Genomic DNA, 57,671 nt, shown 5'->3' on the forward strand with positions numbered 1-57,671 from the left:
ACAATTCGTATCTGCGGATGGCGCATTGCGGGCGGGTTGACTACCGTAACCGGGCGATCGCCACCAAGAAATGCTGCCACATCGCTGGCTGAGCGCACAGTGGCAGAAAGGCCAATTCGCTGTGCTGAGGTGTGGAGCAGCGCATCGAGCCGCTCCAGACTTAACGCCAGATGCGCACCACGTTTACTGCCCGCTACCGCGTGGACTTCATCAATAATTACCGTTTCGACGCCGCGTAGCGTTTCGCGCGCGCGGGAGGTCAGCATCAGATAGAGTGATTCGGGTGTGGTGATCAGAATATCCGGCGGATTACGGGTGAGTTTGCTGCGTTCCTGTGCAGGCGTATCGCCAGTACGGATCCCTACGCGAAGATTGACTTCCGTTTCGCCGCGCCGCCGCCGTTCATCGGCAATACCCTTCAACGGGATCTGCAAGTTGCGCTGAACGTCGGTGCCCAGGGCTTTTATCGGTGAAATATAGAGGATGCGTGAGGTTTTACGCTTATGCGCCTCGCGGGTATCTTCGCCGCCTTCGCGGAAGAGCCGATCGAGGGCGTAGAGAAATGCTGCCAGCGTTTTCCCGGAGCCGGTCGGTGCAATCACCAGCGCATGTTCGCTTCGCGCCGCCACATGCCAGGTTTGCGGCTGGACAGCGGTCGGCTGTTTAAAGGCGCGAAGAAACCAGTCGCGGGTCGCCGGTGAAAACACGTCCGGCAGGAGCGATGAAGGGTCTGGATTATCTGCCATTAACGCTATTCCCCGTGAATATCATGCAGGATGCGTGGAATAGCCTCACTATAGATGCCTGAATCATTGCATGTCATCAGGCATCGACTCGATTACACCTCTTCGGCGGCAGATAGCGGCCAGCCTCCCAGACGTTTCCAGCGGTTGACGATTTCACAAAACAGCACAGCAGTGCGTTCGGTGTCGTACAGCGCGGAGTGCGCCTGGGTGCTGTCGAAGTCCATGCCAGCGGTCTGGCAAGCCTTTGACAATACGGTTTGTCCGAGTGCCAGCCCGGCCAGTGCAGCAGTGTCAAAAGTGGCGAAAGGGTGGAACGGGTTACGTTTCAGTGAGGCGCGTTCTGCGGCGGCCATCATAAAGCTGTGATCAAAATTGGCATTGTGCGCCACCATAATGGCGCGGTTACAGCCGCTCGCTTTAATACCTTTACGTACAACTTTAAAAATTTCGTGCAGCGCCTCGTATTCGCTGACCGCGCCGCGATCGGGATCGTTCGGGTCAATGCCGTTGAAGGCGAGGGCTTCTGGTTGCAAATTTGCGCCGACAAATGGTTCGACGTGGAAATGTAATGTGGTGTCCGGCATCAGCCAGCCTTGTTCATCCATTTTCAGGGTGATGGCGGCAATCTCAAGCAGCGCATCGGTTTTGGCGTTAAATCCGGCTGTTTCAACATCGATCACAACAGGATAAAAACCACGAAAACGGTCGCACAGACCGGTAAGTTGAGCGTTATCGGACATCTGATTCTCTTAATACGGATAAATTGCAGCACGCATTATGACAAATATTACTTGTCGATGCAGTAAAGATGCGGGCGCGATGAGTTCACGCCCGGCAGGAGATTAGTTGCCCAGACCGCGACCGGCGTCTTTCTCTTCGATTAACTCAATTTTGTAACCGTCCGGATCTTCCACAAACGCGATAACCGTAGTACCGCCTTTTACCGGACCCGCTTCACGGGTCACGTTACCCCCGTTTTGACGGATTTTTTCGCACGCTTCAGCGGCGTTATCTACGCTAAGCGCGATGTGACCATAAGCAGTGCCGAGTTCGTATTTATCCACGCCCCAGTTGTAGGTCAGTTCAATCACCGCTTCTTCGGTTTCCGGGCCGTAGCCAACAAACGCCAGTGAGTATTTGTATTCCGGGTTTTCGCTGGTACGCAGCAGTTTCATGCCCAGCACTTTGGTATAAAAATCGATGGAGCGTTGCAAATCGCCAACGCGCAGCATGGTATGAAGAAGACGCATCTTTTTATCCTCAAAATGGCTAACAGATTCAAAATGTTGTTTTAGTATAGCGGCGGCTTTACGCCGCTCGCAATGTTGGATTACAACGTCGGGTAATCGGTATAGCCTTCCGCGCCGCCACCGTAGAAACTTTCGGCACGCTGTGGGTTAAGCTCAGCTTTGCGCTGCAAGCGGGCGACCAGATCCGGGTTCGCAATCCAGTCACGACCAAATGCCACCGCATCAATTAACCCTTTGCCGATCAGCGTTTCAGCTTTTTCTACTGTGTATGCACCTGCGCCGATAATCGGACCGTGGAAACGGGCGCGTACTTTTTCGCGGAACGCATCAGTATACGGTTCACCCCCCGCCCAATCTGGTTCTGACATATGCAGATAAGCAATGCCGCGTTTACCCAGTTGTTCAATCAGATACAGTGCATCGGCTTCTTCATTCGGGCCGTTATCTGTGTTCTGGAAAGTACCGATTGGCGAAACGCGAATGCCAATGCGATCGGCACCCCATTCTTCAATCCCGGCATCGACCACTTCCAGTACCAAACGTGCGCGATTTTCCACGCTGCCGCCGTACTGATCGGTACGATGGTTTGAAGAAGGAGAAAGGAACTGATGCAGCAAATAACCGTGAGCAGAGTGGAGCTCTACCAGATCAAAACCGGCTTCACGCGCGTTAGCAATGGCCTGACGGAAATCATTGACGATACCTGGAATCTCTTCCAGTTCAAGCGCACGCGGCATGGATGTTTCAACACGGATCGCCTGACCATTTTCATCGCGCAGAGAAGTACGTGTTCCCGCGCTAAGTGCTGAAGGCGCTACCGGTGCCTGACCGCCAGGTTGCAGGCTGGCGTGAGAAATGCGTCCGGTGTGCCACAGCTGCACGGCCATATGACCATTTTCAGCATGAACGCCAGCGGTGATTTTTTTCCATGCGGCAATTTGCTCCGGACTATGGATGCCAGGCGCACCTGCATATCCTTTTGCCTGGGCAGAAATTTGCGTGGCTTCACTAATAATCAAACCGGCACTGGCACGTTGGCGATAGTATTCCGCCATCAACGGGGTAGGAATGTCACCCGGTTCAATACTGCGCAGACGCGTCAGCGGTGCCATAAAAATACGGTTTGCCGCCGTGATCGCGCCCACTTTCAGTGGGGAATACAGTTTTTCAGATGACATAAAGGCTCCCGGTCGTCTGGTGATAAAAAATGCCTGCTAAACGGCAGGCGTCGCAATAATGTTTTTTACATGGGCCAGCGCGTTTTCCAGTGGCTCGAAACTGCGCGAAATTTTGGCCTGCAGATTCGCGCCAAGCCACAGTGCGTAAAGCACTTGTGCCTGTTGCAGCGGTTCGCCACAAAAGGTTAAACAATGGTTCTCACGGCCATTTTCCAGCGCCTGAGAGAGCAGGGCGATCACGCCGCGAGCACCTTTATCCATCGCGCTGCGCATATCTTCTGACAGATCGCACACTTCGGCAGAGAGTTTTACTGTCAGGCAACCACTGATGGTTCCATGTTGGCAAAACTGGTTCAGTGTTTGCTGGTAATAAGCCAGTATGCGGTCGCGGTAGTTACCTTCGCCGGATTGCAGCAACTCAGTCAGTCGCTGGTGATATGCGGCGTAATGACGCTCAAGCATGGCAACGCCAAACGCTTCTTTAGAGCGAAAGTAGTGATAGAAGGACCCTTTCGGCACTTCAGCGGTTTTTAGTAATTCGCTTAGCCCCATCCCGGTGAATCCACGTTGCAGGCAAAGTTGCTCGCCCGTCGCCAGGAGATGTTCGCGAGTATCATGTTCGGTGTGTTTGTTCATGCGTTGGAGTGTAGTAGACCAGTCGGTCTAGTGCAAGCAAAGTTGCTACTTTGGACATTAACAGCTTCAATAATGGTAATAATCTTATCTGAGGAGGGCGAAGTGGCGGAGCAATTAGAGTTCTTTCCCGTCCAGAGCCCGTGCCGGGGAATTTGCCAGTCTGACGAACGCGGGTTTTGTCGCGGCTGTTTTCGTAGTCGTGATGAGCGTTTTAACTGGAATAAAATGAGCGATGGCGAAAAACAAGAGGTGCTGCGCCTTTGTCGGCAGCGATTAATGCGCAAATTACGCGCAAATAAGCCAGCGTCATCAGACGAACCGGAGCAACCATCACTCTTTTGAACCTAATCTTGCGTATACTCCTCTCATATCTGATAAGAGGAAGCGATTATGGTTCAGCGTATTACTATTGCGCCGCAAGGCCCGGAGTTTTCCCGTTTTGTGATGGGCTACTGGCGATTGATGGACTGGAATATGTCCGCCCGCCAGCTGGTCAGTTTTATTGAAGAGCATCTGGATCTCGGCGTGACCACCGTGGACCATGCTGATATTTATGGTGGCTATCAGTGCGAAGCGGCGTTTGGCGAGGCACTGAAACTGGCACCTCACCTGCGTGAACGGATGGAAATCGTCAGTAAATGCGGTATCGCGACGACCGCGCGTGAAGAAAACGTCATTGGTCATTACATCACTGACCGCGATCACATCATTAAGAGCGCCGAACAGTCGCTAATTAATCTCGCGACCGATCATCTGGATTTGCTGTTAATCCACCGACCAGACCCGTTAATGGATGCCGATGAAGTGGCGGACGCGTTCAAACATCTGCATCAGAGCGGCAAAGTGCGTCATTTTGGCGTATCGAACTTTACGCCTGCGCAATTTGCCCTGTTGCAATCACGTCTGCCGTTTACCCTTGCCACTAATCAGGTGGAAATATCCCCGGTGCATCAGCCGTTACTGCTGGATGGCACGCTCGACCAACTACAACAACTGCGTGTTCGTCCGATGGCGTGGTCCTGCCTTGGTGGTGGTCGTCTGTTTAATGATGATTATTTCCAGCCGCTGCGTGATGAACTGGCTGTGGTGGCAGAGGAGTTAAACGCGGGCTCGATTGAACAGGTGGTTTACGCCTGGGTATTACGTTTACCATCGCAGCCGCTGCCAATTATCGGTTCAGGTAAAATTGAGCGCGTACGGGCAGCTGTCGAAGCAGAAACACTGAAAATGACCCGTCAACAATGGTTTCGTATCCGTAAAGCGGCACTGGGGTACGACGTACCGTAAGCACTTTTAGGAATAGCCGCCGTTCAAAAATGTGTCACTGGTTTACACTTATTCAGGAATGCACAATGAACGGAGGTCCTATGAAACGTTTTAGTCTGGCTATTCTGGCGCTGGTTGTTGCAACCGGCGCACAAGCTGCCAGTGAAAAAGTCGAGATGAACCTCGTCACGTCGCAAGGGGTAGGGCAGTCAATTGGTAGCGTCACCATTACTGAAACCGATAAAGGTCTGGAGTTTTCGCCCGATCTGAAAGCATTACCCCCCGGTGAACATGGCTTCCATATTCATGCCAAAGGAAGCTGCCAGCCAGCCACCAAAGATGGCAAAGCCAGCGCCGCGGAATCCGCAGGCGGGCATCTTGATCCACAAAATACCGGTAAACATGAAGGGCCAGAAGGTGCCGGGCATTTAGGCGATCTGCCTGCACTGGTCGTCAATAATGACGGCAAAGCTACCGATGCCGTCATCGCGCCTCGTCTGAAATCACTGGATGAAATCAAAGACAAAACGCTGATGGTCCACGTTGGCGGCGATAATATGTCCGATCAACCTAAACCGCTGGGCGGTGGCGGTGAACGCTATGCCTGTGGTGTAATTAAGTAATTAAGAGGCCAGCGTACCTTGCGGTGGTGCTTGCTCAAGTTGCGAAAGCGAGCAGTACAGCCGCCAGACAATTGCCGCCAGCTCACGGGCGGCAGGTTGATGATGACGGGCAAGGCTGTCGCAAATCCGCTGTAATTCTTCAAGTGTGGCCGCCAGTGATTTTTGCTGAACGCCACGCTCACTCATCACTCCCCGCAACAGTGAAATACAGTTATCCCGTACTCGCGATAACGGATCGGAACGCGATTCCCAGTCGCGCAATTGCCAGACAACATGAGAACAGTTCAGCAGCACTACACCCCAGCGTAATAACCAACGGCGAGCCAGCGCATCCTGGCTGTTACTCAACTGACTGACGTGATGATAAGTGAGCGATTCAAATTCGCTTTCACTCAGTGTTGGATGGCGGCTTAGCTGATCGACAAAATCCCGGCGCAGCGCGCGAATATGGCGGCGGCTTTTACGAGCATCCGATCCTGGACGCAGAATGGCGAACGCTAACCACGCCAACGCGACGCCAACGATTTTTGCCAGATTATCGTTAAGAAAATCAGCAAAATCATACACCGGGGGATTAGTGACAGCGATAAAAGAACCCATAAAAACAATCAGTTGCCCCCACAATGCGGCAAATTTTGGCATCTGCAATTTAAGAAGCTGCATTGTCGCCAGCAGTGGAAAGAGAAACAGTAAAAATTGCCACAGATCGCTAATCTGGACCATCAGACCAAATTTGACCACAAAGCTGAATAGCGAAAGTAACACCAGCGTGCGCATCAGAAGTGACAACGACTTAAACGGTGCTGCGACGGCGGAGTAGAGTACGCAGCTAATTGCTGCCAGCGTTAATGCATTGGCACCGGCATCCCATTGCGAAGCAATACTCCATGCGCCAATCATCATCAACGTACAAAATGTACGCAGCCCGCTCCACATAGCTTCGGCGTTATCGGTATGACGAGCCAGGCCGGATGTCCGTGGGAGTCTGGTATGATCATCTACACCGCTTTGCAGACGATGTAATTCCTGACTACTTTGCAGATAAAGGCGGCAAAAATAACGTAGTCGCTGCCAGAAGGCGACGTGCCGATAGTCGGCGACGTTGGTCGGGCGTAGCGGGGCGATAATACGTGCGACGGTGTAAACATCTGTTTGCGAACTGGCGAGCGCCGTCAGCAACTGTTCGAGAATTTCTCGTGTGGCACCTGGCGGTGAGGGCCAGTTGAGCAACATACGTCGCAGGCTGGAGATGACACTGGTCATACGTAATTGCTGGTGGAGCAGCGCATTAAGGCGCGCGTTTTGCTGGCGAAAACGATAGTGGCTCCAGAAAGCCTGGATACGCAGCAAATTCATGGTCAGTATCTGCCCAATCACCCCTTCATGTGCTGCACGAATGGCATCGGTTGTTTCAGGCTGCCAGAGTAAACTGGCATGTTCCAGTAATCGGGCGTGCATGTTTTTCAATGCGGTTAAAAGGGCAGTAGCATCGGAACTGCTCGGCAGGATCATCATCATCATGCCGCCGCACAAAATACCGACTATTACCTCGCAAACGCGCGCCTGAGCGATATCCCACAGCTGGCTGGCCTCAGTAATATTAACCATCGGAAAGGCGATGATGGCAGCCGTGTAGCCCGCCAGTTGAAATGCATACGCGACGTTATTCGTGAAGTGCGCACAGGCCCAGGTACAAAAGCCAAGCCACGCCGACATGCTCAATAGAAAAAACCACGGCTCATTGAGCGTATGCCCGGCAAGAAGCAGTGCCGCAATGGCTCCGAGCAAACTGCCAGCGATGCGTCCGAGGCTTTTGCTGATAACACCGCCAACGGTGGGAAAGCTAACCACTGCAGCCGAGGTCATCGCCCAATAGGGTTCATCCAGATTTAAATAATAGGCAACCGTCAGCGCCAGACACATGGCAATGGTATTGCGTAACGCATAACGCCATTGCGCCAGCGTGGCCCTGAACCAGGGCAAATTGCGCAAGGACCATGACGATGCGTTCATTATTGACCTACGGCAATGCTACAGGTGGTGCCCGACACCAACGTGACATCGCCTGGGACTTTATCCAGCGCAAAGCGGACGGGAACGCGTTGGGCGAGTCGAACCCAGGGGACGTTAGGTTTAACATCCGGAATAAGGCTTGAGTCACTTTCAACGCTCTGATCATAAATCGCCCGACCGATACTGGAAACGTGACCCTGTAACGTTTTGTTATCACTATAGAGGGTAATTTGTGCTGGTGCACCTTCGCGGATATGGCGCAACTTGGTTTCTTCAAAATAACCAATGACGTAAAACGAGTGGCTGTCGACAAGGGCAAACAGCGGTTTCCCGGTATCAGCGTAATCGCCGATGCGGGTAGTAAGGTTAGTCACCCATCCACTCACCGGGGCGCGAATTTCCGTTTGCGCCAGTTGCCATTGTGCCTGTTTCAGCGTCGCCTGTGCGGCATCAACACTGGCCTGCATCGCTTTAACATTGAGGTTAGCGGTATCGAGTTCTTCGGCAGAAATAAAATTTTGTGAGAGATGACGACGACGATTCGCTTCGTTATTGGCTTTTGCGAGGTCAGATTGCGCTTTCGCCAGCTGAGCCTGTGCGTTCAGCTCGGCGATCTGAAAGGGCGTTTTATCGATCGTGAGCAGAAGATCCCCCGCGTTAACCAGCTGGTTGTCTTTTATATTCAGCTCAACAATACGTCCCGACACCTGTGGGGTGATAGAAACCTGTTCTGCGCGTATTTTCCCGTCGCGTGTCCACGGAGATTGCATGTAATAATTCCACAGCCACCATCCGGCAAGAACCGCAACTACCGCTACAATGATTGTTGAGAAATACTTAATTGTTTTAATTGACATAGTTACCACGCAATCAGTATTGCCAGAGCAAGGCAAACGCAAATCGCAAACAGCGATAAATCCATTAACAAGGGATGCCAGATGTCACCGGCGTAGATCCAGCCACGAAGCAGGCGGTGTACGACAAGCCAGATGACGAATCCAAACGCGAATGCTTTGAAAAACGGAGGAAAGTAGACGGACGCACCGAACACCAGATCTTGTAAGGGCAATCCTGTTGCATTGAGCATAAACTTCACAAAGTAGATTCCTTTACGACCGAATATATTGCGTTAGATTAATAAATATTCTTTAAGTGCGAAAAATTTACGCGCAATTTCTGAAAAATATGTCTGACGGTAACCAAATGCAGCAATACATTTGTTTTAGCAATACAATTGCTGCACACTATTCTAAAAGCCGCATAATATCTTAGCAAGCTAATTATAAGGGGATGAAATTGGAATCGCCACTAGGTTCTGATCTGGCACGGTTGGTGCGCATATGGCGTGCTCTGATAGACCATCGCCTGAAACCGCTGGAGTTAACACAAACCCATTGGGTTACGTTACACAATATCCATCAGTTACCTCCAGACCAGTCGCAAATTCAACTGGCAAAAGCGATTGGCATCGAGCAGCCATCACTGGTCCGTACTCTGGACCAACTGGAAGAAAAAGGGTTAATTTCGCGTCAAACTTGTGCCAGCGATCGTCGGGCTAAACGTATTAAACTGACGGAAAAGGCAGAGCCGCTGATCAGCGAAATGGAAGCTGTTATTAACAAAACCCGCGCGGAAATATTACATGGCATCTCCGCAGAGGAACTGGAGCAACTGATTACGCTCATCGCAAAACTTGAGCATAATATCATTGAGTTACAGGCCAAAGGGTGAAATGAAGGGGGCGTGTGGTCAGTAACCTGACCACACGCAAACTTATTTAGCGCGGAGAAACGGTCACCTGACTGCCATTGCTGGCCAGTACGACACGTTGGCCCGGAGAGAAACGAGTGTTGCCTTGTTTCTGTACCACCATGATGGTATTACCATCGTCTTTACGAATTTCCAGCTCGACACCCTGCGTTTTGTTCATTGCACTCTGTACGCCCTGACCAGCTACGCCACCTGCAACAGCGCCTGCTGCAGTAGCCAGAGAACGCCCGGTTCCGCCACCAACAGTATTCCCCAGGAAACCACCAAGAACAGCACCGCCAATTGCACCGATAACGTTGGAATCATCACCGCCCTGAATCTGTACCGGACGTACGTTAACGATGGTGCCATAGCTGACATTCTGTACTTGTTTCGCTTCAGAAGCGGTATAAACATCCCCTGACAGGGTGTCGTTATTAACACAACCGACAAGAGACAGACCTACCATTGAAACAACCAATACGCGTTTAATCATTGAAAAATCTCCTGTTCACCATGAAACGCCACGCAAGCATCCCTCATGGTCAAAGTATATGGCATATGTGAATCCATGGTTACATGTTCTACCAAATATGAGCAAATCATAATGAAAGTAGGATCAACCAATTATAAACAAAACATTCATGATGATTATTGATTTGAAGATAATGTTTTACTACCAACGGTAAAAATCGGTCATTCCGCATGGTATTCACGAAAAGTTTATGTTTGAGTGGTGCGCAAACGTCAGATTGAAAAAGGATGAACTATGAAATCGGGCCGCTTTATTGGCGTTATGTCAGGCACCAGCCTTGATGGTGTTGATGTTGTGTTGGCGACAATTGATGAACACCGGGTCGCACAGCTGGCAAGTTTGAGTTGGCCGATCCCGGTATCTCTGAAACAGGCTGTACTGGATATTTGCCAGGGCCAGCAGCTTACACTTTCGCAGTTTGGACAGCTTGATACTCAACTCGGGCGACTTTTTGCTGATGCGGTCAATGCCTTGCTTAAGGAACAAAATCTGCAGGCAAGAGATATAGTTGCGATCGGTTGTCACGGTCAAACCGTCTGGCATGAACCGACGGGCGTGGCACCACACACTTTACAGATTGGCGATAACAATCAAATTGTGGCACGCACCGGAATTACGGTTGTCGGTGATTTTCGCCGTCGCGATATTGCCTTGGGAGGACAAGGCGCACCGCTGGTACCTGCGTTCCATCATGCGCTGCTGGCTCACCCAACCGAGCGACGAATGGTGCTCAATATTGGCGGCATCGCCAATCTGTCACTGCTCATTCCTGGGCAGCCGGTTGGGGGCTACGATACCGGTCCTGGTAACATGCTGATGGATGCCTGGATCTGGCGTCAGGCCGGTAAACCTTACGATAAAGATGCCGAGTGGGCACGGGCGGGTAAAGTTATTCTCCCACTGCTGCAAAATATGCTCAGCGACCCGTATTTCTCGCAACCTGCACCGAAAAGCACCGGACGCGAATACTTTAACTATGGTTGGCTGGAGCGCCATTTGCGCCATTTTCCGGGTGTTGATCACCGAGATGTGCAGGCGACACTGGCAGAACTCACCGCCGTGACCATTTCTGAACAAGTTTTGTTGAGCGGTGGCTGCGAACGATTGATGGTATGTGGTGGAGGTAGTCGTAATCCGCTACTCATGGCGCGTCTGGCGGCATTACTGCCAGGCACAGAAGTCACCACCACCGATGCCGTTGGCATTAGTGGCGATGACATGGAAGCATTGGCTTTCGCCTGGCTTGCCTGGCGGACGCTGGCGGGATTACCAGGAAATCTGCCTTCCGTCACTGGCGCAAGCCAGGAGACGGTACTGGGGGCTATTTTCCCCGCTAACCCGTGATATCAGAGTTAACTGAATTTTTCTTACCGCGTCTGCCGTTACACTTGGAACGTTAGGGAGGGCGTATTGCCCTCCAGACCAGGAAAGTCTTCGGGATATGACTATGAAAAAACTGTTAATTATCATTTTGCCGGTCCTTCTCTCCGGCTGTAGCGCCTTTAATCAGCTGGTTGAGCGCATGCAAACCGATACGCTGGAATACCAGTGTGATGAAAAACCGTTGACGGTCAAACTGAATAATCCGCGCCAGGAGGTCAGTTTTGTTTACGATAATCAACTACTGCATCTCAAACAGGGCATTTCAGCCTCTGGCGCGCGTTACACTGACGGAATCTATGTTTTCTGGTCGAAAGGCGATGAAGCGACTGTCTATAAACGCGACCGCATCGTCTTGAATAACTGTCAGTTACAAAATCCACAGCGTTGAGATTTTTCCAGGGGCGGCGCACAATAGCGTCACCCACTGACAATCCGTAAAGAAAACCATGTCTGATAACGACGAATTGCAGCAAATCGCGCATCTGCGCCGTGAATACACCAAAGGCGGGTTACGCCGCCGCGATCTTCCCGCCGATCCATTAACCCTTTTTGAACGTTGGCTCTCTCAGGCTTGTGAAGCCAAACTGGCGGACCCTACCGCGATGGTGGTCGCTACCGTGGATGAACATGGTCAGCCTTATCAGCGCATCGTTTTACTCAAACATTACGACGAAAAAGGCATGGTGTTTTACACCAACCTCGGCAGCCGTAAAGCACATCAAATCGAAAATAATCCGCGCGTTAGCCTGCTGTTCCCGTGGCATACCCTTGAGCGCCAGGTGATGGTGATCGGTAAAGCAGAACGACTTTCGACTCTCGAAGTGATGAAATATTTTCATAGCCGCCCGCGTGATAGCCAGATTGGTGCATGGGTTTCGAAGCAGTCCAGTCGCATTTCTGCCCGCGGTATCCTTGAAAGTAAATTCCTGGAGCTGAAGCAGAAGTTTCAACAGGGCGAAGTGCCATTGCCGAGCTTTTGGGGCGGTTTTCGCGTCAGCCTTGAACAGATTGAGTTCTGGCAGGGTGGTGAGCATCGCCTGCATGACCGCTTTTTGTACCAGCGTGAAAATGATGCGTGGAAGATTGATCGTCTTGCACCCTGAAAAGATGCAAAAATCTTGCTTTAATCGCTGGTACTCCTGATTCTGGCACTTTATTCTATGTCTCTTTCGCATCTGGCGAAAAGTCGTGTACCGGCAAAGGTGCAGTCGTTATATACATGGAGATTTTGATGGCAAGCAGTAACTTGATTAAACAATTGCAAGAGCGGGGGCTGGTAGCCCAGGTGACGGACGAGGAAGCGTTAGCAGAGCGACTGGCGCAAGGCCCGATCGCGCTCTATTGCGGCTTCGATCCTACCGCTGACAGCTTGCATTTGGGGCATCTTGTTCCATTGTTATGCCTGAAACGCTTCCAGCAGGCGGGCCACAAGCCGGTTGCGCTGGTAGGCGGCGCGACGGGTCTGATTGGCGACCCGAGCTTCAAAGCTGCCGAGCGTAAGCTGAACACCGAAGAAACTGTTCAGGAGTGGGTGGACAAAATCCGTAAGCAGGTTGCCCCGTTCCTCGATTTCGACTGTGGAGAAAACTCTGCTATCGCGGCGAACAACTATGACTGGTTCGGCAATATGAATGTGCTGACCTTCCTGCGCGATATTGGCAAACACTTCTCCGTTAACCAGATGATCAACAAAGAAGCGGTTAAGCAGCGTCTCAACCGTGAAGATCAGGGGATTTCGTTCACTGAGTTTTCCTACAACCTGTTGCAGGGTTATGACTTCGCCTGTCTGAACAAACAGTACGGTGTGGTGCTGCAAATTGGTGGTTCTGACCAGTGGGGTAACATCACTTCTGGTATCGACCTGACCCGTCGTCTGCATCAGAATCAGGTGTTTGGCCTGACCGTTCCGCTGATCACTAAAGCAGATGGCACCAAATTTGGTAAAACTGAAGGCGGCGCAGTCTGGTTGGATCCGAAGAAAACCAGCCCGTACAAATTCTACCAGTTCTGGATCAACACTGCGGATGCCGACGTTTACCGCTTCCTGAAGTTCTTCACCTTTATGAGCATTGAAGAGGTCAACGCCCTGGAAGAAGAAGATAAAAACAGCGGTAAAGCACCGCGCGCCCAGTATGTACTGGCGGAGCAGGTGACTCGTCTGGTTCACGGTGAAGAAGGTTTACAGGCGGCAAAACGTATTACCGAATGCCTGTTCAGCGGTTCTTTGAGTGCGCTGAGTGAAGCGGACTTCGAACAGCTGGCGCAGGACGGCGTACCGATGGTTGAGATGGAAAAGGGCGCAGACCTGATGCAGGCACTGGTCGATTCTGAACTGCAACCTTCCCGTGGTCAGGCACGTAAAACTATCGCCTCCAATGCCATCACCATTAACGGTGAAAAACAGTCCGATCCTGAATACTTCTTTAAAGAAGAAGATCGTCTGTTTGGTCGTTTTACCTTACTGCGTCGCGGTAAAAAGAATTACTGTCTGATTTGCTGGAAATAATGCATTAAGTGGAAAGGGGGAGTGAGAAATCACTCCCCCTGGTTTTTATACAGGGAACATGATGAAAAATATTCTCGCTATCCAGTCTCACGTTGTTTATGGTCATGCGGGTAACAGTGCGGCAGAGTTTCCGATGCGCCGCCTGGGCGCGAACGTCTGGCCGCTGAACACCGTTCAATTTTCTAATCACACCCAATACGGCAAATGGACTGGCTGCGTGATGCCGCCCAGCCATTTAACCGAAATTGTGCAAGGCATTGCCGCCATTGATAAATTACACACCTGTGATGCCGTATTAAGTGGCTATCTGGGATCGGCGGAGCAGGGTGAACATATCCTCGGTATCGTCCGTCAGGTGAAAGCCGCGAATCCGCAGGCGAAATATTTTTGCGATCCGGTAATGGGTCATCCGGAAAAAGGCTGTATCGTTGCACCGGGTGTCGCAGAGTTTCATGTGCGGCACGGTTTGCCTGCCAGCGATATCATTGCGCCAAATCTGGTTGAGCTGGAAATACTCTGTGAGCATGCGGTAAATAACGTCGAAGAAGCGGTTCTGGCAGCGCGCGAACTCATTGCGCAAGGGCCACAAATTGTGTTGGTTAAACACCTGGCGCGAGCTGGCTACAGCCGTGACCGTTTTGAAATGCTGCTGGTCACCGCCGATGAAGCCTGGCATATCAGCCGTCCGCTGGTGGATTTTGGTATGCGCCAGCCGGTAGGTGTTGGTGATGTGACGAGCGGTTTACTGCTGGTGAAACTGCTTCAGGGGGCAACGCTGCAGGAGGCGCTGGAACATGTGACCGCTGCAGTCTACGAAATCATGGTGACCACCAAAGCAATGCAGGAATATGAGCTGCAAGTGGTGGCTGCTCAGGATCGTATTGCCAAACCAGAACATTACTTCAGCGCAACAAAGCTCTGAAATATCTCATTTCGGCCCACAACGACCTGTGGGCCGATGGCTATTACTTTAAGCCTTCCGCTGACAGCGCGTCTTGTACTTCCGGACGTTCAGCCATACGTTGCATAAATGCTGCAATGTGCTCTAACCCTTCCAGATTCAGTTTCACCGCGTATGCCCAGCGCAGAACCGTAAACAGATAGGCATCAGCAATTGTAAATCTTTGCCCGCAGATCCAGTGCTCATCCTTCAGTGCCTCGTTCACATATTGCAGCTTCTTCTCCAGCTGCGCGCGAACTGTCGGTTTGTACTCTTCCGGTGTATCAGGGCGAAACAGAGGTGTGAAACCTTTATGCAGCTCGGTGGCGATGTAATTCAGCCATTCGATGGTTTTATAGCGGGAAATACTGTTTACCGGTGCCAGCAACTGGCGGTCGGGGACGCTGTCGGCAAGATACTGCATAATCGCTACGCCTTCCGTCAGCAAAGTACCGTCATCCAGCAGCAATGCAGGCACCTGCCCCTTAGGGTTAACGGCAAAGTAATCGTCACCGTTTTCGAGACGTTTTTTCATTAAATCCACACTGACGAGGGTAAAATCCTTTCCGCTCTCACGCAGGGTGATATGGGAAGCGAGAGAGCAGGCACCCGGTTTGTAGAACAATTTCATCGGTAACTCCTTTTGTCTGTGGTTTAAAGTATGGTAGTGCGTTGCTGAACAAAAAAAAAGCCGCTAACGAAAAGTTAGCGGCTTGTAAAAGAGTTTCCCTGAATTTTACGCTACGGCTGCTTTCGCCGCTTTGTCTGCAGCGTCATCCTGCGTCATGCGGTGCAGTTTCGGCGCGGTCAGCAGCATCAGTACTGCAATAACGGCAGTAGCGACACCAATCTGCAAGAATACGCGACCATAGACTTCCAGTGACATCAGCGGATCGGTAACGTTATCCGGCACAGCCATCATACCCGCAACATAACCACCAATCAGGTTTGCACCGGCAGTGGTCAGGAACCAGCTACCCATAATGAAGCCCATCAGACGCTGCGGAACGAGTTGAGCAACCATTGCCAGACCCAGACCAGAGATCATCAGTTCCCCGATGCTCTGCAGGCCATAGCTTGCGACCAGCCAGCTTACAGACACGATACCAGCGTCAGACGCGAATTTCGCACCCAGCGGCAGAATCAGGAACGCACCAGAACACATCACCATGCCGATTGCAAACTTGGTTGGCATCGGCAGGGTATCGCCCATCTTGTTATAGATAGCGGCCAGAATCGGACTACCGATGATGATCCAGAACGGGTTCAGTGCCTGATACTGCTCAGGTTCTACGGCCAGACCCAGAATGGAGTGCTCAACGTTACGAATCGCAAAGAAGTTCAGTGACGTTGGCATCTGGCTGTACAGCACGAAGAAGATAATGGCTTCGAGCATCAGGATGAAGGCAACGATCATTTTACGACGCGCAGCACCTTTCATCGCGAAGGCTTCTTTACCGAAGATAACCACGATACCGAAGGCAACAACGCCCAGCGCCATACGCGCAACTTCCTGATTGTGCAGCAGCCAGGTGGCGATAGCGATCAGTGCCACAACACCAATAATGGTCAGCAGCAGGTTACGGTAGTTGATAGGCTCGAAGTCTGGTTTTGAACCGTACTGTTTAACCCAGCGTTGGCAGAAGGCGAAGTTAACGATAGTGATCAGCAGGCCTACAACGCTCAACGCAAACGCAACACTCCAGCCGTATTTCGCGGCCAGCCACGGCGTAGCAATCATAGAGAAGAAAGAGCCGATGTTGACGGACATGTAGTACATGGTGAATGCACCGTCCAGACGCGGGTCGTTTTTCTCATAGCATGTAGAAAGCAGAGAAGACGGGTTAGCTTTAAACAGGCCGTTACCGACCGCAATAGCCGCCATACCCATATAAACGATACCGGCGTCGTGACCAGACCAGGCAACCAGAGCATAACCAATCGCCAGCACAATAGCGCCGAGCATAATTACGCGTTTAGTACCCAGTACCTTGTCACCTAACCAGCCGCCGATAGCGACCAGACCATAAACCAGGGCACTAAAGGAAGAGAAAAGGGTGATTGAATCCGCTTCAGACATACCCAGTTGTTTAACCAGGTAAACAGCCATAATTCCTTGTAGGCCGTAATAACCAAAACGTTCCCATAACTCAATCGAGAAGATGAGATAGAACGCCTTCGGTTGTTTGAAAGCGTTCAAACTGACGCTTTCAGTTGGTTTTTGGTTTGCAGTGGACACTTTTACCTCTTTTTTTACATCCCATATTAACGGGGGTGCTTTCTCGCGTTATGTATAAAAAACATACGCGCAATTGTTATAGTGGGAGGGGAAACGGCAGGTAATGTTCACTATCTTGCACTTTCAGACAAGTCCTTTGTAATAATCTGTTACATATAACTGAGGCGGGGAATTCAACCATTCCGGGAAATGTTATCCAGCGTTAAATTTTTCAAAAAACGTAACGGCAGATTTTTTCACTGCACTGAGAGGGGGGTGATGGCTTAACGGCGATATGTTCTGCTATTTAGCGTTTTTACTAGTGAGATAGTCCAGTTTCTGAAAAATAGCCAGTGTAATGTTTTGTAGGTCAATATTTGTTGCGTGTGTAAATTTAAATGATTTTAAACTGATTCTTGCAATGTTTTTACATTGCGACAGCATCGTGATCTTGATCACGAATGAATAGAAAATTTCGCTATTAAAAAAACAATTAACCTGCATTTTTGGTTATCCGCAAACGGATTACCTGATGATAACGCTAAGCAATGGCATCATTGACGTTAAAAAGATGTTTTAAAAGAGGATAAAGAAAGGTTATCAATGGGGTAATCGGTGTTACCCCTTTTCTTCAGATGTCAACTTTCTCTTTGTATTCACAAAGATCTTCAATAATACAAGAGCCACAGCGGGGCTTGCGGGCAATGCAGGTATAACGCCCGTGCAGGATCAACCAATGGTGGCAGTCGACTTTAAACTCTGCTGGAACCACTTTCAGTAGCTTTTCTTCTACCTGTTCGACGTTTTTCCCCGGCGCAAATTGAGTACGATTACAAACGCGGAAAATGTGCGTGTCGACAGCAATAGTCGGCCAGCCGAATGCAGTGTTTAATACGACGTTGGCTGTTTTACGACCTACGCCGGGCAGGGCTTCAAGCGCAGCACGATCTTCCGGAACCTCGCCATTATGCTGCTCCAGCAAGATACGGCAGGTTTTGATGATATTTTCTGCTTTGCTGTTATAAAGCCCAATCGTTTTGATATAGGTTTTCACCCCTTCAACGCCCAGTTCAAGCATCGCTGCAGGCGTATTCGCCACCGGGTAGAGTTTCGCCGTCGCCTTATTAACACTGACATCGGTCGCCTGAGCGGAAAGCAGTACGGCAATCAGCAATTCAAAAGGCGAACTGAAATTAAGCTCGGTGGTGGGATGAGGATTGTTCTCACGCAGGCGAGTGAGGATCTCCAGGCGTTTTGCTTTATTCATCAGACATTCCCTGTTTCACCGTTTGGCAATGCACGTTCTGCAGCTGCTTCAGCACGGCGCTTTTTCATTCTTTCATCAATCAGGTATTTTCCTGCCAGCATCAGTCCCAGGCCAATAAATGCACCTGGTGGCAGCATCGCCAGCAGGAAAGGGGAGTCGGTGTGGAAAATCTCCACGCGTAATACTTTTGCCCAGCTACCTAACAGCGCATCTGCACCGTCAAACAACGTGCCATTGCCGATAATTTCGCGTAGTGAACCCAGCACGAACATGGCGCAGGTTGCGCCCATACCAATTGAAAAGCCGTCCAGTGCCGAAAGCGCCGGACCTTTTTTGGCGGCGAAGGCTTCAGCGCGGCCCACCACGATACAGTTAGTGACAATCAGCGGAATAAAAATCCCTAATGATTGATACAGGCCAAAGGCGTAGGCGTTGATCAGCATCTGTACAGCGCTGACCACCGAGGCGATGATCATCACGTAAATGGGAATGCGGATCTCGGCTGGCGTCCAGTGACGCAGCGTCGAAATGGTCAGGTTAGTCAGCGTCAGTACCAGCGTAGTCGCAAGTCCTAAACCCAGAGCGTTAGTGGCAGTGGACGTGACCGCCAATAGCGGACAGAGGCCGAGCAGCTGGACCAGCGCAGAGTTGTTTTTCCACAACCCCTGAACAATAACGTCTTTAATTTCGCTCACGCTTTATTCTCCACAGGCAGGAAGTTGAGAAAGTTGTGACGGTAACGTCTGAGCGTACAATCCGGCGCGTTTTACCGCATTAACCACCGCGCGGGGAGTAATCGTTGCGCCGGTGAACTGGTCGAAATCACCACCATCTTTCTTCACCGCCCAATGCGCATCATCCGCACCACTGATTTTTTTACCCGCAAAATGGGTGATCCAGTCAGAAAGGCGCAGTTCGATTTTATCGCCAAGCCCTGGCGTTTCGTGGTGCTCTGTCACGCGCGTGCCAAGTACCGTGCCGTTAAAATCGGCTCCCACCAGCAGCTGAATCGCACCGGAATAGCCATCTGGCGCGGTTGTTTCCAGAACGGCGGCTACCGGTTTGTCATTCTGTTTGGCGATGTAAACCCGATGCTCACCTTTACCTAACTCTGGCGCAGTTACCAGATAGCAACTCTGTGCCAGCGCATTGTTATAGCGTTCGGCTGGCAGCACCTGATCAAATAACGCCTTTTGTTGCAGACTGGCCTGTTCAGCAATCGTCGTTTTGGTCATCTGGTTGATGGCCGCAGTTAACCCTGTTGAACCCGCTGCAAATAGCGCCAACGTAATGCCGTGTTTTCGGATAGTTTTCAGCATGGTTTACCCTTTGCGATGGCCGTAGACGCGCGGACGCGTGTAGTAATCGATCAGAGGAACCGTGATGTTCGCCAGCAGGACGGCAAAAGCCACGCCGTCAGGATAGCCGCCGAAACTGCGGATCAACCAGACTAATAAGCCCGCCAGCGCGCCGAAAATAAGACGACCACGATTGGTCGTAGAAGCGGTAACCGGGTCAGTCAAAATAAAGAATGCGCCGAGCATGGTCGCACCAGACAGCAGATGAATTTGCGGTGCTGCCAGTGTTTCTGGTGAGAACAACCAGCCCAACGTTGCGCATAACGCCAGCGTTACTAAGAAGCTGAGGGGAATATGCCAGCGAATCGCTTTCTGCCATAGCAACCACAGGCCGCCAGCCAGCCAGGCGAGATTTACCCATTGCCAACCAGCGCCCGCCAGAATACCGCTGTAGATCGGATATTGCATAATCTGTTCAACCGAATGACCGGCACGGACAGAGGTTTTAAATGTATCCAGCGGTGTCGCCTGACTAATGCCATCAATACCTAAGCGTAGTGTGTTCATATCACCACCACTGGCGGTATGTCCGCTGAAAATAACCTGTATGGCGTCGATAAAACCAGGGATGTTGACCGCAATTTCATGTGGCGGTAACCAGCTGGTCATCTGCACAGGGAAGGAGATCAGTAAGACCACATAACCAATCATTGCCGGATTAAACGGGTTTTGCCCCAGACCGCCATACAACTGTTTAGCGATGATCACCGCAAACACCGTACCCAGCACGACCATCCACCATGGCGCGAGGGGGGGAATACTTACCGCCAGCAATAAGCCTGTCAGCAATGCTGAGTTATCTTTCAACGTTGCGGCTACCGACTGCTTGCGTAGTTTGAGTACGAGAGCTTCGGCTAACAGAGCACTAACCGATGCCAACAGGATCTGAACGAGAGTACCCCAACCAAAAAACCACAGTTGCGCTGCGATTCCTGGCACGGCTGCGAGCAACACCAACAGCATAATGCGCGATGTCTGGCGCTGGTTATGGGTATAAGGGGAGCTAGCTATTCTGAATACCATTTAGTCCTCGTTTACAACCTTCTGCTGGGCGGCTTTTTTGGCCTGAGCGCGGGCAATAGCCGCGGCAACTGCCGCTTTGCGCGGATCAACCTGTTCTTCTGGTACCGCATTAGCCTGTTGCTGTTCCAGCTTGCGTGCTTTGGCGCGTGCAATAGCCGCTTCGACGGCAGCTTTGCGCGGATCAACCTGTTCTTCTGGCTCCGCATTAGCCGGTTGCTGTTCCCGTTTGCGCGCTTTGGCTCGGGCAATAGCGGCTTCGACGGCGGCTTTGCGCGGATCGACCTGTTGTTCTGGCTCGGCATTAGCCTGTTGCTGTTCCAGCTTGCGTGCTTTGGCACGGGCAATAGCGGCTTCGACGGCGGCTTTGCGCGGATCGACCTGTTCTTCTGGTTCCGCATTAGCCTGTTGCTGTTCCAGCTTGCGCGCTTTGGCGCGGGCGATAGCTGCTTCAACGGCAGTTTTACGTGGATCAGCAACGGTTGCTGCGTCGTTAGTTTGCTGCAGTTCTGCCTGTTTCGCTCTGGCTTGCGCTTTACGGGCTTCCCGTGCTGCAATAATTGCACTGTTATCCGGGCGTTCGCCCGCTTTAATCACAATAGGCTGTGTAGCCTGGGCCTGTTTCTCTTTCACCCGCGCCAGAGCGGCAGCAATCGCATCTTTATCTTTGGCTGCAGGTTGAACGGCTGCGCTCTTATGTCGTTCAAGGCGAGCCGCTTTTTCGCGCTCCAGACGAGCCTGGCGCGCTTCGAAACGCGCTTTGGCTTCTGCGGCGCGCTTTTCTTCCTGACGAATAGCCGCAATTTCAGCTTTTTCCTGACGGAAATATTGCACCAGGGGAATATTGCTCGGGCAAACCCACGCGCAAGCCCCACATTCAATGCAATCAGCAATGTTATGCGTGGTAGCTTTATCGTGTTGCTGACCTTTGCTGAACCAGTACAACTGTTGCGGCAAAAGATCCGCAGGGCAGGCGTCAGCACAGGCGCTACACCGGATGCAGCTTTGTTCTTCCTGTGGTTCGCCAAGTTCATTGGCAGAGGGAGCCAACAGACAGTTGGTAATCTTTACGACCGGGACATCCAGCCATGGCAAGGTAAAGCCCATTAGCGGGCCACCCATAATCACCATTTGATCGGCAGAGGGGCAGAATCCGGCATCATTCAATAAATGACGCACTGGCGTCCCCAGCCGTGCCCAGACGTTGCCCGGGCGAGCGATTGCTTCGCCAGTCAGGGTTACAACACGCTCGGTAATCGGCTCGCCATCAATAACGGCACGTTTCACTGCATAAGCAGTGCCGACGTTTTGCATTAATACGCCGATATCGGATGAACGCCCGCCATGTGGAACCTGCTTCCCGGTCAGAATGTAGGTTAATTGTTTAGCACCGCCAGAAGGATATTTGGTTGGAATCACCCGCAGAGAAATATCGTTAGAGTCCGCCAGCACCGCGCGCAGCATGGAAATCGCCTGCGGTTTGTTATCTTCAATGCCGATAAGAATTTCGCGTGGCTGCAGAATATGCGCAAGAATGCGAATACCCTCTACGACCTGAGCCGCGCAATCCTGCATCAAACGGTCATCGGCGGTAATGTACGGCTCGCACTCAGCCGCGTTGATAATCAACGTTTCAATCTTATCTCCGCCACCCTGCAATTTAACGCCTGTTGGGAATCCTGCACCGCCCAGCCCGGCAACACCAAACTGATGTATGCGCTCGATTAACTCTTCGCGACTGCGAGTGCGATAATCGGCCCAGCCGTCGCGCGGGATCCAGCAGTCTTCACCATCGGCATCAATAATCACGCTTAATTCAGCTAAAGCTGAAGGATGAGCCGTAGAGTGGGGCGCAATAGCCGTAACGGTACCCGAGGTGGGCGCGTGAACAGGCAGCATTTTGCCGCGACCACGGGTAAGCGGCTGGCCGCGCAATACTTTATCGCCGACGCTAACGCACAACTCACCTTCAGCGCCAATATGCTGTTTCAGTGGAATAACAAAACGCTGCGCCAGGGGTACCTGGCGCAGGGGTGTACCGTTGGACTGGGTTTTCATCTCCGGTGGATGGATGCCGCCGTTGAAATCCCAGATTTTATTTTTTCTGAATGCAGAGAATAACTTAAGCATGGTGTTCCACGGGAATGATACGCACGGGAATGGTGTTCAGATCCCATTTCCAGGAGTCAGGTGTTTCTGCGACCGGTTGCAACGAGATGCAGTGCGTCGGGCACGGATCAACACATAAATTGCAGCCCGTACAGAGATCACTCATTACCGTATGCATGGCACGGGTAGCGCCAACGATGGCGTCTACCGGACACGCCTGAATACATTTAGTGCAGCCAATACAGTTATTTTCATCAATAACCGCCACCATCCGCGCAGGCGTTATCTCTTGCGCTTCGCCATCCAGCGGCTGCGGCTCGACATTAAGCAACTCGGCAATTTTTAGCATCACAGCTTCGCCACCTGGGGCGCAACGGTTGATTTTTTCACCGTTACAGCTGATGGCTTCCGCGTAGGGGCGACAGCCGGGATAACCGCACTGACCACACTGGCTCTGCGGTAAGATTTCGTCAATTTTCTCAACGACCGGATCGTCTTCCACCGCAAAACGGCGGGAGGCATAACCCAGAATGGCGCCAAACGCCAGGCCCAGCAGGCTCACGGCGGCAACGGCAATCCAGATAGCATTCATTACAACTTCACCAAACCACTAAAGCCCATAAAGGCCAGAGACATAAGACCTGCGGTAATTAACGCAATGGCATTACCGCGAAAAGGTGCCGGGACATCAGCCACAGCAAGGCGTTCGCGGATGGCGGCGAAGAGCACCATCACCAGCGAGAAACCGACAGCGGCGGAAAAACCGTACAGCGCCGACTGCAAGAAATTGTGCCCGAGATTGATATTCAGCAACGCCACGCCGAGCACTGCACAGTTGGTGGTGATAAGCGGCAAAAAAATCCCCAGCAGACGGTAAAGCACCGGGCTGGTTTTGCGCACCACCATCTCGGTGAACTGCACGACCACAGCAATCACCAGAATAAATGCCAGGGTGCGCAGGTAAATCAGATTAAGTGGGATCAAAATCCACGTATCGATAAGCCAGGCGCAAATAGACGCCAGCGTCATCACAAACGTTGTTGCCAGCCCCATGCCCATCGCGGTTTCCAGTTTTTTGGAAACCCCCATAAACGGACAGAGACCGAGAAACTTGACCAGTACAAAGTTATTGACCAGTACAGTTCCGACAAACAGTAACAGGTAGTCAGTCATTTTTCGGCCTGAAATAAAAAAGCCGCCTATTATCCGTTAATCCAGAGCAGGCGACAACAGGTTAACTGTAAGGTTATTACGGATTCACAAACGTCGCTTTTACCCGCGACGAGCGTTTGAAATAGGGGACGATCAATGCGGTTGCCAACAAAGTAAACAGCAACTGGCGAACGGCTATGCCATCTTCCACGGGTGAAAAAGCGAATGCTTTTACTGCCAGCAATACGGAAATAAGCAGCCAGATAATATAGTGTTTAGGAACACAACGCCGACGTTTAAAGAAAGCGATGGTCAACCACAGTGTGTAATACCACATGGCGATAGCGGTAATAAAAGAAACGCCCCATAAGATTTGTGTCGTCAGTGCTTGTCCGCCGAGCGTTTGAAATGTTTGCGGAGAAGATAACGCAGCGGTATACAGCAACAACGCCAGCGTCGTACTCAACAGAGCGACTAAAAGCCAGGCCAACGGGCCAAGCAACCAGCCTCCAATACGTTGTGGCGTTGTGGTGGTCATAGGTTCTCCAGAATAGCGACGCAAACAGGCAAATCTAATTTTAGGGGCGTTATTATAAGGCTTTTATAACCGATCGCTACTTTCTTTATTGGACATAGTGCCAGACGGACTTCGGTACCTGGCCGAGGTCAAACAAACGCCCGCCAGAAACCAGCTCTGCGCGACGGTGATCGGCAGCACGATACATATTGATCAGTTCCTGATCGTCCGTCAGGGTGTAATTAAGATGGTCGTAGAGTTTTTCCAGACTTTCGAGTGAACTGATTTTGCGAAATTTTAATAAGTAGTCCTGAACAGTCATAAAAGGTCCATAAAATAATTAATACCAAAGGGGTAGGTATTATTAGTGATGATAAAATTTCACCAAAAGTGAACGCTTGTGTTATTACAATAATAAGAATGCGCTGATGGCAAATATTCAGGGATGAAAAACTGCTCTGAAAAGAGTAACGCGCTTTACTATCCCTGACAATCACCAACAACATCGAACAAGATAATAAATTCCTGGTTTAATATCCGACAAGTGAAAACATGCACCCGGACGGGCAGCATGTCGCTCCACAAGTGCAGAGCTTACTTGTGTTGTACCGAAGCACTCTGTTCAGGTGGCTGATAGTTGTCAATGTGACTCGCCACGCCAAGAAGAATGACTGAAACGACAAGAACGATCCAACCTGTTAATTCAATAAGACGATTCATTACAGCCCACATCTCTCTTGATTGATCCATTAACTTCAGGGGGTAAATGTTACTTAGCAATAATAGCTCCAGCAAGATTTTTACTGAGGTTTTTGCGATATTTAGCTTTTGTCGTTGGAAAATTCGCTATTTTTTTGACTTGAGTTAAACAACATCCCTTATTGCTGGCAGGTTATTAAACTGTTGAGCGTGGGTAAAGGATAGTGTCAAATAGCCATCATACTTCAATGAGAGGCAATGACATGAGCGACAACATCCGTGTTGGGTTGATTGGGTATGGTTATGCGAGCAAAACCTTCCATGCGCCCCTGATTGCGGGCACGCCCGGGCTGGAACTGGCGGTAATCTCCAGCAGTGATGAAACAAAAGTAAAAGCCGACTGGCCAACGGTTACGGTTGTCTCTGAGCCGAAGCATCTGTTTAACGATCCCAACATAGACCTGATTGTCATTCCTACACCCAACGATACCCATTTCCCGTTAGCCAAAGCGGCGCTTGAGGCGGGTAAACATGTGGTCGTTGATAAACCCTTTACCGTGACACTGTCACAAGCGCGAGAGCTGGATGCGCTGGCAAAAAGCCTGGGGCGTGTGCTGTCTGTATTCCATAACCGTCGCTGGGATAGCGATTTCTTGACGCTAAAAGGTTTACTCGCGGAAGGCGTGCTGGGTGAAGTTGCTTACTTTGAGTCTCATTTTGACCGCTTCCGTCCGCAGGTGCGCGATCGTTGGCGTGAACAGGGCGGCCCAGGCAGCGGTATCTGGTACGATTTAGCACCACATCTTCTTGATCAGGCCATTACGCTTTTTGGTTTACCGGTCAGCATGACGGTAGATTTGGCACAGTTACGGCCCGGAGCGCAGTCGACCGATTATTTCCACGCCATCTTGTCCTATCCACAGCGGCGAGTCATTTTACACGGTACCATGCTGGCAGCCGCTGAGTCAGCACGGTATATCGTGCATGGATCCCGAGGCAGTTATGTGAAATATGGCCTCGATCCACAGGAAGAACGTCTGAAAAATGGCGAGCGTCTACCGCAGGAAGACTGGGGCTACGATATGCGTGATGGCGTACTTACCCGCGTGGAAGGTGAGGAACGTGTCGAAGAAACGCTGTTGACGGTGCCTGGGAATTATCCGGCTTACTATGCGGCTATTCGTGATGCGTTAAATGGCGATGGTGAAAATCCGGTTCCGGCAAGCCAGGCAATCCAGGTAATGGAGTTGATTGAGCTGGGCATCGAATCCGCCAAACATCGCGCGACTTTGTGCCTTGCATGAAAAATGGATGGTGCATTTGCACCATCCATTTTGTTACTTCGCGGCGACTTTTTCTCGCAGTGCGCGTTTTTCCTCAGCGCTGAGGAAAGCCATTTCCAGACCATTAATCTGTGCCTGGCGGATTTGCTCGCGGGATAACCCAGCAGCTGGCGCGGCAACGGTATATTCGTGAATGATATCCACTCCCTGTACGCCGGGATCGTCAGTGTTAATGCTGGCACGAATGCCATGCTCAAGGAACGTTTTCAGCGGATGTGCAGCCAGCTCTGCTACGGTGCTGGTCTGAATATTGGAGGTCAGACAGGATTCAATACCAATTTGTTGCTCGGCGAGAAAATCCATCAGCGCCCGATCTTCAATGGCTTTTACGCCATGTCCAATACGCTCCGCACCCAGTTCACGAATCGCCTGCCAGATGCTTTCCGGCCCGGCAGCTTCGCCTGCATGGACGGTAATATGCCAGCCCGCATCACGCGCGCGGTTGAAGTGAGAAAGGAACAGACTTCCCGGGAAACCAAGTTCATCACCGGCTAAATCAAGTGCGGTAATCTGGTCACGGTGGGCTAAAAAGGCCTCCAGCTCTTGCTGACAGGCGGCTTCGCCGAAGGTCCGGCTCATAATGCCGATAAGCTTCGCCTGCACACCAAAGGTGCGGCAACCTTCACGTACGCCATCGATCACCGCTTCGACAACACCCGCTACAGGCAGCTGATGTGCCATTGCCATGTAGCCTGGTGAAAAACGCAGCTCGACATAGTGCAGGCCGTGACGGGCTGCATCTTCAATGTTTTCAAATGCCACGCGGCGACAGGCATCAAGAGAGGCGAGAACTTTAACGCCCCAGTCAAGTTTGGTCAGAAAGCTCACCAGATCGGGTTCGTTGGCAATGACCTGAACGTGGGGAATCAGTGTTTCCAGGGATTGTGCAGGAAGCGAGATATTATACTGGCGGCCAAGTTCAAGAATGGTCTGGGGACGAATGTTGCCATCAAGGTGGCGATGGATATCAGTTAATGGCAGGGTGGTATCAATCATGGTCGCACTCTTTTTCTGGATATAAAAGTGCGCACCATTATAAAAACAAAGCAGGGTAAAAATCCACGATTGCGCAACGATTTTTTACGTTGCGCAATTGGGGTTAACGAACAGCGCGGATGGCGTTAATTAATCCAGCCACACCTTTTTCCAGTTTCGAACGTGGGCAGCCGGCATTGAGTCGGACAAAACCACGACCTTCTTCACCGTAGGTATACCCCGGCATGATCGCGACTTTTTCTTGCTCGATAAGCGCTTTTTGCAACGCGTTGTCGTCAATATTCAACGGACGTAGATCAAGCCAAGCCAGATAAGTGGATTGCGGGATCTGCCAGTTGAGTTCAGGAAACGCGGCGTTCATTTTATCTGCGATATACGTCAGGTTATCTTTCAGATAGACGCGTAAGGCATCCAGCCACGGTGCACCTTTCTGATAGGCGGCGATATGGGCAGTTAACGCCAGTACCGAAGGGGAAGAAAGCCCATCACGGCCTTTCAGTGCCGATAAATAGGCATCGCGGCTACTGCTATTTTCTATAATCCCATAAGCACCGGTCAGCGCGGGAATATTGAAACTTTTCGATCCCGACGTCAGCAACGCCCAGTCTCCCCGCGCCACATTACTCCAGGGAATATGCGGCTGCTCGCCCCAAACCATATCCATATGGATTTCATCGGAAATAACCCGCACACCATGACGCTCGCACAGGTCAGCCATGATCTCCAGCTCATCGCACGTCCACACTTTCCCGGTAGGATTCTGTGGGCTACACAGGAGCATAATTTTACATTCTGGTTTCGCCAACACGGCTTCCAGCTTGCCCATATCGCAAAACCAGCCGTCAGCCTGCTTCTCTAAAGCAACGGGCATTACTGTGCGCTGGTTACCTTCAATGGCCTTGTAAAATGCGTCATAGGCGGGCGTGTGGATCACCACGCCTTCACCTGTTTCAGACCACTGACGAATCAGTTCTGAAACCATATAGATAACAGAAGGGCCATACACCACCGACTGAGGATCGATGGCGGTGTAATGCTGGGTGGAAAACCAGTGGGCAATAGCCGCGAGAAACTCATCGTTTTTCCAGCGGCTGTAGCCAAATACGCCGTGCATCAGGCGCTGATTCAGCGCCTCGATAATGCAGGGGGCAGTGGCAAAATCCATGTCTGAAATCGTGAACGGTAACAGGTCAGCAGTGCCGAAACGGTCAGCGACATAATCCCACTGCGTGCACCATGTGCCATGACGATCCACGACCTTTGAAAAATCGAACATATCTTATCCTTATGCCTGGACAGTATGCATCAGACCGGCCATTTCATCTTTTACTGACTGAACTTGTGGCCCGATAACAACCTGCAGGTTATGTTGATTAAGTTGTACTACGCCAATTGCCCGATTGTCCTTCAGTGCCTGCACATTAACAAGCGACATATCTTTCACAGACAAACGCAGACGGGTAATGCAGTTATCGAGGCTGACAATATTGTCGGCACCGCCTAATGCTTCGAGGATTGCCGGAACGTTGTAGCCTGATTTACCCGGCGCACCGGCAACGGCTTTTTCGATTGAACTGGCCACTTCGCTATCGCGCCCCGGGGTTTTCAGATTGAAGCGGGTGATAGCGAAACGGAAGATGATGTAGTAAACGACAAACCAGATTGCCGCCACCACTGGCACCATGTACCACTTGGTTGACAGACCATGCAAAATACCGAACACCACGAAGTCGATGATATTACCGTCGGTATTACCGATGGTGACGCCGAGCACAGACATGACGGTGAAGCCGAGGCCGGTTAACAGCGCGTGGATGACATACAGAACTGGCGCTACGAACAGGAACAGGAATTCCAGCGGTTCGGTAGTGCCGCCAACGACACAGGCGATCAGGCCAGAAATCAGCAGACCTTTAATTTTATGGCGATTTTCCGGGCGCGCGCAGTGATACATAGCTAACGCTGCACCTGGCAGACCGCCGAGAAACGCAGGCATTTTGCCTTGCGAAAGGAAACGCGTGGCGCTTTCAGAAAAACCGTGAGTGGTCGGGCAACTCAATTGCGCCTGGAAGATGGTCAGTGCGCCGCTGACGGTTTGACCGCAGACTTCCTGCGTGCCACCTGCGTCGGTAAAGCGAATTAATGCCACCAGAATGTGATGCAGACCAAACGGCAACAGCAGACGTTCACCGGTACCAAACAGCATCGGTCCGAGATCACCCGCGCTATTGATCATATGGCCTAAGCCGCTAATACCCATGGCGAAAATCGGCCAGACTAATGGAATCACCAGGCCGACAAGGCCCATCACCAGCGAGGAGATAATTGGTACAAAGCGCGTACCGCCGAAGAATGCCAGCGCATCCGGCAGGCGGATATTATGGAATCGCTCATGCAGCATCCAGACGATAATACCGGCGATCACCGCACCGAGGATCCCGGTATCGATCGACTGGATCCCAAGAATGCTCTGTATGTTATTGGCTTTCAGAACGGCGGCGTCTGTGGTTGGCAGAATGCCTTTATTGGTTAACCAGAAGTTTACCGCGAGGTTCATTACCGCATAACCGACGAAGCCAGCGAATGCCGCTACGCCTTTGTTTTCGCGTGCCAGACCCAGCGGGATGGCGATACAGAACATGACTGGCAGGAAACTAAAAGCAAACGAGCCAATCTTACTCATCCAGGTAAAGATAGCCTGCAACACGGGGTTGCCCAGGACCGGGAGCAGGGTGATGACATCGTGGCTACTAAGGGAACTACCAATGCCGAGCATAATGCCGCAGAACGACAATAATGCCACGGGTAACATGAAGGTTTTGCCTAACTGCTGGAAGAACTCCCACAGCGTGACTTTCGGTGCTGTTTTCGCCGTCATAAAACGACTCCTCGTAGAGAACAATCTGGATTCAGTAAATTGCGCGAGAAGATAAAACGTTTTATCAAATTTTAGTGAGGCATAAATCACATTACGCAACGATAATAGCGGGTATAAGATAAATAAAAGGTAAAACGTTTTACCTGTCACATAATCAGGGAGTAGGTCATCTGCATGGCTACCGCCAAAAAAATAACCATTCATGATGTTGCGCTGGCTGCGGGCGTGTCGGTAAGTACCGTTTCGCTGGTGCTTAGTGGCAAAGGGCGAATCTCTACCGCCACAGGAGAACGCGTTAACGCCGCCATTGAAGAGCTGGGATTTGTGCGCAATCGCCAGGCGTCGGCGCTGCGCGGCGGGCAAAGCGGCGTCATTGGTTTGATCGTCCGTGATTTATCTGCGCCGTTTTACGCCGAATTGACGGCCGGATTGACGGAAGCTCTGGAAGCGCAGGGACGGATGGTTTTTTTGCTTCACGGCGGTAAAGACGGCGAGCAGCTGGCACAGCGGTTTTCACTGTTACTGAATCAGGGTGTCGATGGTGTGGTAATTGCCGGGGCTGCAGGAAGCAGCGATGACCTGCGACGGATGGCAGAAGAAAAAGGTATCCCGGTGATTTTCGCTTCCCGTGCCAGTTATCTTGATGATGTTGATACGGTTCGCCCGGACAACATGCAGGCTGCACAGTTGTTGACGGAGCATCTCATTCGCAATGGGCATCAGCGGATCGCCTGGCTGGGAGGGCAAAGTTCCTCATTAACCCGTGCAGAACGGGTGGGGGGCTATTGTGCAACTCTACTAAAATTTGGCCTGCCGTTTCACAGCAATTGGGTGCTGGAGTGCACTTCCAGCCAGAAGCAAGCCGCGGAAGCTATCACGGTGCTTTTACGCCATAACCCGACCATCAGTGCCGTGGTTTGCTATAACGAAACTATTGCGATGGGGGCATGGTTTGGTTTGCTGAAAGCAGGGCGGCAAAGCGGGGAAAGCGGAGTCGATCGTTACTTTGAGCAACAGGTTTCGCTGGCGGCATTTACCGATGCGACACCAACCACCCTTGATGATATACCTGTTACCTGGGCCAGCACGCCAGCGCGGGAACTTGGTATCACACTTGCGGATCGCATGATGCAAAAAATCACCCATGAAGAGACGCATTCACGCAATCTTATTATTCCCGCCCGGCTCATTGCGGCGAAATAATCCTCTCTTTATCTGCTATACCTGGTAGTGTCCTTTCCTCAAGGTTAATGATAAAAATGTGGCACACAGGCGGTGCCTTTTATTTTTACTGAAGTTCACAGGAGGTTTATGTGTTTAATTCTGACAACCTGAGACTCGACGGAAAATGCGCCATCATCACAGGTGCGGGTGCAGGTATTGGTAAAGAAATCGCCATTACATTCGCGACAGCTGGCGCATCTGTGGTGGTCAGTGATATTAACGCCGACGCAGCTAACCATGTTGTAGACGAAATTCAACAACTGGGTGGTCAGGCATTTGCCTGCCGTTGTGATATTACTTCCGAACAGGAACTCTCTGCACTGGCAGACTTTGCTATCAGTAAGCTGGGTAAAGTTGATATTCTGGTTAACAACGCCGGTGGCGGTGGACCTAAACCGTTTGATATGCCAATGGCGGATTTTCGCCGTGCTTATGAACTGAATGTGTTTTCTTTTTTCCATCTGTCACAACTTGTTGCGCCAGAAATGGAAAAAAATGGCGGTGGCGTTATTCTGACCATCACTTCTATGGCGGCAGAAAATAAAAATATAAACATGACTTCCTATGCATCATCTAAAGCTGCGGCCAGTCATCTGGTCAGAAATATGGCGTTTGACCTGGGTGAAAAAAATATTCGGGTAAATGGCATTGCGCCGGGGGCAATATTAACCGATGCCCTGAAATCCGTTATTACACCAGAAATTGAACAAAAAATGTTACAGCACACGCCGATCAGACGTCTGGGCCAACCGCAAGATATTGCTAACGCAGCGCTGTTCCTTTGCTCGCCTGCTGCGAGCTGGGTAAGCGGACAAATTCTCACCGTCTCCGGTGGTGGGGTACAGGAGCTCAATTAATACACTAACGGACCGGTAAACAACCGTGCGTGTTGTTTACCGGGATAAACTCATCAACGTCTCTGCTAAATAACTGGCAGCCAAATCACGGCTATTGGTTAACCAATTTCAGAGTGAAAAGTATACGAATAGAGTGTGCCTTCGCACTATTCAACAGCAATGATAGGCGCTCACCTGACAACGCGGTAAACTAGTTATTCACGCTAACTATAATGGTTTAATGATGGATAACATGCAGACTGAAGCACAACCGACACGGACCCGGATCCTCAATGCTGCCAGAGAGATTTTTTCAGAAAATGGATTTCACAGTGCCTCGATGAAAGCCATCTGTAAATCTTGCGCCATTAGTCCCGGGACGCTCTATCACCATTTCATCTCCAAAGAAGCCTTGATTCAGGCGATTATCTTACAGGACCAGGAGAGGGCGCTGGCCCGTTTCCGGGAACCGATTGAAGGGATTCATTTCGTTGACTATATGGTCGAGTCCATTGTCTCTCTCACCCATGAAGCCTTTGGACAACGGGCGCTGGTGGTTGAAATTATGGCGGAAGGGATGCGTAACCCACAGGTCGCCGCCATGCTTAAAAATAAGCATATGACGATCACGGAATTTGTTGCCCAGCGGATGCGTGATGCCCAGCAAAAAGGCGAGATAAGCCCAGACATCAACACGGCAATGACTTCACGTTTACTGCTGGATCTGACCTACGGTGTACTGGCCGATATCGAAGCGGAAGACCTGGCGCGTGAAGCGTCGTTTGCTCAGGGATTACGCGCGATGATTGGCGGTATCTTAACCGCATCCTGATTCTCTCTCTTTTTCGGCGGGCTGGTGATAACTGTGCCCGCGTTTCATATCGTAATTTCTCTGTGCAAAAATTATCCTTCCCGGCTTCGGAGAATTCCCCCCAAAATATTCACTGTAGCCATATGTCATGAGAGTTTATCGTTCCCAATACGCTCGAACGAACGTTCGGTTGCTTATTTTATGGCTTCTGTCAACGCTGTTTTAAAGATTAATGCGATCTATATCACGCTGTGGGTATTGCAGTTTTTGGTTTTTTGATCGCGGTGTCAGTTCTTTTTATTTCCATTTCTCTTCCATGGGTTTCTCACAGATAACTGTGTGCAACACAGAATTGGTTAACCAATCAGATTAAAGGTTGACCAGTATTATTATCTTAATGAGGAGTCCCTTATGTTACGTCCTGTAGAAACCCCAACCCGTGAAATCAAAAAACTCGACGGCCTGTGGGCATTCAGTCTGGATCGCGAAAACTGTGGAATTGATCAGCGTTGGTGGGAAAGCGCGTTACAAGAAAGCCGGGCAATTGCTGTGCCAGGCAGTTTTAACGATCAGTTCGCCGATGCAGATATTCGTAATTATGCGGGCAACGTCTGGTATCAGCGCGAAGTCTTTATACCGAAAGGTTGGGCAGGCCAGCGTATCGTGCTGCGTTTCGATGCGGTCACTCATTACGGCAAAGTGTGGGTCAATAATCAGGAAGTGATGGAGCATCAGGGCGGCTATACGCCATTTGAAGCCGATGTCACGCCGTATGTTATTGCCGGGAAAAGTGTACGTATCACCGTTTGTGTGAACAACGAACTGAACTGGCAGACTATCCCGCCGGGAATGGTGATTACCGACGAAAACGGCAAGAAAAAGCAGTCTTACTTCCATGATTTCTTTAACTATGCCGGGATCCATCGCAGCGTAATGCTCTACACCACGCCGAACACCTGGGTGGACGATATCACCGTGGTGACGCATGTCGCGCAAGACTGTAACCACGCGTCTGTTGACTGGCAGGTGGTGGCCAATGGTGATGTCAGCGTTGAACTGCGTGATGCGGATCAACAGGTGGTTGCAACTGGACAAGGCACTAGCGGGACTTTGCAAGTGGTGAATCCGCACCTCTGGCAACCGGGTGAAGGTTATCTCTATGAACTGTGCGTCACAGCCAAAAGCCAGACAGAGTGTGATATCTACCCGCTTCGCGTCGGCATCCGGTCAGTGGCAGTGAAGGGCGAACAGTTCCTGATTAACCACAAACCGTTCTACTTTACTGGCTTTGGTCGTCATGAAGATGCGGACTTGCGTGGCAAAGGATTCGATAACGTGCTGATGGTGCACGACCACGCATTAATGGACTGGATTGGGGCCAACTCCTACCGTACCTCGCATTACCCTTACGCTGAAGAGATGCTCGACTGGGCAGATGAACATGGCATCGTGGTGATTGATGAAACTGCTGCTGTCGGCTTTAACCTCTCTTTAGGCATTGGTTTCGAAGCGGGCAACAAGCCGAAAGAACTGTACAGCGAAGAGGCAGTCAACGGGGAAACTCAGCAAGCGCACTTACAGGCGATTAAAGAGCTGATAGCGCGTGACAAAAACCACCCAAGCGTGGTGATGTGGAGTATTGCCAACGAACCGGATACCCGTCCGCAAGGTGCACGGGAATATTTCGCGCCACTGGCGGAAGCAACGCGTAAACTCGACCCGACGCGTCCGATCACCTGCGTCAATGTAATGTTCTGCGACGCTCACACCGATACCATCAGCGATCTCTTTGATGTGCTGTGCCTGAACCGTTATTACGGATGGTATGTCCAAAGCGGCGATTTGGAAACGGCAGAGAAGGTACTGGAAAAAGAACTTCTGGCCTGGCAGGAGAAACTGCATCAGCCGATTATCATCACCGAATACGGCGTGGATACGTTAGCCGGGCTGCACTCAATGTACACCGACATGTGGAGTGAAGAGTATCAGTGTGCATGGCTGGATATGTATCACCGCGTCTTTGATCGCGTCAGCGCCGTCGTCGGTGAACAGGTATGGAATTTCGCCGATTTTGCGACCTCGCAAGGCATATTGCGCGTTGGCGGTAACAAGAAAGGGATCTTCACTCGCGACCGCAAACCGAAGTCGGCGGCTTTTCTGCTGCAAAAACGCTGGACTGGCATGAACTTCGGTGAAAAACCGCAGCAGGGAGGCAAACAATGAATCAACAACTCTCCTGGCGCACCATCGTCGGCTACAGCCTCGGTGACGTCGCCAATAACTTCGCCTTCGCAATGGGGGCGCTCTTCCTGTTGAGTTACTACACCGACGTCGCTGGCGTCGGTGCCGCTGCGGCGGGCACCATGCTGTTACTGGTGCGGGTATTCGATGCCTTCGCCGACGTCTTTGCCGGACGAGTGGTGGACAGTGTGAATACCCGCTGGGGAAAATTCCGCCCGTTTTTACTCTTCGGTACTGCGCCGTTAATGATCTTCAGCGTGCTGGTATTCTGGGTGCCGACCGACTGGAGCCATGGTAGCAAAGTGGTGTATGCATATTTGACCTACATGGGCCTCGGGCTTTGCTACAGCCTGGTGAATATTCCTTATGGTTCACTTGCTACCGCGATGACCCAACAACCACAATCCCGCGCCCGTCTGGGCGCGGCTCGTGGGATTGCCGCTTCATTGACCTTTGTCTGCCTGGCATTTCTGATAGGACCGAGCATTAAGAACTCCAGCCCGGAAGAGATGGTGTCGGTATACCATTTCTGGACAATTGTGCTGGCGATTGCCGGAATGGTGCTTTACTTCATCTGCTTCAAATCGACGCGTGAGAATGTGGTACGTATCGTTGCGCAGCCGTCATTGAATATCAGTCTGCAAACCCTGAAACGGAATCGCCCGCTGTTTATGTTGTGCATCGGTGCGCTGTGTGTGCTGATTTCGACCTTTGCGGTCAGCGCCTCGTCGTTGTTCTACGTGCGCTATGTGTTAAATGATACCGGGCTGTTCACTGTGCTGGTACTGGTGCAAAACCTGGTTGGTACTGTGGCATCGGCACCGCTGGTGCCGGGGATGGTCGCGAGGATCGGTAAAAAGAATACCTTCCTGATTGGCGCTTTGCTGGGAACCTGCGGTTATCTGCTGTTCTTCTGGGTTTCCGTCTGGTCACTGCCGGTGGCGTTGGTTGCGTTGGCCATCGCTTCAATTGGTCAGGGCGTTACCATGACCGTGATGTGGGCGCTGGAAGCTGATACCGTAGAATACGGTGAATACCTGACCGGCGTGCGAATTGAAGGGCTCACCTATTCACTATTCTCATTTACCCGTAAATGCGGTCAGGCAATCGGAGGTTCAATTCCTGCCTTTATTTTGGGGTTAAGCGGATATATCGCCAATCAGGTGCAAACGCCGGAAGTTATTATGGGCATCCGCACATCAATTGCCTTAGTACCTTGCGGATTTATGCTACTGGCATTCGTTATTATCTGGTTTTATCCGCTCACGGATAAAAAATTCAAAGAAATCGTGGTTGAAATTGATAATCGTAAAAAAGTGCAGCAGCAATTAATCAGCGATATCACTAATTAATATTCAATAAAAATAATCAGAACATCAAAGGTGCAACTATGAGAAAAATAGTGGCCATGGCCGTTATTTGCCTGACGGCTGCCTCTGGCCTTACCTCTGCTTATGCGGCGCAACTGGCTGACGATGAAGCGGGACTACGCATCAGACTGAAAAACGAATTGCGCAGGGCGGATAAGCCCAGTGCTGGCGCGGGAAGAGATATTTACGCATGGGTACAGGGAGGATTGCTCGATTTCAATAGTGGTTATTATTCCAATATTATTGGCGTTGAAGGCGGGGCGTATTATGTTTATAAATTAGGTGCTCGTGCTGATATGAGTACCCGGTGGTATCTTGATGGTGATAAAAGTTTTGGCTTTGCCCTGGGGGCAGTAAAAATAAAACCCAGTGAAAATAGCCTGCTTAAATTAGGTCGCTTCGGGACGGATTATAGTTATGGTAGCTTACCTTATCGTATTCCGTTAATGGCTGGCAGTTCGCAACGTACATTACCGACAGTTTCTGAAGGAGCATTAGGTTATTGGGCTTTAACACCAAATATTGATCTGTGGGGAATGTGGCGTTCACGAGTATTTTTATGGACTGATTCAACAACCGGTATTCGTGATGAAGGGGTGTATAACAGCCAGACGGGAAAATACGATAAACATCGCGCACGTTCTTTTTTAGCCGCCAGTTGGCATGATGATACCAGTCGCTATTCTCTGGGGGGATCGGTACAGAAAGATGTTTCCAATCAGATACAAAGTATTCTCGAGAAAAGCATACCGCTCGACCCGAATTATACGTTGAAAGGGGAGTTGCTCGGCTTTTACGCGCAGCTCGAAGGTTTAAGTCGTAATACCAGCCAGCCCAATGAAACGGCGTTGGTTAGTGGACAATTGACCTGGAATGCGCCGTGGGGAAGCGTATTTGGCAGTGGTGGTTATTTGCGCCATGCAATGAATGGTGCCGTGGTGGATACCGACATTGGCTATCCCTTTTCATTAAGTCTTGATCGTAACCGTGAAGGAATGCAGTCCTGGCAATTGGGCGTCAACTATCGTTTAACGCCGCAATTTACGCTGACATTTGCACCGATTGTGACTCGCGGCTATGAATCCAGTAAACGAGATGTGCGGATTGAAGGCACGGGTATCTTAGGTGGTATGAACTATCGGGTCAGCGAAGGGCCGTTACAAGGGATGAATTTCTTTCTTGCTGCCGATAAAGGGCGGGAAAAGCGCGATGGCAGTACGCTGGGCGATCGCCTGAATTACTGGGATGTGAAAATGAGTATTCAGTATGACTTTATGCTGAAGTAAAAAATAACGCCGGAGAGAAAAATCTCCGGCGTTTCAGATTGTTGACAAAGTGCGCGTTTTTTATGCCGGATGCGGCGTAAACGCCTTATCCAGCCTACAAAAACTCATAAATTCAAAGTGTTGCAGGAAAAGGTAGGCCTGATAAGCGTAGCGCATCAGGCAATCTCTGGTTTGTTTTCAGATGAAAACGCCGGAGTGAAAATTCTCCGGCGTTTTGGCCGTGAATTACTGCTGCGGAATTGCCGGTACAGCCGGAACGTTAAGAGCTGGCATCGCAAACATGCCAACAAAATCTTCTAACGACATTTTCTGCCCATTTAACGTTATCTGACCGTTAGCATATTGCAGGCTGGTGGTGATGGTATTGTCCTGCAAGGTGGTCAGACGGAACATCTGCCCCATTGCTGATGCACCTTCAACTTGCTGTTTCGCCAGTTTTTTCGCTTGATCTTCCTGATAACCTTCCAGCTTCGCTACCTGAGTCATAAACTCAGTTGCCATATCCACCGGAATGGTCAGTTTCGCATCCAGAGATTTAACCGAACGATCTACTTCCTGCGCCAGCGTTTGCGGCGCTTCTTTAGTCGTTGCCGGATCTTTCAGGAACAGCGACAGATTCAGGGCACTTTCACCCTGACTGTTTTTCCAGCTTAGCGGCGCGATAGTAATCACCGGATCGCCTTTCAGCATCAGCGGCAGGGCGCTAAAGAAGGCTTCCGTCACTTTCTCCTGATAAAGTTCGGGGTTGTTGGCAATTTCTGGCTGTGCCAGCAGCGCCTGAGTTTGCGCGTTATATTGCTGGCTAAACTGATGCCAGGCTTCACCATCAATCTGGCCGACTTTTAAAGTCAGCTTGCCGCTGCCCAGATCCTGATTCTGTACCTTCAGGCTGTTTAGCGAGTAATCCAGTTGGCTATTGATCGTTTTACCGTCATTGACCAGATCCGATTTACCGCTGATCTCCATGCCTTCCAGCAGTGCCAGTTCTTTGCCTTCCACTGAAATGGTCATTTTTTCCAGTGACAGTTTTTGATTTCCTACACGCTCACCAAAACTTGCCAGCGTGCTGGAACCGTCGGTTTTCAGATTATTAAAGGTCAACTGCACTTTCTGGTTGTATTCGTTAACTGCGTCTATCCGACCACTTTGCGCCTCCCCGGAAAGGGAGATGGCTTTGCCGTCTCTGTCAGCATTTAACTGGAACTCGCCGCCGCTAAAGGCGACTTTTTCATCCTTTTGCTCGTAATTCAGTGGCTTGAGCGAAATATCGGAACTGGAATCACCGCTGTAACCAATGCGCGAGTTAATCTCAAAAGGCGTTTCACCTTTTGCCATATCAAACAGTGGTTTGCTTACTTCGTTATTAACCAGCGTGGTTTGAATTGATGCCATCGACGGGATCAGGTTCAGTTTTTTAAGCTGGGCAAGCGGGAAGGGACCATGATCAACCGATTCGTTGAAGATGACGCTCTGACCGCTTTTAATCCACGGATTTTCTTTCCCGGCAATGGGTTTCACCAACAGTTGCAACTGGCTGCTGAATACGCCGCGATGATAGTTTTGATAACTCACTTCCAGGTTGGATTCAGGAGCTGTCAGTTTGAGTTGCGCGTTCGCCTGCGCGACCATGTCTTCGAGATGGGTTTCAATCTTCTTGCCTGTATACCATGCGCCGCCTGTCCAGACTACGCCTAGCGCAACAATGACGCCTACCGCTACCAGCGATTTATTCATAATGATTATCCATAAAATGAAATCAGGCGGACTGGCCGCCTGAAGGTGTTATAAGCCTTTAATAAGCTTAGCAAGAGATGTTAATTTTTTCAGTAAGCTCTTACAGCTTGTTGTAAACACGCGCTAAACGGCCGTGGCCTTTGACAGTCACCGGTGATTCGTTGGCGGCAATAAACGCTGATTCACCCGGTTTAAGCTGTAACTGCTGAGAACCTTTCCACAACGTTGCATCGCCTTCGACGCAGAACAAAATGGCGGCACTCTGCTGGCTAATGGTGGTTTCTTTATCACTAAGGTCATGCAGCGAGAAGGCAAAATCATCCACTGGAATCGGGAAGTCCAGTTCTGCACCTTGTTTCACCGGCTGGGTCAACAACTGGTTAGCCGGTTTGGCTTCGAATTTCACATTGGCAACCAGTTCCGGAATATCAATGTATTTAGGCGTCAGACCCGCACGCAGCACGTTATCGGAGTTTGCCATCACTTCCAGCGCCACGCCTTGCAGGTAAGCGTGCGGTGTTTCAGCGAACAGGAACATCGCTTCGTCAGGGTTCAATTTCACCACATTCAGCAATAGCGGGGAGAACAGACCGCTGTCTTCCGGGTAAAATTCAGAAATTAAACGAATCGTTTGCCACGGTTCACCCTGCTGGCTATCGAGGGCCGATTTTAAAATCGCCAGCGCGCGGGATTTTTCTTCACCCTGCATATTCAACAGGCTGGCGAACAGTTCGCTTAAACGTTCGGCATCAGGCTGTTGTAAAAAGTGAGCAATCGCCGGATGTGCACCTGCGACCGGCTGGAGTAGGGAGACAATCTCGGAAAATTCACGAAACGCGTTCATCGCAAGGAAAGGCGTCAGCGCAAAAACCAGCTCCGGCTTGTGGTTAGGATCTTTATAGTTACGCTCGGCGGCATCCATCGGGATACCTGCGGCATTTTCTTTGGCAAAACCGATTTCAGAATTGTGTTTGTTTGGATGAACCTGAATGGAGAGTGGCTGTGCTGCGCATAATACTTTGAACAGGAAAGGCAGTTCGCCAAAGCGTTTGGCAACGGCCTCTCCGAGCAGAGTCGATTTATCACTCTCAATCACATCACGCAGTGAAACGATATCTCCGGCGGCATTCTGCACTCGTGAACTGCTTTTCGGATGTGCGCCCATCCACAGCTCGGCCATCGGCTGGCTGGACGGATTTTCCATACCATAAAGTTCAGTCAACGCCGTTTTGCTGCCCCAGGCATAGTTTTGCACTGAGTTAATGAGTTTTTGCATGATCAATCCCTGTTTTAATGTGGAAATTAATCCCACTATTAAAGCAAGAATCCTACGGGAAGTAACCTGGAGCCGCAAAAAGTCGTACTAGTCTCAGTTTTTGTTAAAAAAGTGTGTAGGATATTGTTACTCGCTTTTAACAGGGCAACGGAACACCCGCCCAGAGCATAACCAAACCAGGCAGTAAGTGAGAGAACAATGTCAAACAAACCCTTTCATTATCAGGCTCCTTTTCCACTCAAAAAAGATGATACTGAGTATTACCTGCTAACCAGCGAACACGTTAGCGTATCTGAATTTGAAGGGCAGGAGATTTTGAAAGTCGCACCCGAAGCGTTAACTCTGTTGGCGCGCCAGGCGTTTCATGATGCGTCGTTCATGCTGCGTCCGGCGCACCAACAACAGGTGGCCGACATTCTGCGTGACCCGGAGGCCAGCGAAAATGATAAATATGTGGCGCTGCAATTCCTGCGTAACTCCGACATCGCGGCGAAAGGCGTTCTGCCAACCTGTCAGGATACCGGCACCGCGATTATTGTTGGTAAAAAAGGGCAGCGTGTATGGACCGGTGGTGGTGATGAAGCGGCGCTGGCGCGCGGTGTCTATAACACTTATATCGAAGATAATCTGCGCTACTCGCAAAACGCGCCGCTGGATATGTATAAAGAAGTGAATACCGGCACCAATCTGCCAGCGCAGATCGATCTTTATGCCGTTGATGGCGACGAATACAAATTCCTCTGTATCGCCAAAGGTGGTGGTTCGGCAAACAAGACGTATCTCTATCAGGAAACCAAAGCGTTACTGACGCCGGGGAAACTGAAAAATTACCTGGTTGAGAAGATGCGCACGCTGGGTACGGCGGCCTGTCCTCCGTATCATATTGCGTTCGTTATTGGTGGAACTTCTGCAGAAACGAACCTTAAAACGGTGAAACTGGCTTCCGCGAAATACTATGATGAACTGCCAACGGAAGGGAATGAGCACGGTCAGGCGTTCCGCGATGTGGAACTGGAAAAAGAATTGCTGATCGAAGCGCAAAATCTTGGTCTGGGTGCGCAGTTTGGTGGTAAATACTTCGCTCACGACATCCGCGTGATTCGCCTGCCACGTCACGGCGCATCCTGCCCGGTCGGTATGGGCGTCTCCTGCTCTGCTGACCGTAATATCAAAGCGAAGATCAACCGTCAGGGGATCTGGATCGAAAAACTGGAACATAATCCAGGCAAATATATCCCGGAAGAGCTGCGCAAAGCGGGAGAAGGCGAAGCGGTGCGCGTTGACCTTAACCGTCCGATGAAAGAGATCCTCGCACAGTTGTCGCAGTATCCCGTTTCTACACGCTTATCGCTTAACGGCACGATTATCGTCGGTCGTGATATTGCTCACGCCAAACTGAAAGAGCGGATGGATAACGGTGAAGGGCTGCCGCAGTACATCAAAGATCATCCGATTTACTACGCGGGTCCGGCCAAAACGCCGGAAGGTTATGCCTCCGGTTCTCTTGGCCCAACGACCGCCGGACGGATGGATTCTTATGTCGATCAACTGCAAGCGCAGGGCGGAAGTATGATCATGCTGGCGAAAGGCAACCGCAGCCAGCAGGTGACGGATGCCTGTAAAAAACACGGCGGCTTCTACCTTGGCAGTATCGGTGGTCCGGCCGCTGTATTGGCGCAGGGAAGTATTAAGAGCCTGGAATGTGTTGAATATCCGGAACTGGGAATGGAAGCCATCTGGAAAATTGAAGTGGAAGATTTCCCGGCGTTTATCCTTGTGGATGATAAAGGAAATGACTTCTTCCAGCAGATACAACTCACACAGTGCACTCGCTGTGTGAAATAAACAGAGCCGCCCTTCGGGGCGGTTTTTTTACATGGCACGAAAGACCAAACATTTGTTATCAAATAGTAAATAATAAGTGAGCTAAAAGTTGCTTAACGAAAGCAAAACAGAAAGAAAAAATTAAACAGGTGAGGAGCAGGCCATGAATACAGTACGCAGCGAAAAAGATTCGATGGGGGCGATTGATGTCCCGGCAGATAAGCTGTGGGGCGCACAAACTCAACGCTCGCTGGAGCATTTCCGCATTTCGACGGAGAAAATGCCCACCTCACTGATTCATGCGCTGGCGCTAACCAAGCGCGCAGCGGCAAAAGTTAATGAAGATTTAGGCTTGTTGTCTGAAGAGAAAGCGAGCGCCATTCGGCAGGCGGCGGATGAAGTACTGGCAGGACAGCATGACGACGAATTCCCGCTGGCTATCTGGCAGACCGGCTCCGGCACGCAAAGTAACATGAACATGAACGAAGTGCTGGCTAACCGGGCCAGTGAATTACTCGGCGGCGTGCGCGGGATGGAACGTAAAGTTCACCCTAACGACGACGTGAACAAAAGCCAAAGTTCCAACGATGTCTTTCCGACGGCGATGCACGTTGCGGCGCTGCTGGCGCTGCGCAAGCAACTCATTCCGCAGCTTAAAACCCTGACACAGACGCTGAGTGAAAAATCGCGTGCATTTGCCGATATCGTCAAAATCGGTCGAACCCACTTGCAGGACGCCACGCCGCTAACACTGGGGCAGGAGATTTCCGGCTGGGTAGCGATGCTCGAGTATAATCTCAAACATATCGAATACAGCCTGCCTCACGTAGCGGAACTGGCTCTTGGCGGTACAGCGGTGGGTACTGGACTAAATACCCATCCGGAGTATGCGCGTCGCGTAGCAGATGAACTGGCAGTCATTACCTGTGCACCGTTTGTTACCGCGCCGAACAAATTTGAAGCGCTGGCGACCTGTGATGCTCTGGTTCAGGCGCACGGCGCGTTGAAAGGGTTGGCTGCGTCACTGATGAAAATCGCCAATGATGTCCGCTGGCTGGCCTCTGGCCCGCGCTGCGGAATTGGTGAAATCTCAATCCCGGAAAATGAGCCGGGCAGCTCAATCATGCCGGGGAAAGTGAATCCAACACAGTGTGAGGCATTAACCATGCTCTGCTGTCAGGTGATGGGGAACGACGTGGCGATCAACATGGGGGGCGCTTCCGGTAACTTTGAACTGAACGTCTTCCGTCCAATGGTGATCCACAATTTCCTGCAATCGGTGCGCTTGCTGGCAGATGGCATGGAAAGTTTTAACAAACACTGCGCAGTGGGTATTGAACCGAATCGTGAGCGAATCAATCAATTACTCAATGAATCGCTGATGCTGGTGACTGCGCTTAACACCCACATTGGTTATGACAAAGCCGCGGAGATCGCCAAAAAAGCGCATAAAGAAGGGCTGACCTTAAAAGCTGCGGCCCTTGCGCTGGGGTATCTTAGCGAAGCCGAGTTTGACAGCTGGGTACGGCCAGAACAGATGGTCGGCAGTATGAAAGCCGGGCGTTAATCCGCAACATACAGGTGCAGCCGGGGAATGATCAAACGAAGCGGCTGCGCCTGTGGTTTATAACGGTGTTGCACATTGTCGGCATCGTAATTTAACAACTCCCCAACATCCGGCACGCCCGCGCCATTATCCCGATTAATCAGCGCAATAAGCGGTGTAGGGCAAGCGTGTTGTACTTGTTTTTGATCTCCTTTGTACCAGACGCGGGCAATCGGCTGCACCTTCACTGGACGTTTGATTTTTAACTTCGCGTTCTGTGGCAGGGCAGCGATATCCTGATACTCTCGCTCCAGTTTTCTTTGCCACTCCTCGCGCGTCCACGGTGCGACACTGCGTGGTGATTTCAGGCTTTTTTCCAGCTGTGCCAGGACTTCATCACGATGCAAATTTTTAATGATATGTTTATTAGCCCAGCCAAAACGTAAAGTGGCGGGGTCGTGCAGAACGGTGAGCGTGCGGTAAGCATTAAGGGTGATCAGCCCCGGCAAATGACGATGCACCCATTCAAAACGTGCCGCGGTGGGGAGTTCTGATTCAACCGTGACGATATGCTCGAACGTGGTCTTGAGTTTATTGATGTGCTGAATATGACTGACCAACGCTGCTTGCGAAAGGTTATCGACCTGGTAACACAACACGCCAGGCAGACGGACAGCGGCCTTGCTGCTGCGATTTTCGGACTGTTGTTGAATAAATAAATGGCGGAAATGACGCAACGCCAGCGACTGCGCGTCGTTGCCGAGATGTTGTTTTACCTCAATACGATTAAGCGGATTATGCTCATCCTCTTTTTTTACCTCCGGCAAAGAGAACACGCGGGCAACCAATAGCTTGTGTTGCTCAAGATGAGCGGCAAATGCAGCCAGCTCTTGTTCCATCTGGCGAAAAGTAGTGTTGAGTCGGTCTACGAGATCGTAACGCGCCATAATATTAACCACTTTAGTTACAACATCCTTAATTTATAGCACAGTGGTGGTGACTTGACCACCGTGCGCGTAGTGTCAAGCAGAGGTAAATTGCGGGATGTTATGCCATAACGGCCAGCTAAACGAGAAGCGGGCACCACCCAGTTCGCTGGTGCCACAATTAACCGTACCGCCCATTGCCAGTGCTATAGAGTGGACAATTGCCAGTCCCAGCCCGCAGCCGCCGGTTGAGCGACCCCGGCTGGGATCGAGGCGAACAAAAGGTTCAAAGATATGTTCGCGGTTTTCTGGGGCAATCCCTGAGCCATCATCCTCAACAATTAATGTCGCTTTATTCCCCGACAGTAGCAGGCTGGTTTCAACCGTTGAATGGCAGTAGCGCAGGGCGTTATTGAGCAAATTATCCAGCACGCGCTCCATTAAGCGCATATCCAACGCCGCATAATGGCCTTGCATGAGCGTTTTTATCCGTACCGTTTTATCGGGCGTTACTGCCTGAATATCTGCCAGATGCGTTGACAGCCACAACGGCAGGTCTGGTTCGCTAAGATGAAGCTCGTTTTGTGGGCGATCGAGTCGGGCATAAGTCAGCAGCTCTTCAATTAAAGCTTCAAGTTGACTGATATCACGATTCAACGCCTGGGATTCGGCGGCGCTCAGGTTATCGCTCATCTCCAGTCGATAACGCAGGCGCACTAACGGTGTTCGCAGTTCGTGAGCGATACCGTCAATAAGCTGTTTTTTGCTGGCAATTAAGGCGTTGATATTGTCCGCCATCTGGTTAAATGCGACGCCAAGTCGTTCAAAGCTCGAACCCTCATCAAAGTGGATACGTTCATTGAGATGCCCATCGCCAAATCGTTGCGCCGCTGCTTCCAGTTTTAACATATCCTGCCAGTGCGGACGCATCCAGATAAACACCGGAAAGGCGAGGGAAATAGCAATAAAAGCGATCAGGGCGATATCCAGCAATCGCATCTGATGGAGATAATAAAGATAAGGAACAGGACCAACTGCCAGCACGTAGTGGCTGCGCGGGATACGCTGCAAAAACGTGTACTGATCGTCCAGGGCGACAATTTCGCCGCCACGCAGTCGGTGCATGGAAATATCATCAAGATGGTATTTACTCAGTGGCTCGACACGCAGATCGAAAGAGAGATTTAAATCCATCTCTTTCAGCGTCTTACCCCAGTCGTGTGGGGGGATCTCACGCAATTCGCTGCGCATCAGATACAGCGAACTGTTCATCAAATCATCCAGCGACTGTTTGCCCGCGCGTTCGGCGGTAAATTTGTACACCAGCCCAACCAGCAGAGACATCACAAGGAAGCAGACAAACAATAACAGGTAAAACTGGATAAACAATTTTTTCATCGCTTATTCCCATGCATGAGGCGCAAAAAGATAGCCTTTGTTACGCACGGTTTTAATGCGATAAGGTTCTGCGGCGTTATCGAGTAGTTTTTTTCTTAACCGCGAAATAGCCACGTCCACGCTACGATCCAGTCCGTCATAACTGACGCCGCGTAAATTTTTCAGCAATGCATCGCGGTCCATGATTTGCCCGGCATGGGTAGCTAATTCCCACAATAATTCGAAATCAGCTGTCGAGAGCGAGATTTCAGTGTTAGCCAGGGTGACTACGCGGTTGATGGGATCGATGGTCAACGTGCCGAAATGCAGGGCTTTGTAGGGAGTCAGAGACGTTTCCTGAAGACCTTTGGTCAGTGTGGCTTGCTCATTCTGACGCAAATGCAAACGTAAACGCGCTAGCAAAACAGCAGGGGGCGTCGTTTTGAGAATATAGTCGCAGGCACCCATTTCCAGTGCCAGGATGTGGTTCATATCGCTATCGAGAGAGGTTAGAAGAACAATCGGTCCAGACCACTTTGCGCGTAAATCACGACAAATGGTCATGTTTCTAAACAAGTTTTCATCAGGTATTCTACTGATGACTTGTTATGGAAGTGTTAAGGTAAAAAGATGGGGCTGGTAATCAAAGCCGCGCTCGGTGCGCTGGTAGTGCTGTTGATTGGTGTTTTAGCAAAAACGAAAAATTATTATATCGCCGGGCTGATTCCACTTTTCCCGACCTTTGCGCTTATCGCGCATTATATTGTTGCCAGCGAACGCGGCATTGAAGTCTTACGCGCAACCATCATTTTTAGTATGTGGTCGATTATTCCCTATTTTGTTTACCTGGTGTCGCTGTGGTATTTCACCGGAATGATGCGCTTGCCCGCCGCTTTTGTTGGTTCTGTTGCGTGTTGGGGGATAAGCGCATGGGTGTTGATTATATGCTGGATAAAGCTGCATTAACGCAGATGACGACCGCCATCAAGTGGGAAACTGCGTCCGGTGACAAAGCAACTGGTAAGTAAGTAATCGACCAGGTCGATCACTTCTTTCTCGCCAGGCGCGGTTTTCATCAGTGATTTATTCAGCGCCTGTTGTCGATATTCGGCATCATCATGTTCATTAAACAGGATCAGCGATGGCGCAATAGAATTCACTTTCACTTCCGGTGCCAGCTTGCGGGCAAACGAGCGGGTCATATTATCCAGTGCCGCTTTGCTTGCAGCATACGCAATATGTTTGTCGCTACCGCGCTCCACCACATAATCGGTAAAGTGAATGATATCGCTGGCGGCGTGTCCGTGCCCACGCAGTAATCTTTCCAGCGCATGGTTGAGCAGGTATGGGGTATTAACGTGGATCTGCATCATGCAAGCCAGTACGTCGGCCAGTGGCGCACCCGGTTTTTCCGCCATCCACGCACTGGCGTTATGCAAAATAGCACGCAGACCATGGGTGCTTTTTAGTACTTCATCGGCAAACGCCATCACACCGTCGTTGGTCGAAAAATCAGCCTGAATACACTGCGCACCTGCATTAATCAGTCCATCAATGGCTGGATAGTGTGTCCGATAGCTGACAATCACCGGTTGCTTTTGATTAATGAAATGCCATGCGAGGGCGAGGCCGATGCGACGACCTCCGCCAGTAATTAATATTGGCAAGGGCTGGGTTTTACCCATCGTTATCTCCTTTGCTATCCAACGATGGGATGAACGTTATCCCACCAGCATCCAGGTCGCCGGAACTGAGGCAATTAACAGCATGCCAATCAGCACCATTTCCTGACGGTTCAGTACATTATCATGGGTATGCGTTTTGCGCGCGTACAGGAAAACCAGCAGCCCCGGTGCATACAGAACAACGGATAACAGCAAGTGCATTGGACCAGAGGCGTACAATAACCATAAGCCATAAATGCAGGCACCGACACCTACCGCTTTATGCAGTGGACGGGTTGCGATTTTCAGCAAGAACGCGCCGACCAGGAAATAGGGCACCAGAATCATTTCTGAGGCGATGGTCAGCAACGTGTTGTAATCGGAACCGGTCAGCCAGATGAGTACCAGACAAATTTGCACGCAGATGTTGGTCAACCACAGTGAGGCGGATGGCGCAGCTTGTGCGTTCTGGCGCGCAAAAATGCGCGGGAATGCTTTATGAGTGGCGGCCAGGAACGGTACTTCTGCTGCCATGATGGTCCAGCTTAAGTACGCGCCGCAAACGGAAACGATCAAACCGGCAGCGATGATGATTTCGCCCCATGGTCCCATCATTTCCACCATCAGACCGGCCATTGACGGGTTACGAATTTCAGCCAGTTCAGGACGTGCCACCACACCCAGCGAAAGCAGCGTTACCAGCAAGTAAACGCCCAGAGCGGAGAGAACCGCCAGCAGTGTCGCTTTGCCAACATCACGTTTATTACGCGCACGCGCAGAAACAACCACGGCACCTTCCACACCAATGAAAACCCACAGGGTGATCAGCATGGTGTTTTTCACCTGTTCCCAAACGGGTACGCCAAGTGCAAGTCCGGTGAAGTCGAGCTTGAAGGTATCCAGTTTGAACATCATCATCGCCAGCACAACAAACAGACCCAGCGGCAACAATTTTGCCAGTGTCGCCACCAGGTTAATGCTGGCAGCGGTTTGCACCCCGCGCAGGATCAAAAAGTGAACAATCCACAATAAAGCCGATGCACCGACTATCGATTGCCAGGTATTACCATCGCCAAACAGGCGCAATTCCGGCGTGTCCGTAAAAAAGCTTAACGCGGAAAAAACGATCACCAGATAGGAGACGTTGGCGATGACTGCGCACAGCCAGTATCCCCATGCGGAACAAAAGCCGATTAGCTCGCCAAACCCTTCGCGGGCATAGGTAAAGATACCGCCGTCAAGTTCGGGACGAATGCGCGTGAGGATCAGCATGGCAAAGGCCAGCAATAAAATGCCAGCGCCAGTAATACCCCAGCCGATGAGCAGTGCTGCCGGGCTGGCAACTGCCGCCATATTTTGCGGCAGACTGAAAACACCCGCGCCCAGCATTGAGCTTAATACCAGCGCGGTGAGTGCGCTCAGTCCCAGTTTCTTTTCCATCGATATCCAGTGATTAAAACGTGATAAGAAGAATAAATATTAGGGCAAAACGCATAAAAATGGAGTTTGCCACTGAAGCGCGGAATTTTACGAAGAGATGTGTCTGCATGCAATGGTCGCGGGGAAATTTGTGACTAAAAATGCGAAAGGCGGCATCAAGCCGCCTTATAGGAGTAACTGAATAGTTATTTATACAGATCTGCGCTGACGGTCAGGTTATTACCACGTTCCTGCCACTGGCGGGTGATGTGGTAATACTTAGCACCTTTCTTCGCGGCACGTTTCGCAACCTGATAGGAGACTTCGGTCATGTTGCCGTAGTTGCCAGAGAATTTGATGCTGTCGAACGGGACCATCATCGCTGCGGTCGCTTTGTTCAGTTCTTCGACTTTAGTGCCATCCGGGAGCGTGACGGTGTAACGCCCGCCTTTTGATGACTGGGTTTCAAAGAAGCGACCGACTTCAGAACTTGGTGATGCGGTAGTCGCAACACCCGGGATCTCAACTTTCTTCGCGGCTTCGCCACCGGCAGCCAGAGCTGCACGTCCTGCTTCGGAATCTGCCGGGATCACATCCGGGCTCTGGACGATACGTTTCTTAGCATCTTTTTTATAGATGAATGCAGTAATACGCTGGTTGCCGCCCTGGTTGGCATCGATTTGACGAACGATGTAGAAAGAGTAGGCACCTTTCGCTTTTGCCGCTTTGGTGATGGCATCATTGACTTCTGGCTGGCTACGATAGAAGCCCTGGACGGTGACCGTGTCAAACGGTTCAATCAGAACAGCCTGATCTTTCGGCAGTTCGACAACACCGTTAATTACGCGATTACTTGTTTCTTCTGCTTTTTCAGCATCGGCTTTATAGAGGTCAGCGACCACACGCCAGTTACCGCTGTTACCAAAATCAGAAGTGTCGACAACATAAAAAGAGGTGGCACCTTCTTTATCTGCGCGACGAGAAACGGCTTTCACCGCTTCGCCAATAGCATTAAAACGACCGGTAACCACTACACGGTCAAAAGGTTTAACCGCTGCCGCTTGCTCCGGTGTCAGTTCTGTTGCTGCGTTAACGGAGAATGCCGTAGCAGAAAGCAGTGCCGACGCCAGGAGGGTGTTCTTAAGCTTCATAAAAATAATCCTTCGCCTTGCGCAAACCAGGTACTGGTATTGTTATTAACGAGAAACGTGGCTGATTATTGCATTTAAACGGTGTAACTGTCTGCGTCATTTTTCATATCACATTCCTTAAGCCAATTTTAATCCTGCTCAAATGACCGTCTATGCTTAAAAAACAGCCGTATCAGCATCATTACTACTGAAGCAACTGAATTGTATAAGTTAATTTAATGTTAAGTAGTGATTCGTGCCGGGGCGATGTCTCGTTTTACCCGACCGTCGAAGACAATTATCAGTCTTTATCCGGCGTTCTAAGGTGTTTATCCCACTATCACGGCTGAATCGTTAATATTTTGCGAGTTCACGCCGAAATACTGATTTTTGGCGCTAGATCACAGGCATAATTTTCAGTACGTTATAGGGCGTTTGTTACTAATTTATTTTAACGGAGTAACATTTAGCTCGTACATGAGCAGCTTGTGTGGCTCCTGACACAGGCAAACCATCATCAATAAAACCGATGGAAGGGAATATCATGCGAATTGGCATACCAAGAGAACGGTTAACCAATGAAACCCGTGTTTCAGCAACGCCAAAAACAGTGGAACAGCTGCTGAAACTGGGTTTTACCGTCGCGGTAGAGAGCGGCGCGGGTCAACTGGCAAGTTTTGACGATAAAGCGTTTGTGCAAGCGGGCGCTGAAATTGTAGAAGGGAATAGCGTCTGGCAGTCAGAGATCATTCTGAAGGTCAATGCGCCGTTAGATGATGAAATTGCGTTACTGAATCCTGGGACAACGCTGGTGAGTTTTATCTGGCCTGCGCAGAATCCGGAATTAATGCAAAAACTTGCGGAACGTAACGTGACCGTGATGGCGATGGACTCTGTGCCGCGTATCTCACGCGCACAATCGCTGGACGCACTAAGCTCGATGGCGAACATCGCCGGTTATCGCGCCATTGTTGAAGCGGCACATGAATTTGGGCGCTTCTTTACCGGGCAAATTACTGCGGCCGGGAAAGTGCCACCGGCAAAAGTGATGGTGATTGGTGCGGGTGTTGCAGGTCTGGCCGCCATTGGCGCAGCAAACAGTCTCGGCGCGATTGTGCGTGCATTCGACACCCGCCCGGAAGTGAAAGAACAAGTTCAAAGTATGGGCGCGGAATTCCTCGAGCTGGATTTTAAAGAGGAAGCTGGCAGCGGCGATGGCTATGCCAAAGTGATGTCGGACGCGTTCATCAAAGCGGAAATGGAACTCTTTGCCGCCCAGGCAAAAGAGGTCGATATCATTGTCACCACCGCGCTTATTCCAGGCAAACCAGCGCCGAAGCTAATTACCCGTGAAATGGTTGACTCCATGAAGGCGGGCAGTGTGATTGTCGACCTGGCAGCCCAAAACGGCGGCAACTGTGAATACACCGTGCCGGGTGAAATCTTCACTACGGAAAATGGTGTCAAAGTGATTGGTTATACCGATCTTCCGGGCCGTCTGCCGACGCAATCCTCACAGCTTTACGGCACAAACCTCGTTAATCTGCTGAAACTGTTGTGCAAAGAGAAAGACGGCAATATCACTGTTGATTTTGATGATGTGGTGATTCGCGGCGTGACCGTGATCCGTGCGGGCGAAATTACCTGGCCGGCACCGCCGATTCAGGTATCAGCTCAGCCGCAGGCGGCACAAAAAGCGGCACCGGAAGTGAAAACTGAGGAAAAATGTACCTGCTCACCGTGGCGTAAATACGCGTTGATGGCGCTGGCAATCATTCTTTTTGGCTGGATGGCAAGCGTTGCGCCGAAAGAATTCCTTGGGCACTTCACCGTTTTCGCGCTGGCCTGCGTTGTCGGTTATTACGTGGTGTGGAATGTATCGCACGCGCTGCATACACCGTTGATGTCGGTCACCAACGCGATTTCAGGGATTATTGTTGTCGGAGCACTGTTGCAGATTGGCCAGGGCGGCTGGGTTAGCTTCCTTAGTTTTATCGCGGTGCTTATAGCCAGCATTAATATTTTCGGTGGCTTCACCGTGACTCAGCGCATGCTGAAAATGTTCCGCAAAAATTAAGGGGTAACATATGTCTGGAGGATTAGTTACAGCTGCATACATTGTTGCCGCGATCCTGTTTATCTTCAGTCTGGCCGGTCTTTCGAAACATGAAACGTCTCGCCAGGGTAACAACTTCGGTATCGCCGGGATGGCGATTGCGTTAATCGCAACCATTTTTGGACCGGATACGGGTAATGTTGGCTGGATCTTGCTGGCGATGGTCATTGGTGGGGCAATTGGTATCCGTCTGGCGAAGAAAGTTGAAATGACCGAAATGCCAGAACTGGTGGCGATCCTGCATAGCTTCGTGGGTCTGGCGGCAGTGCTGGTTGGCTTTAACAGCTATCTGCATCATGACGCGGGAATGGCACCGATTCTGGTCAATATTCACCTGACGGAAGTGTTCCTCGGTATCTTCATCGGGGCGGTAACGTTCACGGGTTCGGTGGTGGCGTTCGGCAAACTGTGTGGCAAGATTTCGTCTAAACCATTGATGCTGCCAAACCGTCACAAAATGAACCTGGCGGCTCTGGTCGTTTCCTTCCTGCTGCTGATTGTATTTGTTCGCACGGACAGCGTCGGCCTGCAAGTGCTGGCATTGCTGATAATGACCGCAATTGCGCTGGTATTCGGCTGGCATTTAGTCGCCTCCATCGGTGGTGCAGATATGCCAGTGGTGGTGTCGATGCTGAACTCGTACTCCGGCTGGGCGGCTGCGGCTGCGGGCTTTATGCTCAGCAACGACCTGCTGATTGTGACCGGTGCGCTGGTCGGTTCTTCGGGGGCTATCCTTTCTTACATTATGTGTAAGGCGATGAACCGTTCCTTTATCAGCGTTATTGCGGGTGGTTTCGGCACCGACGGCTCTTCTACTGGCGATGATCAGGAAGTGGGTGAGCACCGCGAAATCACCGCAGAAGAGACAGCGGAACTGCTGAAAAACTCCCATTCAGTGATCATTACTCCGGGGTACGGCATGGCAGTCGCGCAGGCGCAATATCCTGTCGCTGAAATTACTGAGAAATTGCGCGCTCGTGGTATTAATGTGCGTTTCGGTATCCACCCGGTCGCGGGGCGTTTGCCTGGACATATGAACGTATTGCTGGCTGAAGCAAAAGTACCGTATGACATCGTGCTGGAAATGGACGAGATCAATGATGACTTTGCTGATACCGATACCGTACTGGTGATTGGTGCTAACGATACGGTTAACCCGGCGGCGCAGGATGATCCGAAGAGTCCGATTGCTGGTATGCCTGTGCTGGAAGTGTGGAAAGCGCAGAACGTGATTGTCTTTAAACGTTCGATGAACACTGGCTATGCTGGTGTGCAAAACCCGCTGTTCTTCAAGGAAAACACCCACATGCTGTTTGGTGACGCCAAAGCCAGCGTGGATGCAATCCTGAAAGCTCTGTAACCCTGACGGCCTCTGCTGAGGCCGTCACTCTTTATTGAGATCGCTTAACAGAACGGCGATGCTTTGACCTCCCGCTGTTTGTTCAAGCGCAATTTTGACAATAATTGTCAACGGCACGGAAAGCAGCATACCCACCGGTCCTAACAACCATCCCCAAAAAATCAACGACAAAAATACCACCAATGTGGAAAGCCCCAGCCCACGCCCCATGATACGCGGCTCCAGAATATTGCCGAAGACCAGATTAATCAGCAGATATCCCGCCAGCACCAGCAACGCTTCGTAGAAGCCATTAAACACCAGTACCTGAGCGATAGGGGGGATTGCCGCGAGGACTGAACCAATATTCGGGATGTAATTAAGCGCAAAGGCCAGCAATCCCCAGACAAAAGCGAAGCGAACATCGAGTGCGGCGAGCATCGCCCAGGTGACCAGGCCGGTGATGATGCTGATGGCTGTTTTCAGCACCAGATAATGAGAAACACTGTCAATCGCACGTTGAATCGCCGCCATCCCTTCAACCGGACGCGCCATCATTTGCTGAAATTTTCCGGGCAATTGTGGCACTTCGAGCAGCATAAACAGCACCGTCAGCAGCAATAAAAAGATTGATGACATGGCATTAGATAACTGCGTCAATAAGTTGGTGAGCAACGTCATCGCCGCGTTCGGATCTATGTAATGCGCCAGTTGGTCAACAGAGACGTCAATCCCTACGCGTTGCAACAACGGCTCAAGCGCTTGCAGCGGCGTCATAATAGAGTTGCGATATTGCGGTAACGTCCGCGTCAACTCGTTGAGCGCGGAACCCAGATAAGCTAACAGCAACACCATCGCCATCACGATGATGGTCATCAAAATCGACACTGCCAGTACACGCGGCACACGCCAGCGGACCATGTGTTGCACCAGCGGGTTAAGAATAACAGCAATAAATAATGCGAGAATAAACGGCACGATGATCTCGGCGGCAAAACGGATACCGCAGAGAATAATGACCAGCATTCCCAACATAATGACGATTTTTAGGCCATTGAGCGTGATGATCGGCTTTGCCATGCTTGTCCCCGTTTTTTCTTCCTTTGCTAATAATAATGTCTTTTTCGCTCCGTCATCATAACGAAAATCAAACCGCTCAGGTAAAGAAGTGAAAATATTTTGAGTTAATTCTTAAGCTATGATACAAATCAGGCGTGTTCAACTACCGAGGACAATTATCATCCGCGATGACGAGAAGCAACACTGCGGATAATTGTAATATTATGGACAATTTGTTCAGGACGTTATTTTCTACATTTACCCATCTTCGTACCTCATCCACTATCTTGCTCGTAGGTGAGCAGCACTGGCGCAACGCGCTTTAGTCCTTTCTTCTGCCTAAGCTTGCCCTATGCGCGGGGCTTGACCACTTTACTTTGGTTTCGCTGAATTAAGCGAAAATTAAAATAATTCTCTTGCAGGAGAAGGACAATGTATATTTATTGGATTTTATTAGGTCTGGCTATTGCTACAGAAATTACCGGTACGCTGTCAATGAAATGGGCGAGCGTCAGTGAGGGAAATGGCGGCTTTATTTTAATGCTGGTGATGATTTCTCTGTCGTATATATTTCTCTCTTTCGCCGTTAAAAAAATCGCCTTAGGCGTAGCTTATGCGTTGTGGGAAGGTATCGGTATTTTATTTATTACCTTGTTTAGCGTTTTGTTATTCGACGAAAGTTTATCGCTGATGAAAATTGCCGGGTTAACCACCCTGGTCGCCGGGATTGTGTTGATAAAATCAGGTACCCGTAAAGCGCGTAAACCTGAACTGGAGGTGAACCATGGCGCAGTTTGAATGGGTTCACGCCGCCTGGCTGGCATTGGCAATCGTGCTGGAAATCGTTGCTAACGTCTTTTTGAAATTTTCTGACGGCTTTCGTCGCAAAATATTTGGCTTGCTCTCCCTGGCGGCGGTGCTGGCTGCCTTTAGTGCGCTTTCTCAGGCCGTTAAAGGGATCGACTTGTCTGTCGCTTATGCATTGTGGGGCGGGTTTGGTATTGCCGCCACGTTAGCCGCAGGTTGGATCTTGTTTGGTCAACGGTTAAATCGTAAAGGCTGGATTGGCCTGGTCTTGCTGTTGGCTGGAATGATCATGGTGAAACTTGCCTGATGAACACGCTGCCCGCGCTGTCGGGCAGCGTTTGAACATTATTTTTGCGACAGTTGATCCAGCTTGTCGCGAAAACCGGTAACAGAAATGGCCCGGTTATCGGCGCGCCAGCGATCTTTCGCGGCAGGAGCCGAACTTTGCACCCCAATTAATTGCCAGCCGTCATCGGTATGCAACATCAGAGGCGAACCGCTGTCACCCGGCAAGGTATCGCACTGATGTGACATCACCGACGTTTGCGCCCAGCCAGTCACTTCACAGTTTTGATGACTGTACAACGTATCGAGATGATCTTCAGGGTAGCCTGCCTGAGTCACTTTACGACCTGCCGCTTTTAATGCGGCGGTAAGCGCGGCTTTATCTCCCTCAAATAACGGCAACGGCGTAATGCCAGAAGGGGGATTACGTAGCACAATCAATCCGAAGTCCCACGGCGCGGCTGCGGGAGGTACAATCCAACCATCCCCATCTGCTTTTAACCGCTTTCCCAGTGTCGGATCAACGCGGCCTTCTATGTCGTGGATGTCATAGCGCCAAAGACCTTTATTTGACACAAAACGCAGCGCCACTGCTTTATCGGCTTTACCCTTTGGAGGTGTCAATAAACAGTGTCCTGCCGTTAATGCCAGATTGGGTGCAATCAGCGTCGCCGTACATAAATTGCCGCTGGCCGTTTCCAGTTGCCCAACCGCATCCCACGGTGATTGGGTCGTGTCATTCACTGGCACACGATCATCATGACCAAAAAACAGGGTGCTGACCTCATCGTTTGCCGATTTGGCAACGTCTGGTTTATCTGCAAACACAAAAGCAGACGTCAAACTAATTGCACCCAACACTACAGCAATGGTTGTACGCATATCACACTCTGGTGAGTAATTATGATTATTAAAAGCAAACCCTCATAAATACTATAGACGGGACGGGATGAAAGTGGGAGTAAAATCAGATAACTACAGTCAGGAAAGATAAAAACGGGCGGCAATCAGTGCGCATA

General features: G+C 50.7%; 57 protein-coding genes and 1 pseudogene (2 of these 58 running past the window's edge). 23 read left to right on the forward strand and 35 right to left on the reverse strand.

The window, feature by feature from the left end; translation table 11 throughout:
• The 5 genes from K0778_RS02060 to nemR form a co-directional block, all read right to left on the reverse strand.
• A protein-coding gene (locus K0778_RS02060) for an ATP-dependent helicase (protein WP_001301008.1) crosses the window boundary here: on the reverse strand, window positions 1-746 show its beginning. 3,871 nt of this gene lie to the left of the window's left edge; 746 of the gene's 4,617 nt are visible here — the first part of the coding sequence; its start codon is at window positions 744-746; its stop codon lies off the left edge, out of view.
• Between the two features lie 92 nt (window positions 747-838).
• On the reverse strand, window positions 839-1,486 hold the full coding sequence (rnt, locus tag K0778_RS02065) for a ribonuclease T (RefSeq protein ID WP_001282283.1): 648 nt from the start codon (window positions 1,484-1,486) through the stop codon (window positions 839-841).
• A 102-nt stretch (window positions 1,487-1,588) separates the two neighbouring features.
• Window positions 1,589-1,996, reverse strand: a complete 408-nt coding sequence (gene gloA / locus K0778_RS02070) for a lactoylglutathione lyase (protein ID WP_001237796.1) — start codon at window positions 1,994-1,996, stop codon at window positions 1,589-1,591.
• An 80-nt stretch (window positions 1,997-2,076) separates the two neighbouring features.
• Window positions 2,077-3,174: an N-ethylmaleimide reductase gene (gene nemA / locus K0778_RS02075; RefSeq protein WP_000093589.1), complete on the reverse strand. Its 1,098-nt coding sequence runs from the start codon at window positions 3,172-3,174 to the stop codon at window positions 2,077-2,079.
• Window positions 3,175-3,210: 36 nt separating this feature from the next.
• Window positions 3,211-3,810: a DNA-binding transcriptional regulator NemR gene (nemR, locus tag K0778_RS02080; protein WP_001032936.1), complete on the reverse strand. Its 600-nt coding sequence runs from the start codon at window positions 3,808-3,810 to the stop codon at window positions 3,211-3,213.
• A 102-nt stretch (window positions 3,811-3,912) separates the two neighbouring features.
• Here nemR and K0778_RS02085 point away from each other — a divergent pair, with 102 nt between their 5' ends.
• The 3 genes from K0778_RS02085 (at window position 3,913) to sodC (ending at window position 5,699) form a co-directional block, all read left to right on the forward strand.
• On the forward strand, window positions 3,913-4,152 hold the full coding sequence (locus tag K0778_RS02085; RefSeq protein WP_000840481.1) for a DUF1289 domain-containing protein: 240 nt from the start codon (window positions 3,913-3,915) through the stop codon (window positions 4,150-4,152).
• A 48-nt stretch (window positions 4,153-4,200) separates the two neighbouring features.
• The gene (locus tag K0778_RS02090; protein ID WP_000250656.1) at window positions 4,201-5,097 is read left to right on the forward strand and encodes an aldo/keto reductase family oxidoreductase; all 897 of its coding nucleotides are present in this window, start codon (window positions 4,201-4,203) and stop codon (window positions 5,095-5,097) included.
• 80 nt (window positions 5,098-5,177) lie between these two features.
• The gene (gene sodC, locus K0778_RS02095; protein WP_063084896.1) at window positions 5,178-5,699 is read left to right on the forward strand and encodes a superoxide dismutase [Cu-Zn] SodC; all 522 of its coding nucleotides are present in this window, start codon (window positions 5,178-5,180) and stop codon (window positions 5,697-5,699) included.
• Here sodC and K0778_RS02100 read toward each other — a convergent pair whose 3' ends face one another.
• The 3 genes from K0778_RS02100 to K0778_RS02110 are packed head-to-tail and all read right to left on the reverse strand — an operon-like array spanning window position 5,700 to window position 8,808.
• A complete protein-coding gene (locus K0778_RS02100; RefSeq protein ID WP_000994333.1) occupies window positions 5,700-7,712 on the reverse strand; it encodes an FUSC family protein in 2,013 nt (670 codons plus the stop codon).
• Complete coding sequence (locus K0778_RS02105) at window positions 7,712-8,569, reverse strand: HlyD family secretion protein (protein WP_001300356.1); 858 nt, start codon at window positions 8,567-8,569, stop codon at window positions 7,712-7,714. The genes K0778_RS02100 and K0778_RS02105 overlap by 1 nt, the downstream gene beginning before the upstream one ends.
• Before the next feature lie 2 nt (window positions 8,570-8,571).
• On the reverse strand, window positions 8,572-8,808 hold the full coding sequence (locus tag K0778_RS02110) for a DUF1656 domain-containing protein (RefSeq protein WP_000670998.1): 237 nt from the start codon (window positions 8,806-8,808) through the stop codon (window positions 8,572-8,574).
• 200 nt (window positions 8,809-9,008) lie between these two features.
• On the opposite strand from K0778_RS02110, the gene slyA reads away from it, so the two are divergent.
• Window positions 9,009-9,443 carry a transcriptional regulator SlyA gene (gene slyA / locus K0778_RS02115; protein WP_001296943.1) on the forward strand — a complete coding sequence of 145 codons (435 nt, stop codon included), beginning with the start codon at window positions 9,009-9,011 and terminating at the stop codon, window positions 9,441-9,443.
• A 46-nt stretch (window positions 9,444-9,489) separates the two neighbouring features.
• On the opposite strand, the gene slyB is transcribed toward slyA, so the two are convergent.
• Window positions 9,490-9,957 carry an outer membrane lipoprotein SlyB gene (slyB, locus tag K0778_RS02120; protein ID WP_000597196.1) on the reverse strand — a complete coding sequence of 156 codons (468 nt, stop codon included), beginning with the start codon at window positions 9,955-9,957 and terminating at the stop codon, window positions 9,490-9,492.
• A 273-nt stretch (window positions 9,958-10,230) separates the two neighbouring features.
• Between slyB and anmK the strand changes: the two genes are divergently transcribed.
• From anmK to pdxY, 5 genes are all read left to right on the forward strand, one after another.
• Complete coding sequence (gene anmK / locus K0778_RS02125) at window positions 10,231-11,340, forward strand: anhydro-N-acetylmuramic acid kinase (protein WP_001619493.1); 1,110 nt, start codon at window positions 10,231-10,233, stop codon at window positions 11,338-11,340.
• Between the two features lie 97 nt (window positions 11,341-11,437).
• Window positions 11,438-11,767 (forward strand): C-type lysozyme inhibitor, encoded by a 330-nt coding sequence (mliC, locus tag K0778_RS02130; protein WP_000178044.1) that lies wholly within the window; start codon window positions 11,438-11,440, stop codon window positions 11,765-11,767.
• A gap of 58 nt (window positions 11,768-11,825) precedes the next feature.
• Window positions 11,826-12,482, forward strand: coding sequence for a pyridoxamine 5'-phosphate oxidase (gene pdxH, locus K0778_RS02135; protein WP_001282319.1), 657 nt, complete (start codon window positions 11,826-11,828; stop codon window positions 12,480-12,482).
• A 128-nt stretch (window positions 12,483-12,610) separates the two neighbouring features.
• Window positions 12,611-13,885 carry a tyrosine--tRNA ligase gene (tyrS, locus tag K0778_RS02140; protein WP_063084888.1) on the forward strand — a complete coding sequence of 425 codons (1,275 nt, stop codon included), beginning with the start codon at window positions 12,611-12,613 and terminating at the stop codon, window positions 13,883-13,885.
• Between the two features lie 58 nt (window positions 13,886-13,943).
• Entirely contained in the window at window positions 13,944-14,807 is an 864-nt protein-coding gene (gene pdxY / locus K0778_RS02145; protein ID WP_001307229.1) for a pyridoxal kinase, read from the forward strand.
• Window positions 14,808-14,850: 43 nt separating this feature from the next.
• On the opposite strand, the gene gstA is transcribed toward pdxY, so the two are convergent.
• The 12 genes from gstA to blr form a co-directional block, all read right to left on the reverse strand.
• On the reverse strand, window positions 14,851-15,456 hold the full coding sequence (gene gstA / locus K0778_RS02150; RefSeq protein ID WP_000765749.1) for a glutathione transferase GstA: 606 nt from the start codon (window positions 15,454-15,456) through the stop codon (window positions 14,851-14,853).
• Between the two features lie 105 nt (window positions 15,457-15,561).
• On the reverse strand, window positions 15,562-17,064 hold the full coding sequence (gene dtpA, locus K0778_RS02155; protein WP_000100932.1) for a dipeptide/tripeptide permease DtpA: 1,503 nt from the start codon (window positions 17,062-17,064) through the stop codon (window positions 15,562-15,564).
• Window positions 17,065-17,674: 610 nt separating this feature from the next.
• Entirely contained in the window at window positions 17,675-18,310 is a 636-nt protein-coding gene (gene nth / locus K0778_RS02160) for an endonuclease III (RefSeq protein WP_001030339.1), read from the reverse strand.
• Entirely contained in the window at window positions 18,310-19,005 is a 696-nt protein-coding gene (rsxE, locus tag K0778_RS02165; RefSeq protein ID WP_001289652.1) for an electron transport complex subunit RsxE, read from the reverse strand. The genes nth and rsxE overlap by 1 nt, the downstream gene beginning before the upstream one ends.
• A 3-nt stretch (window positions 19,006-19,008) precedes the next feature.
• Window positions 19,009-19,629 carry an electron transport complex subunit RsxG gene (gene rsxG, locus K0778_RS02170; protein ID WP_000920802.1) on the reverse strand — a complete coding sequence of 207 codons (621 nt, stop codon included), beginning with the start codon at window positions 19,627-19,629 and terminating at the stop codon, window positions 19,009-19,011.
• 3 nt (window positions 19,630-19,632) lie between these two features.
• On the reverse strand, window positions 19,633-20,691 hold the full coding sequence (rsxD, locus tag K0778_RS02175; RefSeq protein WP_000231922.1) for an electron transport complex subunit RsxD: 1,059 nt from the start codon (window positions 20,689-20,691) through the stop codon (window positions 19,633-19,635).
• The gene (rsxC, locus tag K0778_RS02180; RefSeq protein WP_000915768.1) at window positions 20,692-22,818 is read right to left on the reverse strand and encodes an electron transport complex subunit RsxC; all 2,127 of its coding nucleotides are present in this window, start codon (window positions 22,816-22,818) and stop codon (window positions 20,692-20,694) included.
• Window positions 22,811-23,389: an electron transport complex subunit RsxB gene (gene rsxB, locus K0778_RS02185; RefSeq protein WP_000991805.1), complete on the reverse strand. Its 579-nt coding sequence runs from the start codon at window positions 23,387-23,389 to the stop codon at window positions 22,811-22,813. The genes rsxC and rsxB overlap by 8 nt, the downstream gene beginning before the upstream one ends.
• On the reverse strand, window positions 23,389-23,970 hold the full coding sequence (rsxA, locus tag K0778_RS02190; protein ID WP_000133193.1) for an electron transport complex subunit RsxA: 582 nt from the start codon (window positions 23,968-23,970) through the stop codon (window positions 23,389-23,391). Before rsxA ends, rsxB begins: the two co-directional genes overlap by 1 nt.
• Before the next feature lie 76 nt (window positions 23,971-24,046).
• Window positions 24,047-24,487 (reverse strand): DUF2569 domain-containing protein, encoded by a 441-nt coding sequence (locus K0778_RS02195; RefSeq protein WP_000214176.1) that lies wholly within the window; start codon window positions 24,485-24,487, stop codon window positions 24,047-24,049.
• Window positions 24,488-24,572: 85 nt separating this feature from the next.
• Window positions 24,573-24,788: a transcription modulator YdgT gene (gene ydgT, locus K0778_RS02200; RefSeq protein WP_000217950.1), complete on the reverse strand. Its 216-nt coding sequence runs from the start codon at window positions 24,786-24,788 to the stop codon at window positions 24,573-24,575.
• Between the two features lie 272 nt (window positions 24,789-25,060).
• Window positions 25,061-25,186 (reverse strand): division septum protein Blr, encoded by a 126-nt coding sequence (gene blr / locus K0778_RS02205; RefSeq protein ID WP_001300888.1) that lies wholly within the window; start codon window positions 25,184-25,186, stop codon window positions 25,061-25,063.
• A 242-nt stretch (window positions 25,187-25,428) separates the two neighbouring features.
• Between blr and K0778_RS02210 the strand changes: the two genes are divergently transcribed.
• A complete protein-coding gene (locus K0778_RS02210) occupies window positions 25,429-26,469 on the forward strand; it encodes an oxidoreductase (RefSeq protein ID WP_001282516.1) in 1,041 nt (346 codons plus the stop codon).
• Between the two features lie 33 nt (window positions 26,470-26,502).
• Here K0778_RS02210 and add read toward each other — a convergent pair whose 3' ends face one another.
• The 3 genes from add to malX form a co-directional block, all read right to left on the reverse strand.
• Entirely contained in the window at window positions 26,503-27,504 is a 1,002-nt protein-coding gene (gene add / locus K0778_RS02215) for an adenosine deaminase (RefSeq protein WP_000567490.1), read from the reverse strand.
• A gap of 103 nt (window positions 27,505-27,607) precedes the next feature.
• Window positions 27,608-28,780, reverse strand: a complete 1,173-nt coding sequence (malY, locus tag K0778_RS02220; protein ID WP_000459371.1) for a bifunctional maltose regulon transcriptional repressor/cystathionine beta-lyase MalY — start codon at window positions 28,778-28,780, stop codon at window positions 27,608-27,610.
• A 9-nt stretch (window positions 28,781-28,789) separates the two neighbouring features.
• The gene (malX, locus tag K0778_RS02225; RefSeq protein ID WP_000125636.1) at window positions 28,790-30,382 is read right to left on the reverse strand and encodes a PTS maltose transporter subunit IICB; all 1,593 of its coding nucleotides are present in this window, start codon (window positions 30,380-30,382) and stop codon (window positions 28,790-28,792) included.
• Window positions 30,383-30,556: 174 nt separating this feature from the next.
• Here malX and malI point away from each other — a divergent pair, with 174 nt between their 5' ends.
• The 6 genes from malI to uidC all read left to right on the forward strand — a co-directional run bounded on the left by malI (window position 30,557) and on the right by uidC (window position 38,150).
• A complete protein-coding gene (gene malI, locus K0778_RS02230) occupies window positions 30,557-31,585 on the forward strand; it encodes a mal regulon transcriptional regulator MalI (RefSeq protein ID WP_063084884.1) in 1,029 nt (342 codons plus the stop codon).
• A gap of 110 nt (window positions 31,586-31,695) precedes the next feature.
• Window positions 31,696-32,463: a 7-alpha-hydroxysteroid dehydrogenase gene (gene hdhA / locus K0778_RS02235; RefSeq protein WP_000483353.1), complete on the forward strand. Its 768-nt coding sequence runs from the start codon at window positions 31,696-31,698 to the stop codon at window positions 32,461-32,463.
• A 220-nt stretch (window positions 32,464-32,683) separates the two neighbouring features.
• Window positions 32,684-33,274, forward strand: coding sequence for a DNA-binding transcriptional regulator UidR (gene uidR, locus K0778_RS02240; protein WP_000969092.1), 591 nt, complete (start codon window positions 32,684-32,686; stop codon window positions 33,272-33,274).
• 390 nt (window positions 33,275-33,664) lie between these two features.
• On the forward strand, window positions 33,665-35,476 hold the full coding sequence (gene uidA / locus K0778_RS02245; protein WP_000945878.1) for a beta-glucuronidase: 1,812 nt from the start codon (window positions 33,665-33,667) through the stop codon (window positions 35,474-35,476).
• A complete protein-coding gene (uidB, locus tag K0778_RS02250) occupies window positions 35,473-36,846 on the forward strand; it encodes a glucuronide transporter (RefSeq protein WP_001075863.1) in 1,374 nt (457 codons plus the stop codon). Before uidA ends, uidB begins: the two co-directional genes overlap by 4 nt.
• 38 nt (window positions 36,847-36,884) lie before the next feature.
• Entirely contained in the window at window positions 36,885-38,150 is a 1,266-nt protein-coding gene (gene uidC, locus K0778_RS02255; protein ID WP_001227037.1) for a glucuronide uptake porin UidC, read from the forward strand.
• Between the two features lie 225 nt (window positions 38,151-38,375).
• On the opposite strand, the gene K0778_RS02260 is transcribed toward uidC, so the two are convergent.
• Entirely contained in the window at window positions 38,376-39,884 is a 1,509-nt protein-coding gene (locus tag K0778_RS02260; protein WP_001043339.1) for a YdgA family protein, read from the reverse strand.
• Between the two features lie 100 nt (window positions 39,885-39,984).
• Window positions 39,985-41,160 (reverse strand): mannose-6-phosphate isomerase, encoded by a 1,176-nt coding sequence (gene manA / locus K0778_RS02265; RefSeq protein ID WP_021559235.1) that lies wholly within the window; start codon window positions 41,158-41,160, stop codon window positions 39,985-39,987.
• A gap of 198 nt (window positions 41,161-41,358) precedes the next feature.
• Here manA and fumB point away from each other — a divergent pair, with 198 nt between their 5' ends.
• A complete protein-coding gene (gene fumB / locus K0778_RS02270) occupies window positions 41,359-43,005 on the forward strand; it encodes a class I fumarate hydratase (RefSeq protein WP_000066639.1) in 1,647 nt (548 codons plus the stop codon).
• 142 nt (window positions 43,006-43,147) lie between these two features.
• Complete coding sequence (fumC, locus tag K0778_RS02275; protein ID WP_001099115.1) at window positions 43,148-44,551, forward strand: class II fumarate hydratase; 1,404 nt, start codon at window positions 43,148-43,150, stop codon at window positions 44,549-44,551.
• On the opposite strand, the gene tus is transcribed toward fumC, so the two are convergent.
• From tus to rstA, 3 genes and pseudogenes are all read right to left on the reverse strand, one after another.
• Window positions 44,548-45,477 (reverse strand): DNA replication terminus site-binding protein, encoded by a 930-nt coding sequence (tus, locus tag K0778_RS02280; RefSeq protein ID WP_001295399.1) that lies wholly within the window; start codon window positions 45,475-45,477, stop codon window positions 44,548-44,550. The two genes, fumC and tus, sit on opposite strands and share 4 nt — an antisense overlap.
• Window positions 45,478-45,552: 75 nt before the next feature.
• A complete protein-coding gene (rstB, locus tag K0778_RS02285; protein ID WP_000732510.1) occupies window positions 45,553-46,854 on the reverse strand; it encodes a two-component system sensor histidine kinase RstB in 1,302 nt (433 codons plus the stop codon).
• Between the two features lie 3 nt (window positions 46,855-46,857).
• Window positions 46,858-47,397, reverse strand: a pseudogene (rstA, locus tag K0778_RS02290) (two-component system response regulator RstA); the annotation flags it as partial.
• A 66-nt stretch (window positions 47,398-47,463) separates the two neighbouring features.
• On the opposite strand from rstA, the gene K0778_RS02295 reads away from it, so the two are divergent.
• Entirely contained in the window at window positions 47,464-47,799 is a 336-nt protein-coding gene (locus K0778_RS02295) for a GlpM family protein (protein ID WP_063084883.1), read from the forward strand.
• Here K0778_RS02295 and folM read toward each other — a convergent pair.
• The 3 genes from folM to ydgH all read right to left on the reverse strand — a co-directional run bounded on the left by folM (window position 47,796) and on the right by ydgH (window position 51,067).
• Window positions 47,796-48,518: a dihydromonapterin reductase gene (gene folM / locus K0778_RS02300; RefSeq protein ID WP_000520804.1), complete on the reverse strand. Its 723-nt coding sequence runs from the start codon at window positions 48,516-48,518 to the stop codon at window positions 47,796-47,798. The two genes, K0778_RS02295 and folM, sit on opposite strands and share 4 nt — an antisense overlap.
• Window positions 48,519-48,554: 36 nt before the next feature.
• Window positions 48,555-49,937 carry an amino acid permease gene (locus K0778_RS02305; protein ID WP_000412379.1) on the reverse strand — a complete coding sequence of 461 codons (1,383 nt, stop codon included), beginning with the start codon at window positions 49,935-49,937 and terminating at the stop codon, window positions 48,555-48,557.
• A gap of 185 nt (window positions 49,938-50,122) precedes the next feature.
• Window positions 50,123-51,067 carry a DUF1471 family protein YdgH gene (ydgH, locus tag K0778_RS02310; protein ID WP_000769337.1) on the reverse strand — a complete coding sequence of 315 codons (945 nt, stop codon included), beginning with the start codon at window positions 51,065-51,067 and terminating at the stop codon, window positions 50,123-50,125.
• Window positions 51,068-51,590: 523 nt separating this feature from the next.
• Here ydgH and pntA point away from each other — a divergent pair.
• Together pntA and pntB are read left to right on the forward strand one after the other, a co-directional pair.
• Entirely contained in the window at window positions 51,591-53,123 is a 1,533-nt protein-coding gene (pntA, locus tag K0778_RS02315; protein WP_063084882.1) for a Re/Si-specific NAD(P)(+) transhydrogenase subunit alpha, read from the forward strand.
• Between the two features lie 10 nt (window positions 53,124-53,133).
• A complete protein-coding gene (gene pntB / locus K0778_RS02320; protein ID WP_000014036.1) occupies window positions 53,134-54,522 on the forward strand; it encodes a Re/Si-specific NAD(P)(+) transhydrogenase subunit beta in 1,389 nt (462 codons plus the stop codon).
• Window positions 54,523-54,546: 24 nt separating this feature from the next.
• On the opposite strand, the gene tqsA is transcribed toward pntB, so the two are convergent.
• Window positions 54,547-55,581: an AI-2 transporter TqsA gene (gene tqsA / locus K0778_RS02325; protein ID WP_001118247.1), complete on the reverse strand. Its 1,035-nt coding sequence runs from the start codon at window positions 55,579-55,581 to the stop codon at window positions 54,547-54,549.
• 411 nt (window positions 55,582-55,992) lie between these two features.
• Here tqsA and mdtJ point away from each other — a divergent pair, with 411 nt between their 5' ends.
• Both mdtJ and mdtI read left to right on the forward strand, forming a co-directional pair.
• Window positions 55,993-56,358 (forward strand): multidrug/spermidine efflux SMR transporter subunit MdtJ, encoded by a 366-nt coding sequence (gene mdtJ / locus K0778_RS02335; protein WP_000276149.1) that lies wholly within the window; start codon window positions 55,993-55,995, stop codon window positions 56,356-56,358.
• The gene (mdtI, locus tag K0778_RS02340; protein WP_000046661.1) at window positions 56,345-56,674 is read left to right on the forward strand and encodes a multidrug/spermidine efflux SMR transporter subunit MdtI; all 330 of its coding nucleotides are present in this window, start codon (window positions 56,345-56,347) and stop codon (window positions 56,672-56,674) included. Before mdtJ ends, mdtI begins: the two co-directional genes overlap by 14 nt.
• Before the next feature lie 38 nt (window positions 56,675-56,712).
• On the opposite strand, the gene K0778_RS02345 is transcribed toward mdtI, so the two are convergent.
• Together K0778_RS02345 and K0778_RS02350 are read right to left on the reverse strand one after the other, a co-directional pair.
• Complete coding sequence (locus K0778_RS02345) at window positions 56,713-57,534, reverse strand: serine protease (protein ID WP_001260835.1); 822 nt, start codon at window positions 57,532-57,534, stop codon at window positions 56,713-56,715.
• A 99-nt stretch (window positions 57,535-57,633) separates the two neighbouring features.
• Window positions 57,634-57,671, reverse strand: partial view of a hypothetical protein gene (locus K0778_RS02350; protein ID WP_000233090.1) — the 3' end only. 46 nt of this gene lie beyond the right edge of the window; 38 of the gene's 84 nt are visible here — the last part of the coding sequence; its start codon lies beyond the right edge, outside the window — the gene reads right to left on this strand; it ends in the stop codon at window positions 57,634-57,636.

The organism is Escherichia sp. XD33 (assembly GCF_019375075.1).
Classification (GTDB): domain Bacteria; phylum Pseudomonadota; class Gammaproteobacteria; order Enterobacterales; family Enterobacteriaceae; genus Enterobacter; species Enterobacter flexneri_A.

Excerpts from the sequence above, each read along its gene's own strand:
- K0778_RS02345 (WP_001260835.1), bottom strand. The coding sequence starts at position 57,534 with ATGCGTACAACCATTGCTGTAGTGTTGGGTGCAATTAGTTTGACGTCT.
- ydgH (WP_000769337.1), bottom strand. The coding sequence starts at position 51,067 with ATGAAGCTTAAGAACACCCTCCTGGCGTCGGCACTGCTTTCTGCTACG.
- gloA (WP_001237796.1), bottom strand. The coding sequence starts at position 1,996 with ATGCGTCTTCTTCATACCATGCTGCGCGTTGGCGATTTGCAACGCTCC.
- rnt (WP_001282283.1), bottom strand. The coding sequence starts at position 1,486 with ATGTCCGATAACGCTCAACTTACCGGTCTGTGCGACCGTTTTCGTGGT.
- rsxA (WP_000133193.1), bottom strand. The coding sequence starts at position 23,970 with ATGACTGACTACCTGTTACTGTTTGTCGGAACTGTACTGGTCAATAAC.
- malI (WP_063084884.1), top strand. The coding sequence starts at position 30,557 with ATGGCTACCGCCAAAAAAATAACCATTCATGATGTTGCGCTGGCTGCG.
- K0778_RS02305 (WP_000412379.1), bottom strand. The coding sequence starts at position 49,937 with ATGGAAAAGAAACTGGGACTGAGCGCACTCACCGCGCTGGTATTAAGC.
- gstA (WP_000765749.1), bottom strand. The coding sequence starts at position 15,456 with ATGAAATTGTTCTACAAACCGGGTGCCTGCTCTCTCGCTTCCCATATC.
- ydgT (WP_000217950.1), bottom strand. The coding sequence starts at position 24,788 with ATGACTGTTCAGGACTACTTATTAAAATTTCGCAAAATCAGTTCACTC.
- anmK (WP_001619493.1), top strand. The coding sequence starts at position 10,231 with ATGAAATCGGGCCGCTTTATTGGCGTTATGTCAGGCACCAGCCTTGAT.
- nemA (WP_000093589.1), bottom strand. The coding sequence starts at position 3,174 with ATGTCATCTGAAAAACTGTATTCCCCACTGAAAGTGGGCGCGATCACG.
- rsxD (WP_000231922.1), bottom strand. The coding sequence starts at position 20,691 with ATGGTATTCAGAATAGCTAGCTCCCCTTATACCCATAACCAGCGCCAG.
- K0778_RS02105 (WP_001300356.1), bottom strand. The coding sequence starts at position 8,569 with ATGTCAATTAAAACAATTAAGTATTTCTCAACAATCATTGTAGCGGTA.
- uidB (WP_001075863.1), top strand. The coding sequence starts at position 35,473 with ATGAATCAACAACTCTCCTGGCGCACCATCGTCGGCTACAGCCTCGGT.
- tyrS (WP_063084888.1), top strand. The coding sequence starts at position 12,611 with ATGGCAAGCAGTAACTTGATTAAACAATTGCAAGAGCGGGGGCTGGTA.
- K0778_RS02090 (WP_000250656.1), top strand. The coding sequence starts at position 4,201 with ATGGTTCAGCGTATTACTATTGCGCCGCAAGGCCCGGAGTTTTCCCGT.
- mdtI (WP_000046661.1), top strand. The coding sequence starts at position 56,345 with ATGGCGCAGTTTGAATGGGTTCACGCCGCCTGGCTGGCATTGGCAATC.
- uidR (WP_000969092.1), top strand. The coding sequence starts at position 32,684 with ATGATGGATAACATGCAGACTGAAGCACAACCGACACGGACCCGGATC.
- rstB (WP_000732510.1), bottom strand. The coding sequence starts at position 46,854 with ATGAAAAAATTGTTTATCCAGTTTTACCTGTTATTGTTTGTCTGCTTC.
- nemR (WP_001032936.1), bottom strand. The coding sequence starts at position 3,810 with ATGAACAAACACACCGAACATGATACTCGCGAACATCTCCTGGCGACG.
- tus (WP_001295399.1), bottom strand. The coding sequence starts at position 45,477 with ATGGCGCGTTACGATCTCGTAGACCGACTCAACACTACTTTTCGCCAG.
- K0778_RS02260 (WP_001043339.1), bottom strand. The coding sequence starts at position 39,884 with ATGAATAAATCGCTGGTAGCGGTAGGCGTCATTGTTGCGCTAGGCGTA.
- rsxC (WP_000915768.1), bottom strand. The coding sequence starts at position 22,818 with ATGCTTAAGTTATTCTCTGCATTCAGAAAAAATAAAATCTGGGATTTC.
- folM (WP_000520804.1), bottom strand. The coding sequence starts at position 48,518 with ATGGGTAAAACCCAGCCCTTGCCAATATTAATTACTGGCGGAGGTCGT.
- K0778_RS02210 (WP_001282516.1), top strand. The coding sequence starts at position 25,429 with ATGAGCGACAACATCCGTGTTGGGTTGATTGGGTATGGTTATGCGAGC.
- rsxB (WP_000991805.1), bottom strand. The coding sequence starts at position 23,389 with ATGAATGCTATCTGGATTGCCGTTGCCGCCGTGAGCCTGCTGGGCCTG.
- fumC (WP_001099115.1), top strand. The coding sequence starts at position 43,148 with ATGAATACAGTACGCAGCGAAAAAGATTCGATGGGGGCGATTGATGTC.
- uidC (WP_001227037.1), top strand. The coding sequence starts at position 36,885 with ATGAGAAAAATAGTGGCCATGGCCGTTATTTGCCTGACGGCTGCCTCT.
- malY (WP_000459371.1), bottom strand. The coding sequence starts at position 28,780 with ATGTTCGATTTTTCAAAGGTCGTGGATCGTCATGGCACATGGTGCACG.
- nth (WP_001030339.1), bottom strand. The coding sequence starts at position 18,310 with ATGAATAAAGCAAAACGCCTGGAGATCCTCACTCGCCTGCGTGAGAAC.
- mliC (WP_000178044.1), top strand. The coding sequence starts at position 11,438 with ATGACTATGAAAAAACTGTTAATTATCATTTTGCCGGTCCTTCTCTCC.
- sodC (WP_063084896.1), top strand. The coding sequence starts at position 5,178 with ATGAAACGTTTTAGTCTGGCTATTCTGGCGCTGGTTGTTGCAACCGGC.
- malX (WP_000125636.1), bottom strand. The coding sequence starts at position 30,382 with ATGACGGCGAAAACAGCACCGAAAGTCACGCTGTGGGAGTTCTTCCAG.
- pntA (WP_063084882.1), top strand. The coding sequence starts at position 51,591 with ATGCGAATTGGCATACCAAGAGAACGGTTAACCAATGAAACCCGTGTT.
- K0778_RS02295 (WP_063084883.1), top strand. The coding sequence starts at position 47,464 with ATGGGGCTGGTAATCAAAGCCGCGCTCGGTGCGCTGGTAGTGCTGTTG.
- K0778_RS02195 (WP_000214176.1), bottom strand. The coding sequence starts at position 24,487 with ATGACCACCACAACGCCACAACGTATTGGAGGCTGGTTGCTTGGCCCG.
- rsxG (WP_000920802.1), bottom strand. The coding sequence starts at position 19,629 with ATGCTGAAAACTATCCGAAAACACGGCATTACGTTGGCGCTATTTGCA.
- slyB (WP_000597196.1), bottom strand. The coding sequence starts at position 9,957 with ATGATTAAACGCGTATTGGTTGTTTCAATGGTAGGTCTGTCTCTTGTC.
- mdtJ (WP_000276149.1), top strand. The coding sequence starts at position 55,993 with ATGTATATTTATTGGATTTTATTAGGTCTGGCTATTGCTACAGAAATT.
- pdxY (WP_001307229.1), top strand. The coding sequence starts at position 13,944 with ATGATGAAAAATATTCTCGCTATCCAGTCTCACGTTGTTTATGGTCAT.
- pdxH (WP_001282319.1), top strand. The coding sequence starts at position 11,826 with ATGTCTGATAACGACGAATTGCAGCAAATCGCGCATCTGCGCCGTGAA.
- add (WP_000567490.1), bottom strand. The coding sequence starts at position 27,504 with ATGATTGATACCACCCTGCCATTAACTGATATCCATCGCCACCTTGAT.
- pntB (WP_000014036.1), top strand. The coding sequence starts at position 53,134 with ATGTCTGGAGGATTAGTTACAGCTGCATACATTGTTGCCGCGATCCTG.
- K0778_RS02100 (WP_000994333.1), bottom strand. The coding sequence starts at position 7,712 with ATGAACGCATCGTCATGGTCCTTGCGCAATTTGCCCTGGTTCAGGGCC.
- uidA (WP_000945878.1), top strand. The coding sequence starts at position 33,665 with ATGTTACGTCCTGTAGAAACCCCAACCCGTGAAATCAAAAAACTCGAC.
- manA (WP_021559235.1), bottom strand. The coding sequence starts at position 41,160 with ATGCAAAAACTCATTAACTCAGTGCAAAACTATGCCTGGGGCAGCAAA.
- blr (WP_001300888.1), bottom strand. The coding sequence starts at position 25,186 with ATGAATCGTCTTATTGAATTAACAGGTTGGATCGTTCTTGTCGTTTCA.
- tqsA (WP_001118247.1), bottom strand. The coding sequence starts at position 55,581 with ATGGCAAAGCCGATCATCACGCTCAATGGCCTAAAAATCGTCATTATG.
- fumB (WP_000066639.1), top strand. The coding sequence starts at position 41,359 with ATGTCAAACAAACCCTTTCATTATCAGGCTCCTTTTCCACTCAAAAAA.